Source organism: Treponema sp. Marseille-Q4132 (assembly GCF_014334835.1).
Classification (GTDB): Bacteria; Spirochaetota; Spirochaetia; order Treponematales; family Treponemataceae; genus Treponema_D; species Treponema_D paredis.
In genome coordinates, this window is sequence record NZ_CP060591.1 from 1844657 (window position 1) to 1902327 (window position 57671).

The 57671-nt window shown below is 46.1% G+C and carries 52 protein-coding genes, 2 tRNA genes and 1 pseudogene (1 of these 55 cut by a window edge); 35 read left to right on the forward strand and 20 right to left on the reverse strand.

Features of this window, described 5'->3' with window-relative positions; genetic code table 11:
* The 4 genes from H9I35_RS08405 to H9I35_RS08420 all read left to right on the forward strand — a co-directional run.
* On the forward strand, positions 1-39 hold the 3' end of the coding sequence (locus tag H9I35_RS08405; protein WP_187418973.1) for a hypothetical protein. Its footprint begins 801 nt before the window's first position; only the last 39 of its 840 coding nucleotides appear in the window; the start codon falls outside the window, past its left edge; the stop codon is at positions 37-39.
* Positions 40-255: 216 nt separating this feature from the next.
* Entirely contained in the window at positions 256-1296 is a 1041-nt protein-coding gene (locus H9I35_RS08410) for an outer membrane protein assembly factor BamD (protein WP_187418975.1), read from the forward strand.
* Positions 1297-1414: 118 nt separating this feature from the next.
* Positions 1415-2353, forward strand: coding sequence for a hypothetical protein (locus tag H9I35_RS08415; protein ID WP_187418977.1), 939 nt, complete (start codon positions 1415-1417; stop codon positions 2351-2353).
* A gap of 58 nt (positions 2354-2411) precedes the next feature.
* Positions 2412-2485: transfer RNA gene (locus H9I35_RS08420), tRNA-Ile, on the forward strand.
* A gap of 57 nt (positions 2486-2542) precedes the next feature.
* On the opposite strand, the gene H9I35_RS08425 is transcribed toward H9I35_RS08420, so the two are convergent.
* On the reverse strand, positions 2543-2734 hold the full coding sequence (locus H9I35_RS08425) for a hypothetical protein (RefSeq protein ID WP_187418978.1): 192 nt from the start codon (positions 2732-2734) through the stop codon (positions 2543-2545).
* 175 nt (positions 2735-2909) lie between these two features.
* A complete protein-coding gene (locus H9I35_RS08430; protein ID WP_187418950.1) occupies positions 2910-4109 on the reverse strand; it encodes an integrase catalytic domain-containing protein in 1200 nt (399 codons plus the stop codon).
* 140 nt (positions 4110-4249) lie between these two features.
* Between H9I35_RS08430 and hrpB the strand changes: the two genes are divergently transcribed.
* Positions 4250-6778, forward strand: coding sequence for an ATP-dependent helicase HrpB (gene hrpB / locus H9I35_RS08435; RefSeq protein WP_187418979.1), 2529 nt, complete (start codon positions 4250-4252; stop codon positions 6776-6778).
* Positions 6779-6858: 80 nt separating this feature from the next.
* Here hrpB and H9I35_RS08440 read toward each other — a convergent pair whose 3' ends face one another.
* From H9I35_RS08440 to H9I35_RS08485, 10 genes are all read right to left on the reverse strand, one after another.
* The gene (locus H9I35_RS08440; RefSeq protein WP_187418980.1) at positions 6859-8982 is read right to left on the reverse strand and encodes a hypothetical protein; all 2124 of its coding nucleotides are present in this window, start codon (positions 8980-8982) and stop codon (positions 6859-6861) included.
* Positions 8976-10694, reverse strand: a complete 1719-nt coding sequence (locus H9I35_RS08445; protein ID WP_187418981.1) for a DNA repair helicase XPB — start codon at positions 10692-10694, stop codon at positions 8976-8978. The genes H9I35_RS08440 and H9I35_RS08445 overlap by 7 nt, the downstream gene beginning before the upstream one ends.
* 355 nt (positions 10695-11049) lie before the next feature.
* Positions 11050-11982, reverse strand: coding sequence for a nucleoside triphosphate pyrophosphohydrolase (locus H9I35_RS08450; protein WP_187418982.1), 933 nt, complete (start codon positions 11980-11982; stop codon positions 11050-11052).
* 88 nt (positions 11983-12070) lie between these two features.
* Positions 12071-12706 carry an aminoacyl-tRNA hydrolase gene (gene pth / locus H9I35_RS08455; protein WP_187418983.1) on the reverse strand — a complete coding sequence of 212 codons (636 nt, stop codon included), beginning with the start codon at positions 12704-12706 and terminating at the stop codon, positions 12071-12073.
* 125 nt (positions 12707-12831) lie between these two features.
* A complete protein-coding gene (locus tag H9I35_RS08460) occupies positions 12832-14817 on the reverse strand; it encodes a heavy metal translocating P-type ATPase (protein ID WP_187418984.1) in 1986 nt (661 codons plus the stop codon).
* 133 nt (positions 14818-14950) lie between these two features.
* Positions 14951-15298: an ArsR/SmtB family transcription factor gene (locus H9I35_RS08465; RefSeq protein ID WP_187418985.1), complete on the reverse strand. Its 348-nt coding sequence runs from the start codon at positions 15296-15298 to the stop codon at positions 14951-14953.
* Between the two features lie 144 nt (positions 15299-15442).
* On the reverse strand, positions 15443-16348 hold the full coding sequence (locus H9I35_RS08470; RefSeq protein ID WP_187418986.1) for a DUF4340 domain-containing protein: 906 nt from the start codon (positions 16346-16348) through the stop codon (positions 15443-15445).
* Positions 16345-18405, reverse strand: coding sequence for a GldG family protein (locus H9I35_RS08475; protein ID WP_187418987.1), 2061 nt, complete (start codon positions 18403-18405; stop codon positions 16345-16347). Before H9I35_RS08475 ends, H9I35_RS08470 begins: the two co-directional genes overlap by 4 nt.
* Before the next feature lie 2 nt (positions 18406-18407).
* Positions 18408-19139 (reverse strand): ABC-2 transporter permease, encoded by a 732-nt coding sequence (locus H9I35_RS08480; protein WP_187418988.1) that lies wholly within the window; start codon positions 19137-19139, stop codon positions 18408-18410.
* Positions 19136-20086, reverse strand: coding sequence for an ABC transporter ATP-binding protein (locus H9I35_RS08485; RefSeq protein ID WP_187418989.1), 951 nt, complete (start codon positions 20084-20086; stop codon positions 19136-19138). The genes H9I35_RS08480 and H9I35_RS08485 overlap by 4 nt, the downstream gene beginning before the upstream one ends.
* A gap of 461 nt (positions 20087-20547) precedes the next feature.
* Here H9I35_RS08485 and mscL point away from each other — a divergent pair, with 461 nt between their 5' ends.
* Positions 20548-20985 (forward strand): large-conductance mechanosensitive channel protein MscL, encoded by a 438-nt coding sequence (gene mscL / locus H9I35_RS08490; protein ID WP_187418990.1) that lies wholly within the window; start codon positions 20548-20550, stop codon positions 20983-20985.
* 108 nt (positions 20986-21093) lie between these two features.
* Here the strand turns inward: mscL and H9I35_RS08495 are convergent, their stop codons facing one another.
* Together H9I35_RS08495 and H9I35_RS08500 are read right to left on the reverse strand one after the other, a co-directional pair.
* Positions 21094-22128: an SAM-dependent methyltransferase gene (locus H9I35_RS08495; protein ID WP_187418991.1), complete on the reverse strand. Its 1035-nt coding sequence runs from the start codon at positions 22126-22128 to the stop codon at positions 21094-21096.
* Positions 22113-22505 (reverse strand): hypothetical protein, encoded by a 393-nt coding sequence (locus H9I35_RS08500; protein ID WP_016520969.1) that lies wholly within the window; start codon positions 22503-22505, stop codon positions 22113-22115. Before H9I35_RS08500 ends, H9I35_RS08495 begins: the two co-directional genes overlap by 16 nt.
* 43 nt (positions 22506-22548) lie before the next feature.
* Between H9I35_RS08500 and H9I35_RS08505 the strand changes: the two genes are divergently transcribed.
* Positions 22549-22848, forward strand: coding sequence for a hypothetical protein (locus H9I35_RS08505; RefSeq protein WP_187418992.1), 300 nt, complete (start codon positions 22549-22551; stop codon positions 22846-22848).
* 294 nt (positions 22849-23142) lie between these two features.
* Here H9I35_RS08505 and rpoN read toward each other — a convergent pair whose 3' ends face one another.
* Positions 23143-24606, reverse strand: coding sequence for an RNA polymerase factor sigma-54 (gene rpoN / locus H9I35_RS08510; RefSeq protein ID WP_187418993.1), 1464 nt, complete (start codon positions 24604-24606; stop codon positions 23143-23145).
* 45 nt (positions 24607-24651) lie between these two features.
* On the opposite strand from rpoN, the gene H9I35_RS08515 reads away from it, so the two are divergent.
* Both H9I35_RS08515 and radA read left to right on the forward strand, forming a co-directional pair.
* A complete protein-coding gene (locus H9I35_RS08515; RefSeq protein WP_187418994.1) occupies positions 24652-25968 on the forward strand; it encodes a DUF1015 domain-containing protein in 1317 nt (438 codons plus the stop codon).
* A 228-nt stretch (positions 25969-26196) separates the two neighbouring features.
* A complete protein-coding gene (radA, locus tag H9I35_RS08520) occupies positions 26197-27552 on the forward strand; it encodes a DNA repair protein RadA (protein WP_187418995.1) in 1356 nt (451 codons plus the stop codon).
* Between the two features lie 52 nt (positions 27553-27604).
* Here the strand turns inward: radA and H9I35_RS08525 are convergent, their stop codons facing one another.
* Positions 27605-27832 (reverse strand): YdbC family protein, encoded by a 228-nt coding sequence (locus H9I35_RS08525; RefSeq protein WP_180487205.1) that lies wholly within the window; start codon positions 27830-27832, stop codon positions 27605-27607.
* A gap of 389 nt (positions 27833-28221) precedes the next feature.
* On the opposite strand from H9I35_RS08525, the gene H9I35_RS08530 reads away from it, so the two are divergent.
* From H9I35_RS08530 to H9I35_RS08550, 5 genes are all read left to right on the forward strand, one after another.
* Positions 28222-29961 (forward strand): flavocytochrome c, encoded by a 1740-nt coding sequence (locus tag H9I35_RS08530; RefSeq protein ID WP_187418996.1) that lies wholly within the window; start codon positions 28222-28224, stop codon positions 29959-29961.
* Positions 29962-30405: 444 nt separating this feature from the next.
* Entirely contained in the window at positions 30406-31314 is a 909-nt protein-coding gene (gene rocF, locus H9I35_RS08535; RefSeq protein ID WP_187418997.1) for an arginase, read from the forward strand.
* Between the two features lie 290 nt (positions 31315-31604).
* Complete coding sequence (gene htpG, locus H9I35_RS08540; protein ID WP_371809437.1) at positions 31605-33671, forward strand: molecular chaperone HtpG; 2067 nt, start codon at positions 31605-31607, stop codon at positions 33669-33671.
* Positions 33672-34232: 561 nt separating this feature from the next.
* Positions 34233-35066 (forward strand): hypothetical protein, encoded by an 834-nt coding sequence (locus H9I35_RS08545; RefSeq protein WP_187418998.1) that lies wholly within the window; start codon positions 34233-34235, stop codon positions 35064-35066.
* A gap of 63 nt (positions 35067-35129) precedes the next feature.
* A complete protein-coding gene (locus tag H9I35_RS08550) occupies positions 35130-35807 on the forward strand; it encodes a fructose-6-phosphate aldolase (protein WP_187418999.1) in 678 nt (225 codons plus the stop codon).
* A gap of 33 nt (positions 35808-35840) precedes the next feature.
* On the opposite strand, the gene cls is transcribed toward H9I35_RS08550, so the two are convergent.
* The 3 genes from cls to H9I35_RS08565 form a co-directional block, all read right to left on the reverse strand.
* Positions 35841-37430, reverse strand: coding sequence for a cardiolipin synthase (cls, locus tag H9I35_RS08555; protein ID WP_187419000.1), 1590 nt, complete (start codon positions 37428-37430; stop codon positions 35841-35843).
* 28 nt (positions 37431-37458) lie between these two features.
* Positions 37459-37998, reverse strand: a complete 540-nt coding sequence (gene rbr, locus H9I35_RS08560; RefSeq protein ID WP_187419001.1) for a rubrerythrin — start codon at positions 37996-37998, stop codon at positions 37459-37461.
* 191 nt (positions 37999-38189) lie between these two features.
* Entirely contained in the window at positions 38190-39359 is a 1170-nt protein-coding gene (locus H9I35_RS08565) for an ISAs1 family transposase (protein WP_187419002.1), read from the reverse strand.
* A 152-nt stretch (positions 39360-39511) separates the two neighbouring features.
* Here H9I35_RS08565 and H9I35_RS08570 point away from each other — a divergent pair, with 152 nt between their 5' ends.
* The 4 genes from H9I35_RS08570 to H9I35_RS08585 all read left to right on the forward strand — a co-directional run bounded on the left by H9I35_RS08570 (position 39512) and on the right by H9I35_RS08585 (position 44417).
* The gene (locus H9I35_RS08570) at positions 39512-41128 is read left to right on the forward strand and encodes an Hsp70 family protein (RefSeq protein WP_187419003.1); all 1617 of its coding nucleotides are present in this window, start codon (positions 39512-39514) and stop codon (positions 41126-41128) included.
* Between the two features lie 21 nt (positions 41129-41149).
* The gene (locus tag H9I35_RS08575; protein ID WP_187419004.1) at positions 41150-43246 is read left to right on the forward strand and encodes a flagellar assembly lytic transglycosylase; all 2097 of its coding nucleotides are present in this window, start codon (positions 41150-41152) and stop codon (positions 43244-43246) included.
* A 372-nt stretch (positions 43247-43618) separates the two neighbouring features.
* The gene (locus tag H9I35_RS08580) at positions 43619-43873 is read left to right on the forward strand and encodes a NifU family protein (RefSeq protein WP_016520955.1); all 255 of its coding nucleotides are present in this window, start codon (positions 43619-43621) and stop codon (positions 43871-43873) included.
* Positions 43874-43904: 31 nt separating this feature from the next.
* A complete protein-coding gene (locus H9I35_RS08585; RefSeq protein WP_371809439.1) occupies positions 43905-44417 on the forward strand; it encodes an FKBP-type peptidyl-prolyl cis-trans isomerase in 513 nt (170 codons plus the stop codon).
* Between the two features lie 65 nt (positions 44418-44482).
* Here the strand turns inward: H9I35_RS08585 and H9I35_RS08590 are convergent, their stop codons facing one another.
* Complete coding sequence (locus H9I35_RS08590) at positions 44483-45064, reverse strand: shikimate kinase (protein ID WP_187419006.1); 582 nt, start codon at positions 45062-45064, stop codon at positions 44483-44485.
* Between the two features lie 57 nt (positions 45065-45121).
* On the opposite strand from H9I35_RS08590, the gene H9I35_RS08595 reads away from it, so the two are divergent.
* The 17 genes and pseudogenes from H9I35_RS08595 to H9I35_RS08675 all read left to right on the forward strand — a co-directional run bounded on the left by H9I35_RS08595 (position 45122) and on the right by H9I35_RS08675 (position 57666).
* Positions 45122-46021, forward strand: coding sequence for a PrsW family glutamic-type intramembrane protease (locus H9I35_RS08595; RefSeq protein ID WP_187419007.1), 900 nt, complete (start codon positions 45122-45124; stop codon positions 46019-46021).
* Positions 46022-46176: 155 nt separating this feature from the next.
* Positions 46177-47154, forward strand: a complete 978-nt coding sequence (locus H9I35_RS08600) for a hypothetical protein (protein WP_252722633.1) — start codon at positions 46177-46179, stop codon at positions 47152-47154.
* 469 nt (positions 47155-47623) lie between these two features.
* Positions 47624-47696, forward strand: a tRNA-Met gene (locus H9I35_RS08605).
* A 138-nt stretch (positions 47697-47834) separates the two neighbouring features.
* Complete coding sequence (locus H9I35_RS08610; RefSeq protein WP_187419009.1) at positions 47835-48011, forward strand: hypothetical protein; 177 nt, start codon at positions 47835-47837, stop codon at positions 48009-48011.
* A gap of 35 nt (positions 48012-48046) precedes the next feature.
* Entirely contained in the window at positions 48047-48535 is a 489-nt protein-coding gene (locus tag H9I35_RS08615; protein WP_187419010.1) for a hypothetical protein, read from the forward strand.
* Between the two features lie 437 nt (positions 48536-48972).
* A complete protein-coding gene (locus tag H9I35_RS08620) occupies positions 48973-49473 on the forward strand; it encodes a hypothetical protein (RefSeq protein WP_187419011.1) in 501 nt (166 codons plus the stop codon).
* Positions 49474-50314: 841 nt separating this feature from the next.
* Positions 50315-50794, forward strand: a complete 480-nt coding sequence (locus H9I35_RS08625; RefSeq protein ID WP_252722634.1) for a hypothetical protein — start codon at positions 50315-50317, stop codon at positions 50792-50794.
* 415 nt (positions 50795-51209) lie between these two features.
* Positions 51210-51644 (forward strand): hypothetical protein, encoded by a 435-nt coding sequence (locus H9I35_RS08630; protein WP_187419012.1) that lies wholly within the window; start codon positions 51210-51212, stop codon positions 51642-51644.
* Positions 51645-51800: 156 nt separating this feature from the next.
* The gene (locus H9I35_RS08635) at positions 51801-52643 is read left to right on the forward strand and encodes a hypothetical protein (RefSeq protein WP_187419013.1); all 843 of its coding nucleotides are present in this window, start codon (positions 51801-51803) and stop codon (positions 52641-52643) included.
* A gap of 269 nt (positions 52644-52912) precedes the next feature.
* A pseudogene (locus H9I35_RS12540) lies at positions 52913-53146 on the forward strand (RHS repeat-associated core domain-containing protein); the annotation flags it as partial.
* 617 nt (positions 53147-53763) lie between these two features.
* Positions 53764-54129: a hypothetical protein gene (locus tag H9I35_RS08645; RefSeq protein WP_187419014.1), complete on the forward strand. Its 366-nt coding sequence runs from the start codon at positions 53764-53766 to the stop codon at positions 54127-54129.
* Positions 54130-54660: 531 nt separating this feature from the next.
* The gene (locus H9I35_RS08650) at positions 54661-54933 is read left to right on the forward strand and encodes a hypothetical protein (RefSeq protein ID WP_187419015.1); all 273 of its coding nucleotides are present in this window, start codon (positions 54661-54663) and stop codon (positions 54931-54933) included.
* 237 nt (positions 54934-55170) lie between these two features.
* Complete coding sequence (locus H9I35_RS08655; RefSeq protein ID WP_187419016.1) at positions 55171-55542, forward strand: hypothetical protein; 372 nt, start codon at positions 55171-55173, stop codon at positions 55540-55542.
* A 402-nt stretch (positions 55543-55944) separates the two neighbouring features.
* A complete protein-coding gene (locus tag H9I35_RS08660) occupies positions 55945-56088 on the forward strand; it encodes a hypothetical protein (protein WP_187419017.1) in 144 nt (47 codons plus the stop codon).
* Complete coding sequence (locus H9I35_RS08665; protein WP_187419018.1) at positions 56075-56554, forward strand: hypothetical protein; 480 nt, start codon at positions 56075-56077, stop codon at positions 56552-56554. Before H9I35_RS08660 ends, H9I35_RS08665 begins: the two co-directional genes overlap by 14 nt.
* A 267-nt stretch (positions 56555-56821) precedes the next feature.
* A complete protein-coding gene (locus tag H9I35_RS08670) occupies positions 56822-57187 on the forward strand; it encodes a hypothetical protein (protein ID WP_187419019.1) in 366 nt (121 codons plus the stop codon).
* Positions 57184-57666: a hypothetical protein gene (locus H9I35_RS08675; protein WP_187419020.1), complete on the forward strand. Its 483-nt coding sequence runs from the start codon at positions 57184-57186 to the stop codon at positions 57664-57666. Before H9I35_RS08670 ends, H9I35_RS08675 begins: the two co-directional genes overlap by 4 nt.
* The last annotated feature ends 5 nt before the right edge of the window (positions 57667-57671 follow it).

A 57671-nucleotide genomic window follows, 5' to 3' on the forward strand; every position in this document is an offset into this window, starting at 1 on the left:
GGCAAAACGGTCACATTCAAAATAAGCGTAAAAGATTGAAGCGGCACGGCCCGAAGCCGGCGCGGGGGGAGCGGTTTTGGGCGGCTTCAGCGAATTGTTAAGTTGATATGTCATAGGCGTATACGGAAAAATAATGACAAAAAAAGTTATGCTTTTTTTATGTTTGTATTATTTACGAAGCTTGCGTTTTCAAAGCAGATATTGCGGCCAAGCCGCAATGCGGTTTAAAACCATGTTAGATTTATCGGATGTAATATGAAAAGGATTATTTTGTCACTTATACTTATTTGTGTACTATATCCATCATGCACTTATTTGAAAGTCGGTAAAATGCGTAAAAAAGCACAGGATGCATTTGCTAGCGGAGATTATATTCTCGCAAGAAAAATCTATGAAGAAATTAGACGCGATAGTCTATTGTATTATTATCCTGAAGATGGGGTCAATCACGAACGATCGGTACTTCAAATAGCGATAAATAATTATAAAACCGGAGACTTTTCATCAGCTTATTATGATTTTCAAATGTTAGAAGGGTCTTCTCGGGAAACAGCTATGTGGGCAAATTATTACTTGGCTCTGCTTACACTCTCAAACAGTAAAGATCTTGCCTTTAATTATTTATATAATTCCATATTGGCAGGAATAGATACCGATATACTATACAACAATGAACGCTTATTAGGATTAATAAACAGTTATTGTGTCAACATGACAGTTGAAGATGTATTGAAAAACAATGATATTGCAGTAGAATCGAGCATTGAAAGCATATATAAAACAAATTTCGAACTTTTTAGAATTGCTTGTGATTTGAATAATGACGGGATAGAAGAAATCATTGTGCTTTCCGGCTTGCCTCATTTTAATCCGTACCCTAATTATGCTTACTGTCGGCTGTTGATTTATCAATACGAATCATCTTCAAATAAGTTCTTATTGAAATTAAAAGAAGATATAGAACTTTCGGAAGTTCTCCGGAATAGTATCTTACGATTACCGAATAATGGTGAAATGTTATCGGAATGGGCTTATTATATCGACTTAAATGGAGACAGTAATAATGAGTTGCTATTACCTATAGGAAGCTATGCGGGACCTGGGGGGGACAGCAAAACGTTATTTATTATTGGATACTGTGATAATAATTTTCAGATCATACGTTTACACGGAAAAATAAAATATATGTTTGAGGGTTCTCCATATCTGATTCATTATCCCGATTTATACTCAGATAAAGAATCTATAGCTTACTACTTGGATAGTACGTACAAATTAGTTAAGATTCGGAGATAGAATATACGATTTGTTTATAATTAAAATAAAAAATCTGACACCTGCTCCAGTCTGACAAAAAAATAAGTCCGGCTGTGAGGCATGGGGATGTTATACGCCCGCTGGGGGGTAGGAAAAAATGAAAAAGAATGTATTGCTGTTTTTATATTTGTTATGTCTATCGGGTTTCGCTTTTTCAGAAGATTATTCATTGAAGTCATTAAACTTTATTTTAACAAAAGAAGTAAACGATATATTTTCCATAGGCGTGACTTTGGAGACCCCGAAGAACAGCAATATTATCAGTATGTATCATGGAAAAATTGTCGATTTGAATAGAAATGACGATAATCCGACAAATCTCGGCAAATATGTGGAAGTGGTCTCCAAGTTCGATTATTATTTTGAAGGTGCAATGAAGTCCGTTGATGCTCACATGATATATTCAAATCTGACATCTATTCCTGAAAATGTTAATATCGGTGATGAAATTACAACACAAAAAACAATCGGTATTGCAGGCGAAAAATCAAGTCCGTTAATGAATACAAACGATGTCATGATAAGTATGTATACATTACACAAAGAATTCTACTTGGAATATTATACGTCGAATTATTCGGAGCACGTGTCGGGTCTGTATTGGTATTCAATAGTAAACGTTTTATACCGCAGAATTCCGAATCCGAATATTTTCAACTACGAAGAAATCGATATACAAAATACAAATTTTGAAGAATTGAGCATAAATAAGGCCGTCAGGTTCAGATATGTTTTAACGGACTATCCGAAAATACAAGATCCGGATTATCTAAAATTATATATGTCTGCCGTTTTATCGGGATTGATCCCCGATTATCAAAATCTGAATTATTCGTTCGTCGGATATATAAAAAATTCACAAAATAAAATCATGCTGTTGTGGCCGGAAAAACTCGTAGAAAGATATAAAGAAAAGGAATTACAAGGAAAAGAAATATATCTTTTCGTACGGAAAGTTGCCCAAAATGAAAGCGGAATATTATTCGTAACGGATTTATCTTCAGATATAAGTCCGGAAGAATTTGTGAATAAATAATATACAAAATCTCATATTGACTAAAAACGCAATTTTCTGATACGATTCTTCTCTAATCGGGCCAGTAGCTCAGTCGGTTAGAGCAGTGGACTCATAATCCATTGGTCCCAGGTTCAAGTCCTGGCTGGCCCAACGGATAAAAAAACCGCAAGGGGTTGCCTTGCGGTTTTTTTTGTTAAACAGTGTATGCTATTTCAATACTTTCGAGATGATGTATTTGGAAACGTTCATGCCGGCTTTTTCGGCAAGCTTTTGAATTTTATCCCATCTTACATCATCGCATGAAATAGAGTGCGACTTTGACGCTTCAGCAGGATTTTTTGCTTTGCGCGGTGTTTTTTCGGCCGTTTTTTTTACGGCTGTTTTTGTTGTTGCTTTCATATTAATAAATATACAGTAACACGAAAAATAAATCAATACTGAAAATTAAAATAACAAATTATTAATAATAATTGATTTGATATCCTGAAAATCGATGTCCTGAAACGGCCGTATTTCCTCACGTAAAAATCTAACCGAAACGATTTCGGTTCCTCAAGTAAAAATCTAACCGTAGCTATGACCGTTGCACCGCCATAGCGATAAGCTTACGCTGCAAGAGTTGTGTCTTGTCAAGCAGCTGTTGTAAATCCAATCTGTTCTTTCTCCTGAAAAGCTCAGCTTTTACCGCCTTGCTTACCTCCTTACTTTCCATAAGCCTTCGGTAGGGAGTCTTAGCCGCATCATATTTCTTTATGACCTTTGCGTCTATTCGTTGCTTTGCAATAATCTTCATCGAGGGAAAAAAGAAATTAACGAGCTTATTATAACTTTCATACAGTTCTGCTAAGACAACACAGGCAGCTTCTCCCTCAAATCGATAGTAGCCGACAATACGCCTTACCACGCTGTCGTTTTTCTGTTCAACAAAACAGTTGTCATTTTTTTTGTACGACCGGCTTCGGGTGAACGTAATATGATTTAGTTCACACCACTGCAAAAGCTGTATATTTTTGAACTCACGTCCGTTATCGCTGTCAATGCCTTTCATAGCAAAGGGTAAGTGTATTTTCACGTCCTCTGTCGCTTCTTTGACCCACCGATGAGCTTTATTCAAAAGCGCACGATTTTCCGTCCATCCTGAATGAACGTCGGTGAGTGTCAGGGTACAAATATACTGTCCTTCCGTAGTTGTACCGCAATGAGCGACCGTATCGGCTTCGAAAAAGCCCGGTTTTCGTTCGTCCCAATCGAAGAAGGTGCGGATCGGAATGAGTTTATTGAGATTCTTTGCCGGTCGTGTCGTTGCAATACCGCGGATGGAATGCTTGGGGATTTCCGGCTTGAGTATCCTTGAGACCGTTGCGCTTGATATGTGAGCAAGTTTTGTTTTCAGTTGTTCAGTATAGCCGAACTTGAGGGCAAGGTAATCGATATTGTCGCGGATAAAGGGTACGAGCCGTTTTGCACACAGGTACATCGAAAATAGCCACAGTCGAATAACTTCACGCTGCACATCTTGACCGTAGTATTTTTCATAGTGCCGCTTTTTACGAGGCTTTTTGATGATCTGTACACTCTTTCTTTCGACGTTGTTGAAGTGTGTTATTTTTATGCGTGCGCTGTTTTTGAGGATGTGGATGGCGTATTTTCGGTTGTAGCCGGTGGTTGCGGTGAACTCGTCGATGATTTTCGTCTTGCGCTTCTTGTTTGCCGTACAGTAGCGTTTTGCCGTTTCTTCGGTCAATTTCTTTTTCGTTTTCATATCTAACCCCATGGTGCCCTTCCTTCGGGCTTCTATTGTGACTCAGATTTGGGTTAGATTTTTACGTGAGGAACGGCTTTTTTTTCGGTTAGATTTAACGTGATGCAATGCGACGGCTTGCTTCGGCGCATTTGAAACGAGTATAATGCGGCGTGTACGTTTATCCCGGTCTTATTAATCAGCTTCCGATCGCACCGCATCTGGACGATATCTGTGTTGCTCTTAAATCTTCCTCTTCTCATTCTCTCATACTTACTGCGGAGACGGGTGCGGGAAAATCGACGGCGCTTCCGCTTGCGCTTCTCAATCACTTTGCCGGAAAAATTATTATGCTCGAACCGCGGAGGATCGCCTCTCTTTCCGTCGCATCTCGAGTTTCGGCACTGCTCGGAGAGGAGGTCGGAAAAACCGCAGGTTATATGATGCGCCTTGAATCGAGGGTATCGGAGGCTACGCGCTTTACCGTTATGACCGAAGCCGTTTTGACGCGCATGCTGCAGGATGATTTGTTTTTGGACGGCGTTTCCGTCGTCGTCCTCGATGAATTTCATGAGCGCTCGGTGCAGGCGGATCTGGCGCTTGCATTTTTAAAAGAGACGCTTTCACTTCGTGAGGATTTGTACGTCGTCGTTATGTCGGCGACGATCGATACGGCATCACTGTCGTCCTATCTTGCAGCCGGAGGGGAAGGGGCACCGGTGTTTGCCGTACCCGGCCGTCAGTTTTCGGTCGACGTCGAATACGCAGGTGCCGTGCTTCCGTCGGATGCGGTGATGCGGGAATTGCGAACACAGGATCGGGGAAGCATCCTCGTATTTCTTCCTGGCATAGCCGATATTCGAAAAACCGCGACGGAACTCGAACGCGAAGCTGCCGACGCGGATATTTTGATTTTGCACAGTTCGATCGATTTCGACGAACAAAAAAAAGTGCTTTCTCCTCCTGACGACTTTTCCCGACGTCGTGTTATTTTATCGTCGGCGATCGCGGAGACGTCTCTTTCCGTTCCCGGTGTGAGCGTCGTCATCGATTCGGGTTTGGTAAAAATCAATCGCATGAACGTTGCCGCCGGCATGGAAATGCTCGTCACCGAAATCGAAAGCGTCTTTTCGGCGGAGCAGCGGAAGGGCAGAGCGGGGCGTATGCAGCGCGGCCGATGCGTGCGTTTGTGGCGCGAAAACGATGTACGCGCTGCGGAGACGGCACCCGAAATAGCCCGTACCGATTTAACCGAACTCGTGCTTGAATGCGCCGAACGGGGCGTTTACACGCGCGATGCTCTTTCATGGCTCACGCCTCCTAGTGCCGGCGGTTGGAAGAGCGCACAAAAATTATTAATTATGCTCGGCTGTCTGAGCGAGGAAGTCAGGGCGGATGCGGAAAATTCCGTGCGTATCACGTCCCTCGGCAAAGCCGCGCTCACACTCGGTCTGCACCCGCGCCTTGCCTGCGTTGCGCTCTCGGCGCTCCGCTTCGGAAACGCCGGAGAACGCGCAGAGAAAAAAAGCGGGATATCGAAAAAAGAGCGCGTCGGTCTTGCGCCCTGTGTCGAAGCGGCGCTTGAATGCGTGCTCGCGTATTCTCCTTATGCGGATTCTCCGTCCGCCTTGCAAAAACGTTTTTTTTCCGATCTTGTAAAGCGGCTTGCAAAATGTGCATCCCGTTTTCCCGATCTGTGCGGAAACTCCGGCTCGACCGAGGGTAAAGCCGCTTCCGCCGTTTTGCTGCTTGCGGGATTTCCCGATCGTATCGCGCGTCTCGAAGGAGACGGTACGTATCGATTTCCGTCCGGCCGCGTCGCGTCTCTTCCCAAAAAGGATCGCGACGCTTTTCGCGTTTTTCCCGAGTGGATCGTTGCGCCCCTCGTGGACGCGGGGGAAAAGGAAGGCCGCATCTATCGATGGGAAGCGCTTTCTGCGGAAAAAGCGGAAGCGTGGCTTTCGGTGCGGAGCGAAACGTATACGGAAACGGAGTTTGCGGAAGGAACTCATTCGCTTCGAAAAACCGAATACACTTGTTTCGGGAAAATCGTATTGGCGGAAAGACGTGTTGCTGCGCAGGATGAAGATTTCGCATACGCCGTGTGCCGCGCAGTCGAAAAGAACGGCATCGCACGGCTTCCGCTCGGCGAAAAGACGAAAGCGTTTTTAGCGCGTGCTCGTTTTTATGAAGCGCATACGAGAGCCTGCAGCACGGCTGACGGCGGAGATGCGGCAAGCGTTGACGGCACACATACGATCGCAAAGTCGTCCGAAGAAAATTTAATAAAAACCGTACGCGGATGGCTTCCGCCTTTTTTGACGGGAACTACGCTCCGCGAAAACTCGGTATACGATGCGCTTTATTATTATCTTGACGGAGCGAAGATCGATAAAAATGTGCCGCAAACGATTGTACTCACGAACGGAAAATCCTGTACGCTTTTATACGATACGGCTGCGGAAGGGATTGTTCGTCCGACGATCGAGATAATCGTTCAACGTATCTTCGGCTGTTTTGAAACGCCCCGCGTTATGGGCGTGCCGGTGCTTTTCAAATTACTTTCTCCCGCGAGGCGTCCGCTTCAAATTACCGACGACCTTGCAGGTTTTTGGAGCGGCGCGTGGCCGGAAATCTGTAAAGAGATGAAAGGCCGTTATCCGAAACACAACTGGGATTACCGCGCCGCCGAGAGGGAATAGCTCCGATCGGATTTTATTTGTGCGGAGATATTGCAATAAATATCCGGCAGCCTCATTGCTTTGCATCAGGATCCGTCTTATTAAAAAATCGAAGTTTTAATAAGTTTTATATTGGCAGCTCTCCCGACCGAAAGCGTTACCGTTTTTTTTGCAGCTTCTATACGTACGATCGCTTCCGCGTCTCCGCTCGCTTTTGAAATCGAAAGCGGCGTACATAAAATCGTTTCGAGTTTTGCCGAACCGTCCGATTTCGGCATACGCACTTCGATCATATCGCCGGATGCGATCGCGCTTTCGATTAGCCGCACTTTGCCGAGAAAATCCATGCCGCCCGCTTCGGCACCTTCGGAGCGAACGGTATCTTTACCGAGTTGTTCCGTCGACAAAATGATTTTATTGTCGATGCGGGCTGAAAGATTTTCTTTTTGCGCTTTGGAAAGATCGAGCGACGCGAGCGTGCGGTGCAGATCCGAAAGCAGTTTGTCGCGCTGCTTTTTTTCGGGGCGATCCGCGTTATTTTTCCGAATGTCTTTGAATCGATTTTCACCGTTTCCGATCGGCGGAAAGGACGGCGGCATACGGTCGGCTGCGTCGCTTTTCGTTCGAGCGGAGGATTCAATATTTCCTTGCGCTGCACCGAGATTATTGATTTTACCGATACAGTCGAAGCCGCTCTCTTTACAGAATACCGCCGCATCTTCGTCGCTCAAAATATTCAAGAGGTAGATTCCCTCCGCCAATTTTGTTTGAATAAAGCGCGCCGCTTTCGGATTTTTTTCGATGAGCTTTGAATTTTTTTCGTCGAGTTTTAAAACGTAGCCCTTATACAAAATCGCCGACGAATAGAGTTGCTGCCAGTCTTCTATGCTGACACGGAGATTTTGCGGAACGCCGTGCGCGGTGTATTTTTCGAGGAGCGAGCGGATCGTCTCGGCGGTGTATCCGAAATCGAATGCTCGGATCGCCGACGCTTTATCGATTTCGAATTCGACCGTCGTATCGAAATTGACGACGCGTAAAAAAATCGACAGCGGTAAAAGCGCTTTGAGCGGGAGCCCCGGCAAAAGCGTAACCGTAAAGCCCGAATTGATCGAAACGAATCGTGCGTTCGTATCCGCTTTTTTTTCATCCGAAAGCGCTTTTCCGACACGGTAAATCGCATCGTCTTCTTTCGTCTTTCCGGCGACGGTAAAGAGGCCGAAGGTTTCCGCAGCATCGACGATGCGGTCGAAGGGCAGACGCGCATCGCTTCCGTCGTCGCTTCTACCGTGCGATCGATCGATGAGCGCACGGAAACGGCTTTGTGCGCGTTCGGAACTTCCGAGCAGCAACATACATCTGAGGAGGCTGCGTTTCGTAAGGCCTGAATCGGGAAGGGAGGCTGCAACGTCGAGAACGAGTTCTGCGTACGAGCGAAGTCCTTCCCGATCGAGCGAAGCGCTTGATGCAGCCGTGAGGTATGCGTATTGCTTTTTCGGAGGAAGCTCCGCGAACGAAAGCAATCGCGTATAATCGACTGAGATGCCGTTTTCGTTTCGTTTGACGAGCGACAAATTCAATAATGCGGTAATGAGCGTTTGAACGGGGACGGTCCCGCAGGCGAACACTGTTTGAAGCCGTGCCGCATCGATTTTTTTTAAACTCCCGTCCGCTTTGCAAAGATCCGGCCTTTCGGCGATATAGCAAACGACGGAGGCGATAAATTCGGGTGAGATCGAAAAACTTCCGCCTTCCGTGCGGGATGCGTACTGCGCTTCGGGGATGATGCGCGCGATATCGATACGAGGAACAAGCAAATCTTCAAGCAGCGGATTTATATGCAGGCGCTCGGAGCCGTCTTTGTCCGATTCGTCTTTAAAAATTATTAATCTGTCGGTGAGATTTGAAAGCCGTGCGGCAATTTCCGAAGAAACGTATTCTCCGGAAAAAAAATCCGAAAGTTTTTTTTGCGTCGCCTCGGGAACGAGGATGAGGGCGGTGATGATTTTTTCGTCGAAGTCGTCGAGCAGCGTGAGGAGATTTTTTCTGTTTTGCTCCCTGCAAAAAAAAGAAGACAGCTGTTCGATGAGGTTTTGTTTGTTGTACGGCGTTTTTATTTTCCCGAGATAAGCGCGCAGCATATCGAAAAAGCGGCTGTCGGGGAGCATCGCGAGAGATGCTTGCCATAAAGCCGTGCGCCGTTTTTTATCGGATTCGTTCAACATAGGCTCTCTTCCGTAATTTCATCGAAATCGCTTTCGTCGCGATACCTGACAATGCGGTACGAATATCCCTGCTCCGCGAGAAATTTCTGCCGATTCGCACCGAAGTCTTCTTCGACCGTGTTCCGCGTGATGAGCGTAAAAAATCGCGCCGTGCGTTCTTTCGGCCGAAGTATGCGCCCGAGCCGCTGTGCTTCTTCCTGACGGCTTCCGAATGTACCCGACACTTGGATCGCGAGCGATGCGTCCGGCAGATCGATCGCGAAGTTTGCGACTTTCGAAACGACGAGCACGTGGAGTTTGCCGCTGCGGAACTCGCCGTAGATCGCATCGCGTTCGGATACGGGCGTCTTTCCGGTGATGATGGGAGAATGCAGCATACGCGCGAGTTTTTCAAGCTGGTCGATGTATTGCCCGATGACGAGGATTTTATCGTTCGGAAAACGATCGATGATTTCCTGCACGACCTGATCTTTTATCGGATTTTCGCTTGCGATGCGATGCTTCGTTCGCGCGTTTGCGACGGCGTATCGGATTTCTTCATTGCTATCCAAATCGAGACGCACTTCGATGCACTCCGCAGAGGCGATCCAGCCGGACTGTTCGAGCTCTTTCCACGGAACGTCGTAACGCTTCGGTCCGACGAGGCTGAATACGTAGTTTTCGCAGCCGTCTTCCCGCACGAGCGTCGCCGTCAGCCCCACGCGGCGTACCGCCTGCAGTTCCGCAACGACGCGGAAAACGGGAGCGGGCAGCATGTGCACTTCGTCGTAGAGTATCAAACCCCACGCTCGTTTTCGAAAGAGCGAAAAATGCGGATAGGGTCCGTCTTTTTCAGGCCGCCACGTCAATATCTGATACGTCGCGACTGTCACCGGCTTGATCGATTTTTCTTCGCCCGTGTATTCGGCTATATCGTCCGCAGCGAGATTCGTTTTATCGACGAGTTCCGCGATCCACTGATGGACGGCCGTGATATTCGTCGTAACGATGAGCGTGCTCGTTTTGAGCATGTCCATGATCTGCATACCGACGATCGTTTTGCCCGCGCCGCACGGAAGCACGATCGTGCCGAATCCCGTGCCGGGGCCTTTGTCCCCGACGAGCGCTTTCGCCGCTTCAATCTGGTATTCGCGGACGACAAGCGGTGTTCCGTTCGACGTCGTTTTTTGCAGGCGGATGTCGAGCGCTTCTCCGTCTGCGAGCGGCACTTCGTCTTTTACCGGCCAGCCCGCCTTTATCAATTCCTGCTTTACCGTGCCGCGGTCGGTGAGGCGGACACGGAAGCACCGTCCGCCGTCTTCATCGATTAATAAATATTTTGCAAGTCCGCGGTTTACGCACAGTTCGCGGTAGATGCGTTCGGAATCCGTTTCGAGTATGAGATATTCTTCCGCATCCGAAAAAGGAGAAGCGACGAGCCTGAGTTTTCCGAAACGCTCCGCCGTTTCACGCATCCACACGATAACCGATTGCGGCACATCGAAGCGGCTGTACCTTTTCAAAACCGCCGCGATATCGTCCGCCGTAAAACCTGCGCTCGCCGCATTCCACAGCGACAGCGGCGTCAAGCGATACGTATGCAAATACTCGGGCGAACGCTCGAGCTCCGCGAACGGAATCAAATCGTTCCGGCATTCGTCGGCTTTCGGCGCGTGAACGTCGAGCAGGAGAGTTTTATCGCTTTGAACGATGAGCGGCTTATCGTTTTGCATAACAGTATATTATATACCGAAAGGGTATATCGCGCAACGCAAATGAATTTTTTTTGTTGTAAACGAAAACTTTTTACACTAATGCGCAGTTTTCCGTTCGGCCTACGCCGGACAGGAGCACCGCGAAGCGTTCCGCCGGAACGAGCGTGAGCGAGGTGCGGATGGCCGGATCGCAAAACCGCTCCGTCCGAAAAAGTATAAAATATCTGCAATTCGGAAACGGGGGTAATGCGCAGGGCGGTGAGGGTTAAAAACGGAAATCTGGACCCCGCGGGTTAAGGTGCTTGAGCCTTTGCTCGGCAGGAATTAATATTTCCCGCAGATTTGACGATCCGAAGAGGCGCCCGTTGTCCGGCTACAGCCCCGCCTTTTTCGCATCGTTCCAAAACGCATCTTCGTCTTGCAGGTGATCGCCGTCCATCGGTATGCCGGCTTTTGTCATTCGCTCTTCGACGTACGCAAAGCGCCGGTAAAACTTACGGTTCGCCCTGTCCATCGCCGTTTCAGGATCGACGCCCAAGTGCCGCATATAATTGACGACGGCAAAGAGGAGGTCGCCGAATTCTTCTTCGAGGTGAAGCGCCGCGCGTTCGGCAGGACTCATGCGAGCGCGCGGTGTGCTGTCTTTGTCGGCTGCCGTCTTTGAGCCGGATGTGTCGCCCGTAGACTTTGCATCCTGCAGCGCTTGGAACGCTTCCCTCACTTCTTCGAGTTCTTCATATACTTTTGCTTTGACGCTTTCGATCGATTGCCAATCGAATCCTTTTTTTGCCGCTTTTTTTTGCATTTTATACGCGCGGAGGAGGGGAGGAAAGCCTTCGGGCACTTCGTCGAGGATCGTTTTCAGTTGCTTTCTTCCTTCGACGTTTTCTTTGATCCTGTCCCATTGATTTAAAACCTGTTCGCCCGTCGTCACTTTTTCCGTCACTTCCGACATGCCTTCGCTCTGCGGGAAGACGTGCGGATGCCGCCGTATCAATTTATCGGTGAGTTCATCCAAAGCTTCCGCGACGGAAAAATCGTTTTGCTGTTCGTACATATATGCGATCATCGATGCGTTGAGTATGACGTCTCCGAGTTCTTCTTTTGCATGCGCCGCATCCCCTGCCGAAACTGCGTCCACGGCTTCGAAGGTTTCTTCGATCAGATCGCGCCGCATTGTAAGCGGCGTCTGCTCTCTGTCCCACGGACAACCGCCCGGTGCGCGAAGCGTTCGTATCGTTTCGTACAGCCGCTTGTATGCAGCTGCGGCCTTTTCCGCGTTTCTATCGTTTTGTATATCGTTCATAATATAATCCTTAATAATTATTAATATATAATTCTGCATTATTCGTCGGTGCGGCGGATACGGATCGGAAAAGAACCTCTCTTCCGTGTCAGTCGGCGCACACTTTTTTCTTGCTCCATGCCGCGACGAGTTTTGCCGGGTCGTTTGAAAGGAGCGCTTCGGTAAACGGGATCGCCGCGGCGGTAAAGGTTTGCGCCATCGTTATGCGCTCGTCGCTTGTAAAAGGCGAGAGTACGTAGCCGGCTACGTCGGGATTGTCCGGACGCCCGATGCCGAAGCGGAATCTCCAAAAATCCGCCGTATTTAAAACGGCTTTTGCCGATCGCAGACCGTTGTGTCCGCCGAGCCCTCCTCCTTTTTTTAAGCTGATCGTGCCTGCCGGAAGTTCCAGCTCGTCGTGTACGACGAGTATGTGATCCGCCGTGAGTTTGTAAAAGTTTGCGAGTTCGCCGATGCTTTCACCAGACGCGTTCATATAGGTTTCGGGTTTTAAAAAATATATCGCGTCGGAAGCGGTTCGGGTGTTTGAAGTGCCGAGGTGATATTCGTCCGCCCAAAAAGCGAGGCGGGATGCATCGAGCGAACAAAAAGCGCCTTTGAATTTATGCTGCCACGAAAGGCGGTGTGCAAAAGGCAATGAATCCGCAAAAAGCCATGCGGCGTTGTGGCGCGTGTTTTCGTATGTGCGCCCGTAATTTCCGAGAAAAGCGACAAGCCGAATCATAGACGGAGTATAACACAAAAACGGGGGCGTGGGAAATCGGAGGGGGATGCTATGTATTATGATTTAATTCGCTGCGTCCTCACCCGTTCCCCCCTATCCCGGTATGCGGCTTCCGCTTTCTCGCATTACCCTCGCTTTTTCCAAAACATGACGCGCATCGAATTCGCTACGGCGAGGAGCGCTACGCCCGTATCGCCGAAAACGGCAGTCCACATATTTGCTATGCCGAATGCGCCGAGTGCCATGATGCCGATCTTTACGATGAGCGAAACGACGATATTTTCGGTGACGATGCGTACGGTTTTCCGTGAAATCGAAATCGCGTCCGCTATCTTTTCGGGTTCGTCGGTCATGATGACGGCGTCCGCGGATTCTATCGCGGCATCGCTTCCGAGTCCGCCCATCGCGATTCCCGTGTCGGCCCGCGCGAGTACCGGCGCATCGTTGATGCCGTCGCCGGCAAAGAGGAGCGTCGGACGCTGCGTTTTTTCACCGAGTTCTGCAAGCAGCGCTTCCACTTTATCGACTTTATCTTGGGGAAGGAGTTCCGAAAAAACGGTATCGACTCCGATTTCGGATGCGACTTTTTCCGCCGTTTCTTTATTGTCGCCGGTGAGCATGACGATTTTTTTGACGCCGAGCTTCCGGAGTTTTTTGACGGCGAATGCCGCATCGTCTTTCGTTTGATCGGCGATGACGATGTGTCCCGCATACAGTCCGTCGACTGCGACGTGTACGATCGTTCCGAAATCGTTTAAGCGGCACGGAACGATGCCTTCTACCGCGTGCGATTCCATCAGTTTCATATTGCCGGCGAGTATGCGCTTGCCGTCGAGGACGACGCTGATGCCCTCTCCGCTTATCTCTTCCGCATCGGCGATCTTTACGAGATTGCAGCAGGTCCCCGAATGCGCCGCTTTGATCGAATTCGATATCGGATGATTCGAATAAGTTTCCGCATGCGCTGCGATTGTGATGAGTTCGTCCGCCGGTATGCGCTCTTCGTCCGTCGGGTGAACTCCCGTGACGGCAAATACGCCTTTTGTTAAAGTGCCCGTTTTATCGAATACCGCCGTTTGTGTCCGCGCAAGCCTTTCAATACATTCGCTTCCTTTGATGAGGATGCCGTTTTTGCTTGCCGTTCCGATGCCGCTGAAAAATCCGAGCGGCACCGATATGACGAGCGCGCAGGGGCAGGAGACGACGAGAAAGATGAGCGCGCGGTATACCCACGTGCGCGCATCGCCCGTGATGAGGGACGGAATGAGCGCAAGCAAAACAGCCGCTACGCATACGATCGGCGTATACGCTTTTGAAAACCGCGTGATAAAGCGCTCCGATTTCGCTTTTTTTTCCTGCGCTTTTTCGACCAGTTCGATGATGCGCGCGGCGGCCGATTCTCCGGCGATCTTCGTCGTTTCGATTTCGATCACGCTGTCCGTATTGATCGCGCCCGCCATAACGTCGCTTCCGACGAATACGCGGCGCGGCACGGCTTCTCCGGTAAGGGCGGACGTATCGAGAAACGATTTTCCCTGTACGACCGTGCCGTCGATCGGAATGCGCTCTCCGGGCTTCACGAGTATGGTTTCGCCGACGTTCACATCGTCGGGCGATACTTCGATTATTTTATCGCCGCGTTTTACGAATGCTTTGTCCGGCCTGATTTCCATGAGCGATTGAATCGAATCGCGCGATTTGTCGACCGCTTTGTCCTGTGCGTATTCGCCGATTTGATAAAGCAGCATGACACCGACCGCTTCGGGATATTGACCGACTGCGACGGCGCCGAGAGACGCGACGCTCATCAGGAATTTTTCATCGAAGAAATTTCCTTTAATAATATTTTTTACCGCGTCGATGACGACGCTCCTGCCGCACACGAGGTACGCTGCAAGCAGGAGCAGGACAGAAACAAGTTCATCCGCCGACGCGAATTTACCGAGCGAAAAATCGATCGCTCTGAAAGAATGGGCGTGTTCGACGATTAAGCCGAGTGCAAAGAGCACCGCCGCAATGACGATTTCACGGACGCTTAATTCGCTCTCTTCTTCATGCTCATGTTCATGTCCGCTTTTACAACAGGCATGACAGTGACATTCGTGACTCATAGCTCCTCCTTTATTCTTTTAAGTCGAGAGTCGAAAAACGCTAAAAGCGTTTTTCTTTTATCCGATGCGCTCATAAATCCTGCGCGGGGAACTTCGCGCTTCGCGCTCGTTGCAAGTCCCGCACTGCTCGGATTTATTCGCTTATATGTTCGATGCCTTGGCTCAAGATCGTCGTTACGTGGCCGTCGGCGAGGGAATAGATAAGCGATTTTCCGTTTCGCGTATATTTTACGAGACCGTTCGTTTTTAAAATGCGCAGCTGATGACTTATCGCCGACTGTGTCATTTTAAGAACGTTTGCGATGTCGTTTACCGCCATATCCGATTCGAGCAGTACGAACAAAATCTTTATGCGTGTCGAGTCTCCGAAAATTTTAAACAGCTCCGCCAAATCGAACAGTTCGTCTTCGTCGGGTAATTTGTTTAAAATATCCTGAAATCGCTTGTCGCTTTGTCCGTTATCGCTCTTTTTTTTCACCATGCCGATTCTCCATACACGATTTTTATTAATATAAACAAATGAACAACTGTTCATATATTAGCATTAAAAATACTGTTTGTCAAGTAAATAAAAAAAGGACGGCGGCGCCGTCCCTTTTTCGATTTGTTTTTTCGATTATTGATTTTACTGCTTTGCACTTATATCGGCTGCGGTTTTAAGGTATTTTCCCGCGGAGTAGCGGGAGAGCGCAAATTTGTACGGCGTTTCGCTGCACGTACCGTAGTATTTCGCATCGTCGCCGTCTCCTTCTTTATATACGCTTACCGTAATCGCTTTGCCGCCTGCCGTTATGACGGTAACGGATTCGCTTGCGGGCGGCAGGACAAAATCGTCGTCGAGCCATGAGTCCGCATTGAGCGCTGCAAGCGATGCCGCCCAACTCGCGGCTTTTTCCGCATCGACGCTTGCCGCGCCTCCGGAAGCAGTCCATGCAGCGGGATCGCCGGATTTTACAATCGTCAGCACCGTACTTCCCATGCTTTCGGAAACGGCGGTGAGGCCGCTCGAATCGACGGCGTACACCGATTTGCTGCGTAAGGCGGCAACGTCTTTTTTGAAGGTGTCGCGCAGCATTCCCGATACGAGGTATATGTCTTTTTTGCCGTCGAGCGTAACGTAAGACTGCGAACCCGTCGACGACGCTTTTCCTATCGTGAGAGTGCGCACAAGTTCGTTTCCTTTATATGCCTTTGCGACGATCGCATTTGCTTTGTCGATTTCGTAGCGCTCATCGACCGCATCGTTTCCGGCTTGAGCGACGGTGTCGAGTATGCGTATATTTTTTACCGCATTGACAAGCGCGTCGGCCCCATTCGTATCCGCTTTGTAGCGCCTTTCTCCGACCGTCCAACCGTCATCCGATTTTGCAAGCTCGATTACGGCGCTCGCGTTTTCGATTGTAAGCTTATCGGGATCCGCGCCGAGCGTTTTGTTTTTTACCGAACTTCGCAGAGAAGAGGCGAGCTGCGCGATATATATGCCGAGCAAAAGTACGCACGCCGTCAAAAGAATTATTTTTCGTTTGCTCATTTTGTATCACCTTCCTTCGATTTCGTATCGATGATGCGCGCATCGTTCGGATTGTATTTTGCACGGATGCGTTCTCGGCGTTTATTGCGCATGCGCCACACGATAAAGCCCGCGATGACGACGATGACGGCAAGTCCGAATTCGTTGAAATACTGCACGGCAAATGCGAGCGCGCTTCCTGAGTTATGCAGCGTATTGAGCGAAAGCCCTTTCGTACGCATGGCGCAAAAATCGCCGTTGCCGTTCATATAATCGATGACGTTGCGCGTAAAAAGCGCAATCGGTTCGGAGCTGTTTTCTTCGATGAGCTGCGGCCCGGTGATTTCGGACGTTCCCGCGACGAAGATTTTTCCGCTCTGCACGTTTTCAGGCAAGTGCGTTTTTGCCGTAAGAGATCCTTCTGCAGATGAAGCGGGATCGGAATCGAAAGCGCTTTTGAATTTTCCTTCGGCGAGAGCAGCAAGCGTTTCCGCTTTTTCGACGGACTTGTCGTAGGGCGGCGACATCATCGGACTCAGCTGGATATTGTCCGAAAGCAGCCACGATTTCGGAGAGGACTGCACGAGCTTTGTCACTTTTACGTCTGCGTTGCTTTCGGCACCGCTCGTGTCGATTGCGGAGGTTTGCAGAAAAAGGATCCTCGCGAGATTTGCCGTGATCGCATTCTTTTTTGCAAGCTGTTCGGCAGGGATAACGGGTGCCCACCAGTACGATACGTTTCCGTAATTTTGCTGGCGAGCTTTATAGCAATTTTCATCGAGTACGTAGTTCGTTTCCGGCTTGATGCCGTAAGCGTCGAATAATTTTTCGAGCTTTGTCGAAAGCGGCGCGAACGACGGCGCTTGATAATAGCCGGTTGCCTGCGAATCGAAGGGGTCGACGAAAAAGAGAGCGTTGCCGCCGCGCATGATAAACTGATCGATTTTATACAACTCTTCATCGGAGAATTCCGTTTTCGGCCCGTTGATGATGAGAGACGCGACATTTGCGGGGATCGCATCTTTTGAAAGATCGATTTCATCGAGTTCGTACATATCGCTTGTAAGGGATATGAGAGGGGAAGCTCCCGCCTGCGAATAAAGGGGCGCCTCGCCGTGTCCCGTTACGTAGCCGATCTTCGTCGCCTTTAAGAGCAGGCTTTGAAGACTTTCCGAAAGCGATTGTTCGAGTTCTCCGAGCCCCGCGATGACGTAGCCGATGAGCGAGCGCTGCATCGAAAGCGGGATGAGACGGAAGGCGTTTCCGTGTTCCAGCACGAGGCCGATCGCGCCCGAGCCTGTCGAACCGTTTTCCGCCGTCCAATTGATGAGCGGTATGCCGAAGCGCGACTGCAGCGTGTTCAAATCGGATGAAGACGGATTTATTTTTTCATAATCGATTCTGCCCATGCTTTGCTTGTTGACGCTTTCATACGCTTCGCGCACGGTCTTTTCTATATCGTTGAAGCCTCGTATGTCGAACTGTTTGAGCGCATCGGTTACGTAGAGCGTCAGTTTGATACGCTCGTCTTTCGGAAGGCCTGAAAGCACGTTCGCCGCCGAAATCATTTTGCTGATTTTCGTCGTAAGCTTGTATTCGAATCCGTCGGACGACGTGATACCGTCGAGCGTTTCGATTGTGTCGGCGTAAGAGATGACGAGTCCCATATACGCCTGCTTGAAGCCTACTTCATTGTTCGCAAGCTGCTGAATCTGCACTTGCTGCAGTCCGTATTGCTGCGCGAGCATTTCGTTTTCCGCTTTGTTCATATCGACGATAGAATAGGAAAAATTACGGTTTGCCGCTCCCTTGTATTCGACGAGGATGTCGCGTACGTACTGCGCAGTCGTGCTGTACGGGGCGGGCAAGTTGCTGCTGAAAAAGGCGCGGACCGACAGCGGTTCGTCGAGCGTTTTGACCAGCTGTCTGCTCGCTTCCGACAGCGAATAGGATTTCGGACGTGTCAAATCGAAACGCAAAAAGGCCCTGCGCCCGACAAGGTTTGCAAGAATTAATAAAACGATGAGAAGCACAAAATCGCTCGAAGGGGAGCGAAACCAGTTGATGATTTTTTTCATTTTTACTTCCTTTCATTTTGCTGAACGATCACCGTGAGATAAAAGAAAAATACGGTGAGCGAAGCGAAGTACAAGAGGTCGCGCGTATCGATGATGCCTCGTGCGATCGATGAAAAATGCGACGATGCGGAGATGTACGACAGTGCGGAGACGATTTCAGCCGGCAGGAAAATCAAAAACGAATCGATCAGCGTCAGCGAAATGCAGATGATAAAGGCTGTGAAAAACGCGATGATTTGATTTTTTGTAACCGACGACGCGAATACGCCGATCGCCGAAAAGGCGGCGCACAAAAAGAAAGCGCCCAAAAAGCCTCCGACGACGGGTCCCATATCGGGAGAGCCGAATATGAAAAGCGGAATGATGTACAGCATTGTCGGAGCGACCATGGCGGCAGCGCTTAAAAAGGCTGCAAGCCACTTGCCTGCGGCGACGGAGCTTTCGGTGACGGGAAGCGTCATGAGCGTTTCGATCGAGCCGCTTCGCTTTTCTTCGGCGAACAACCGCATCGTCAGCGCCGGAATAAAAAACGAAAGCAAAATCGGAAGGAGCGAAAAATAATTCCGCAGCTCCGCCCGATCTTGAAAAAAGAAAAAGACGAAAAAGGTTATACCCGCGATGATGAGAAAGAGTGCCGTGACGATGTATGCGACGGGACTCGTAAAATACGCGGCGAGTTCCCGCTTCATGATGACGGCGGCGGGAGAATGTTTTTTGTTAAGCGTATCGCTCATTTTTGCGCCTCCGCTGTAGTGAGTTCGTGAAACACGTCTTCGAGACTGTTCCGCTGCATTGCAAGTTCGTATAACCAGCCGCCCTTCGCTGCGATCGCTTTGAAAAGAGCCGGCCGAACTTCAGCCGTTCCCGAAACCGAAACGAGAAGAGAAAACGCATCCGCATCTCCGTTTACGGCTTCTCCGCTTACCGCCGAAACATTTTCGACGCCCGCAATCGATTTGAGTTCGGCTGCGATATCGTCTTTTGAACATCCGCCTGCGGTGAGTTTGAGAGCTGCTTTATGACCGTATCGTTCGCGCAGTTCATCGGTCGGACTGTCGGCGACGAGCTTGCCGTTTGCGATGATGATGACGCGGCTGCACAGCGTTTCCACTTCGCCGAGGATGTGCGTCGAAACGATAACCGTGCGCGTCTTTCCGATTTCGCGGATCAAGTTCCGCACTTCGCCGATTTGATTCGGATCGAGACCGCTCGTCGGTTCGTCCAAAATCAATATTTCAGGATCGTGCATGAGCGCGTGCGCGAGCCCGACACGCTGCCTGTAGCCGCGTGAAAGCTCTGAGATGTTTTTATCCATCACTTCTTTGAGACCGCACTCTTCGCACAGGCGGGGAATTTTTTCATCGGCGTTTTCGCCCTGCATGTCCGCGATATAGCGCAGGTAATCTTCGACTATCATATCGCCGTAAAGAGGCGCAGCTTCGGGCATGTAGCCGATCTTTCGTTTCGATGCGACGCTTGCATCTTCGATGTTCGTACCGTCGATCGAAATCGTACCGCCGGACGGTTTTAAAAAACCGGTGATCATGCGCATCGTCGTCGTTTTGCCCGCGCCGTTCGGACCGAGCAGACCGACGATTTGCCCCGTGGGGATCGAAAAGCTCACATCGTTTACCGCACGGAATGCCCCGTAATTTCGGGACAAGTGCGAAACTTCTATCATATATCCTCCATAAAAACTTTTGCAGGATGTTTCAACATCCGAAAAAGTTTTTAGTCGTGCGCGTATCTCGCAACAAGCGCATCAGCGCGCAGTTTCGAGCGAAGCGCACACGTCGAATAGTCGAGTTTGCAAAATAAAGCGTATCATATTTCGTGCAATTTTATTAAAACAGCACGTATATACGTCTTCTGCAAACATCCAAGCAAACTCGAAATGAAAGGCGCCGGCGATATTTCAGACGGCGGCTTTCATCATCCTCCATAAAAACTTTTGCAGAAAAGCTTTACCGAATCGTTCGGCAGCGCGTTTTAAAGCATTTTGTACTATATCTATTAAAAAAAATTATGACAAGCGCAGGTTACGAAAAAACACGAAACCGATCCGTCCGTATCATTGACAGAAAGGCCTACAAAGCATATTCTGCTATTGTAATGTATCAACTGCAATTACAGGAGCAATCTATGGGTGAAAACAATTCGGAAAGCAAGTTCAGCTTAAAGAGCGGATTTTCCGCGGCATCGAAAGAAGCGACGGCTTTTAAGAAATTCATTTCCCGCGGTAATGTCGTCGATATGGCGGTCGGTGTCATCATCGGCGGTGCGTTCGGAAAAATTATTTCGAGTCTCGTAAACGATATCATTATGCCGCTTATCGGTTTGTTGGTCGGCGGTGTCGATTTTACCAATTTGAGTGTCAAAATCGGCGAAGCGACGGTCGCTTACGGTAAGTTTATACAAACCGTCGTCGATTTTTTGATCGTCGCAATCTGTATTTTTACGGTCGTCAGGATTTTCGAAAGCTTTAAGAAAAAAGAAGAAAAAACCGAAGTGCCTCCCGCAAAGCCTGCCGATGTCGTGCTTTTGGAAGAAATTCGCGATATCTTGAAGAACAAAAATTAATAATTTTTTTAGGAAACGGACGTTCTTTTTGCAGATTGTTCGGCGCATATCTGCGGAGGGGCATCCGTTTTTTTAAAGTCGATATTTGCGCTGTTACTGCTTTTAAAATTATTTTTTGCAGCAGAGCCATGTAAGTTCGTGTTTGTTATAATTCAAATGTACGAGGCGGCTGTCCGGGAGAGATGCAAATTTTTCGATAAGCTGCCAATCGATACCGCCTTGCATTTTTACGGTACAGATCATATTTTTGCAAAGTCCGCTTGAAAGCCACGTACCGATCCATTCATAAAGCCTTTCGGGATAGCATATCACATCGCTGAAAACCCAATCGCATGTACCGACGTCTTCGGGTTTAAGCGTAAAAGCGTCGTGACGCAAAAAATCGACGCGGGGATTTTTCATAAGTTCGGGCACGAGTTCCGCTCTGTCTACGGAAAACACGTTGCAGCCCAAACCGGCAAGCACCCACGTCCAGCCTCCGGGGCTTGCACCGGCGTCAAAACAGCGTTCGCCTTTTCCCGGCAAGTCGCAGCCGAAAAAAAGGTGCATGAGCGTCAGCGCTTCGTAGAGTTTCAAATATGCGCGGCTCGGCGGATCTTCGTGGTTTTCCGTAAAACGAATCATACCTGCGGGCAAAAAACTCGTCGTTGCGGCCGAGGCGAGCATCGTATGTTCTCCGGTAAGCGTATACAAGCCGATAGGGGCGGCCGGTATGCGCACAGGAAAGGATCGTTCTTTCAGATTGATATACGGAAGCTTTTCTCTGATGAGAGCCGATCGTCTGAAAAATTGATAGTCATACGGCGCCCAGTTTCGCTGTATGCCCGAAAGCGCGCGGCAAGCATCGCCGATCGATTCGAAGCCGATCGAGAGAGGCGAGAGCATGGCGGTGCGGCACCAATACGGCACGCGCAATGGGGGAATACCTTGTGCAGTTTTCCCATCGCCGATCGATTCGCTTTCATTTTTTAAATTATTAATTAATAAATTGTCGATATACGGCATATAGAGCAAATCGCCGTACCGAACGGATTTTCGCAAATCGCAAAAAAAACGTTCGCGAAGTTCGGCGACGAGCATATCGTACATGTCGGGAAACGATAAAAATGCTGCGCCCGGTATTTTTTTTACACTACTTGGCATACGGAGCCGACGATTTGGTTTTCGACCGTCTGATCTTCGGCGGCGTCCGAAAGACTTTCGATATATTCGGAAAGATGGACGGAGTCGGGGGAGCGGAGAATACGGAAGCCGATTTCGGTTACGCCTTTGTCTTCTTTTGCCCAACGCGGATGACAGAGCAGCGTAAAAGAGGCTTTGTGCATTTCGCCTGCGATGCGAGAAGGCATGACTTTTATTTCATAATCGCTGTCGAGATCGACTACCACGGCAAAAGGGTAATGCACTTTGCATCCTTCTTTGCTTATGTTGTCGAGCACGCCCGGCAGGGCGCAGATTTGGGGAGCGTCTATTCTGCCGATATCGTCGTATCGAACCGATTTTCGTGCGGCGGTATGCATACGAACAGTATGGCTGTTTTTCCGCGTATAGTCAACCGCACTCATGGCTTCCATTGCCGGCAAAGAAGTTCTTGATTCCGATTTTAACAAGGACAGGATTAGAATCGCATTCAATCCGTTTCCAGAAGATGAAACAAAGCGATTTGCAGTTCAAGATGCTTCACATTTAAAAGATAAACGTTGGATACCCGATATTGCTGAAATTTTCAAATCCGATTTTAAACAGATGAAGTTTTTGTCCGATTATGTAAAAGATAATCCGTCTGCCGATATGGATGATCTTGCGGAAATCATTACAAACCTCAAACTGTATTCCGAAAGCGATTGTAAATATGACCGTTAAAGATTATGACAAATATCTTATTGAACGCCGAAAACTGATGGCTAAGCTTATTGAAAAACATTATAAGGGGTTGTGATTTTTTATAAAATATCGAACCCTATCTATTATGCTGAAATTTTTATAAAATCATCGTAAAAAAAGCGTCAAGAATCGGTTGCCAAGTGTTGTCTGACGAGACATTTAAAAAATATAACGATATGCTTGATGCGTTCGGTGTCGGTATAGGGGATAGCTGCGGATTGCGCGTTAGACGGCGCCGGCATCGCGTTTTCCGTGCCGGCTGTGCGTGCGATTTTACTGCTTCGGCGTTTTTCCGCGTGTATACGACGATCCGATCGCAAGCTGCGTGCGGTATTTTGCGACGGTGCGGCGCGCAACGTGTATACCCTGGGCGGCGAGTTTTTCGACGAGCTCTCTGTCAGACAGCGGTTTTTTTCCGCTTGCACGGTTTTCGATAAGCTGGCGCAGTGCGAATTTTACTTTGTCCTGCGAATTCGTAAAAAAATATTTTAACGGAAAAAGCTGGCCCCACGGCGTCTGCATGAATTTTTCGTTCGCCATACGCGACACCGTCGATTCGTTAACGCCGAGTATGCGCGCCGTTTCGCTCTGCGTGAGTTCTTCAAGGTAGCCTTTTCCGTGCGATGAAAAAAAACCGATCTGTGTTTTGACGATGATTTCGCATGACTGCAGAAGGAGCGATTTGCGGTATGCGAGGTTGTCCAAAAATTGTTCTGCGGCTTTTAGATTTTTTTTAAGCTCTTTATGGTGCTGCGCGTTGAAGCCCGGAGCGATTCGGACGGAGGGAATGGCGCCTTTTGCAAGCGTTATGCGGAAATACTTTTCGTGCGTGTTTTCCACGAACATTTCATTTTCATCGGAGGTGTTAGGTACTTCTCCCGCGGCTTCGGTCACGGCGATGTCCGGCGAAATGTAGTGCGTGGGTGCTTTGCCGTAACCCTGCGCGGGATGCGGGTTTAAGCGGGAGATAAAGGCGACCGCATTTTCCACATCGGCTGAAGTTATCGTAAGCGAATCGATTGCCCGCTCGCCGCCGAAAGACTCACGTTTGGACGCCTCCTGCAATTTAATAATTTTTCGTTTGATGCGTTCTATGTCGGGAGTCGCGTCGTTCGAATACAGCACGTCGATGTGTCCGTCAAGTATAAAAAGCGCGAGCGGCGGAGCGTCACCTGCGATTTGCGCCTGTACGTAGAGGCTCTCTTCCATGTCGTTGCAGCACGTGCCTTCGGGATCCATACGGCGTATGATATGCAGCATTTTATTGAGCATTGCCGTATTTTGTACGGGGCGCGACTTGTCGAGCAGTGATGCGGGGGCAAGGATGTGCCGGCCGTTTTCGTCCAAGTTTTCAATGAGCGCTTTTCCGAGCGCTTTTTCATCGGGTGAGAGTTTCATTACGTTCAGCTGAAACAAAAGATGTTCCTGCAGCGTTTCCCGCGTGTCGGCGGCGTTTTCGTATGCATCCTGAAATTTTTGCGCTGCTTCGTTGCCTGCCTGAGACGCATAGGAAGTGCGCGTATTGTCGTTGGGAAAAGACGCACGGGGCGTATCCGCGGCCGCATTATCGCGTACGATTTCGAGTGCGGGATTTTCATTCACCGCTTTTCGGATTTCGGCGTTCAAATCTTCGCCGCTCATCGCGAGCAGCTTCAGCGATTGAATCTGTTTTTGCGACAATACTTGCCGCTGCACTTGCGAAGTCTGCTGCACTTGTCCGTAAGAAAAATCGGGCATAAGTTAAGTATAGCACAAAAAAATACTTGGCGGTATACTTTCCGTATGAACACATTTTCAGATTTCGCTCTTTCCGTTCCCGATCTTTTGCTGCCGAAAAACATCGATACGGCAAGCTGGTCGTGCATCGCCTGCGATCAATATACGCAGGACAGAAATTATTGGAAAGAGGCGGAAAAAGCGGCGAGCGGAAAACCGAGCGCTTTGAATCTCATTTTACCGGAAGTCTATCTCGGCGACGGCGATAAAGAATCGCGTATTGCCGGCATACAGGCGGCGATGAAGCGCTACATCGATGACGGCCTCTTTGAAGAAAAACACGGCTTCGTCTACGTCGAGCGCACGACGGCGTTCGGCCGTATGCGGCGCGGTCTCGTAGGGGCAATCGATTTGGACGGCTACGAGTGGAAGCCTTTTTCGAAAGCGCTTATCCGCGCAACCGAAGCGACGATCCCTTCGCGCATTCCGCCTCGTAAAGCGATCAGGAGCGGGGCCCCGCTCGAAGCACCGCACATCATGCTCCTCGTAAACGATGCGTCGGATTCCCTCGTCGGAGGTGCGGGAGCCGCCGTCAAAGCGTCCGGATCCGCTCCTCTTTATTCGGGGAATCTCATGATGAAGGGCGGAAGTATAAAAGGCTGGCTTGTACCGGAATCTTCGGAAGGAGCAATCCTCTCATCGCTTGAAAAAATCGCGGAGTCGAATACCGAAAGCGACGGCAGCGTGTTTATGTTTGCAGTCGGCGACGGAAATCATTCGCTTGCAACCGCAAAAGCCGTGTGGGACGAATACAAACAAAGGCTCGGCGAAGAAGAACGCAAGGTAAGCCGCGTGCGTTACGCCCTCGTCGAAATCGTCAATATATACGATGCGGGTCTCACGTTCGAACCTATTCACCGCGTGCTCTTCGGAGCGGACGCGGCGGAATTGATTTTACGCTTGACATCTCAATTCGGCGGAGAGGTTGTGCAGTGCCGGTCGTCCGAAGAACTTGAAAACGCCGTAAAAAAATCGAGCGCATCGTTCGGCTTTGCAAGCACGTCCGGCGGAAAAACATCGTACACGCTTTTAAAAACGAATATTTCTTCGCTCGCGGTTTCCGCTTTTCAGTCAGTCGTCGACGATTATATAGCTGAAAAAGCGAAAGCCGGAATCGACATAACGATCGATTATATTCACGGAGATGCGGAAACGATGCACCTCGGCGCCGAAGAGGGTACGACGGGCATCCTCCTTCCTCCGATCGACAAAGCAAGCTTTTTTGCGACGATCGAAAAAAACGGGCCGCTCCCGCGAAAAAGTTTTTCGATGGGTGAAGCCGACGAAAAGCGCTTTTACCTCGAATGCCGAAAACTGTTTTAGCGGGAAACGCTGCGAGCGGACGGGACATCGCCTCGTGCTGACGAAACGCACGAAAATCAATAAACAACCCCGGCGCAGAGTGTCGTGTACAGCGCACACCGTTTCGTTTACGAAGAGCGCAGCGAACGGCGTAAGCCTGCGAACAAAGTTTTCGCCGGCAGCATAACTTTATTTAGCGTATATTTTCAAAACTCGGCATTAGAAATTAATAATTTATGAGGAATTGCGATGGCAAAAAAATCCGGTACGATCGTGTACAAGTGTTCGTCCTGCGGCTATTCGCAGCCGCGCTGGCTCGGACGCTGTCCGCAATGCGGCGAATGGAACACGCTCGAAGAATGCATCCTCGACGCGAACGCCGTAAGCCTCTCACGTTCCGGCGTTTCCGAGCGTGCAAAGCCCGTGCCGCTTTCGCGCGTGGACGCAAAGGACGGTATGCGCCTTGCGACCGGCATCGCGGAATTCGACCGCGTGCTCGGCGGCGGAGCTGCGATGCGTTCCGCGGTCCTTATCGGCGGAGAGCCGGGCATCGGAAAATCGACGCTGCTTTTGCAGACGGCTTCTCTTGCGGCGAAAGCGAACGGCAATGCGATGCGCGTACTCTACGTGTCGGGCGAAGAATCCGCCGCGCAGATAAAAGAGCGGAGCGAGAGGCTCGGCCTCGCTGCCGCCGGTATCGAGCTTTTGTGTACGATGCGCCTCGAAGATATGCTTGCCGCGCTCGATGCGCAAAATCCCGTGCTCGTGATCGTCGATTCGATTCAAACGACGTATTCGGTACAGGCCGGTTTGATTCCGGGAACGGTCAATCAATTGAAATACTGCGCGAACGAATTGATAAGCTGGGTCAAAGAGCGCGACGCCGTTTTAATAATGGCCGCGCACGTGACCAAAGAAGGATTGATTGCCGGCCCGAAATCGCTCGAACACATGGTCGACACCGTGGTTTCATTCGAACGCAGTAACGACGAATACCGCTTTTTGCGCGCTGCGAAAAACAGATTCGGCTCGGTCGATGAAATCGGCATCTTTGAAATGACGGAAAAAGGCTTGACCGAAGTTGCCGATCCGTCGGTGCTCTTTATCACGAGGCGCGACGGCAATCAGCCCGCGGGAGTCGCGTGTACCGCCGTCTTCGAAGGCAGCCGCGTGTTTATCGTTGAAATACAGGCGCTCGTCGTACCGGCAAAGGCGTCTCTTTCCCGCGTGTACAGCGATAAAATCGATTCGGCGCGCGTTGCGCGCGTGGCAGCAGTCCTTGAAAAACGGACGGGCTTGCGCTTTTCCGATCAGGATTTATACATCAATGTGGCAGGCGGCATGCGTTTGACGGAAGGCGCGATCGACGCTGCGCTTGCGGCGGCACTGTATTCGGCACGCACCGATGTCGCACTCGCAGCGGAAACGGCGGTGATCGGCGAACTGAGCCTTGCCGGAGAAATTCGTCCCGTGCCGCGTTTGACACAGCGCGCAAAGACGGCGCAAAATATGGGCTTTTCGACGGTCATCGCGCCGGAAAAAACCAAGGGCGTCTCTCAGGCTCGCGACGTAAAAGAGCTCGTAACGATCCTGTTCGGAACATGACAAAAGTTCCGCTTGCGCGGAGCGCCCGTAGTGCAATCCAATCGGTTCGGGATCACTCCGCCGGAAGAGAGGCGATGAGTTTTCCGAGAGACGTGAGTTCTTCTTTCGTCAGCGTCAAACCTTTGCCCATTTTTTGATGGTCGGGCGACCAGCTTCTGACGTCGTATTTTGCGGGGCGGCCGCCCCACGACACGAGGTTGAGCTCCATCTTCCATCCGCCTTTGCCTTCGGAGACGACGCCGATGTTTTTCGTAATTTCAAAAGTAAAATCATCCGCCATAATTGCATCCTCCATATATAAATACGGTGCTGATTATTTTTCCGCCTTTTTTCATTCAATTACATACTTCTTTTCAGTGTATACATTTCCGATGCGCTTGTCCTGATTGTTCCGTATTCGAATCAACCGGCACTTTTAATATAATTATAATAGCACATTTCGTGCCGCACGTCGCCTGCGATGCGGAATTGCTATAAAATGCTGCCGTACGGGATCTTGCTTTTTTGCCCTGCACCCGTATTGGTAATATTGCACCCTGCATAAAAATTTGTTATATTTTAATCGAAAAGCGGATACATTAACACATACGCAAGAGAGGCTATGAGATGCGCATCATCTCGTCCGCTTTTTTCAATTAACATATGCGCATATGCGCAAAGGGAGCTTCTATGAACTCAAAAAAGGCTATCGGCATTGCGATCGGCATTTTTGTCATTGCGGCTGCTGCAGGGATCGTAATCAGCAGCAGAGGGAAAGCGAAGGGAAAATTCGTTGACGGCGAATGGCCGGGAAAAGGCGAGGGCCGCAACGGTCCGATCGAGTTGATCCTTTCCGTAAAAGGCGGAAAAATCACCGGCGCAAAGGTGACGAAAGAATCGGAAACCGGTTTTGCGCAGCCCGCGGAACAGTTCGTCATCGATCAGGCGGTTGCGAAGCAGTCGGTCGAGGGACTCGATATCATGTCGGGTGCGACGATCACATCGAACGCGACGATGGCGGCGCTGCAGGCTGCAGTCAAAGCGTCGCAGGGTGAAACGGCGGCTGCGGAAAAAGCGACGGATACGTCGTGCGATATCGTCGTTATCGGCGCGGGCGGCGCGGGTCTTACGGCCGCAACGGAAGCGGCGCACCGAGGAGCGAAAGTCATCGTCCTTGAAAAGATGGGCATTGTCGGCGGCAATACGAACAGCGCGACCGGCGGTTTGAATGCCGCGTATACGAAAGAGCAGGAGAAGCTCGGCATCAAAGATTCGAAGGAGCAGTTTTTTGAAGACACGATGAAGGGCGGAAAAAATCTCAACGACCCCGCGCTCGTTCATACGCTCGTGGACAATTCCGCGGCGATCGTAGAGTGGCTGCAGTCGGATATCGTCGGTGCGGATTTGAGCGACGTCGGTCTTTTCGGCGGCGCGACGAATAAGCGCATTCACCGTCCGCAGGGAGGTGCTGCGATCGGTTCTCACCTCGTTCCTCTTTTATACGCTGCGGCGCAAAAGCAGGGAGCGGATGTCCGCCTCAACAATAAAGTGACCGACATCTTTGCGGAAAACGGAAAGCCCGCAGGAGTTACTGTCACGTCTCCGAACGGCGATTATAAAGTCAGCGCAAAAGCGATCATCATCGCGACCGGCGGTTTCGGTGCAAATCCCGATATGGTTGTAACGTACAATCCGAAGCTTGCGGGATTCGGCACGACGAATCATCCGGGTGCAACGGGCGATGCGTTCGAATGGATTAAAAAATTCGACGGCGCGCTTACGCAGATGGAGCAGATTCAAACGCACCCGACGGTCGTTCCCGGCAAGGGTATCATGATCACCGAAGCGGTGCGAGGCAACGGTGCGATCCTCGTAAGCCGCACGGGCAAACGTTTTATCAACGAAATGGAAACGCGCGACGTAGTGTCCGCCGCGATTTTAAAAGAGCCGAACAAAACGGCTTTCCTCGTTTTCGATCAGGACGTACGCGACTCTCTGAAAGCGATCGAAGGCTATGCGAAAAAAGGTTTGCTGACCGAAGCCGCGACGCCTGCGGAACTTGCGCAAAAGCTCGAAATACCGGCGCAGGAATTTGAAAAGACGCTGAAAACCTACGCAGGATATGTGCATAACAAAAAAGATGCCGACTTCAACCGCAACCCGAAAGGTTTGGAGCGCGATCTGACGAAGGGACCGTACTACGCGATCGAAATCGGACCTGCCGTACACCACACGATGGGCGGCATCAAAATCGATACGAAGACGGAAGTGCTCGACACAAAGGGAAATGCGATCCCCGGCCTCTTTGCGGCGGGAGAAGTGACCGGCGGCGTTCACGGTGCGAACCGTTTGGGCGGCAACGCGGTCGCGGATATCGAAGTGTTCGGCAAAATTGCCGGAGACGAGGCTTACGATTATATTAAAAAATAAACGAAGGTTTAAATTGAACGTCTGAAATCGCGCCGTTCAATTTAACTTCGAGTTTTCTTTCGAAAACTCGCTGATATACGTGTGCGCGCTCGCGCACCAATTCAACAGTCTCCAAAAATGATATTTTGTTCGACTGTTGAATTTTAAGGAAGGTTTAAATTGAACGTCTGAAATAGCGCCGTTCAATTTAACTTCGAGTTTTCTTTCGAAAACTCGCGGGTGTACTGTGTGCGCGTCGCTCGAAACTTCGCGCTTACGCGCTCGTTGCGGGGCGCGGGCCTGTCGGCATACAAAAATTAACAAACCGAAATCGACAGCCGGTACGGTTCGTGCATCGGCGCGGTTTCGGTTTTTCGCGCTTCTTTTTCCGTTATGCGGCGTGAGTGCAAGCGGCGTCCTGCATGTGTGTTGTCCTAAACCTCCGATTCGCATTATACTGCTTTTATGAATATTCACATTATCGAAATGCCGCTCGATTTCGGAGCTTCCCGCCACGGCAGCGATATGGGGCCGTCCGCGATACGGCTCGCGGGTTTACGCGCAAAACTCGAATCGCTCGGCCACACTTTAGTCAAATACAATTCGCCGATGCGCATACATCCACAGGAATACGAAGAGGTCGGAAACCCGAAAGCAAAATATTTAAAGCCGATTGCGGATGCCTGCACGCAGCTTGCAAAAGAAGTGGATGACTCTTTCGCTGCGGGAGAATTTCCGCTTACGCTCGGAGGCGATCACTCGATCGTTCTCGGCACGCTTGCCGGAGCCGCCGCTTCCGCAAAACGTAACGGACAAAAGCTCGGCGTGCTTTACGTCGATGCGCACGGAGATTTCAACACGCCCGAGACGACGCTTTCGGGCAACATCCACGGCGAATGCCTTGCCGCTTCGTGCGGACTCGGTCTTCCGGAATTGACAAATTTATATTTTGACGGACGCAAAGTCGATCCGCAGAACGTGTGCTTCGTCGGCATCCGCGATTTGGATCCGGGCGAAAAAGAGCTGATGCGAAAATCCGGCGTCACGGTTTTTACGATGAGCGACATCGAACGGCAGGGCTTTCCGTCCGTCGTCAAACAAGTCCTACTCTTTTTTAAAACGCACGCGGACGTCGTACACGTGTCTTTCGATATGGACGTACTCGATCCCATGTTCGCTCCCGGCACCGGTATTCCGCTTCCCGCCGGCATGACGAACCGTGAAGCGCTTTTGCTTATGGAAGAGATGAGCGGTACCGGCATCGTAAAATCGGCGGACATCGTGGAAGTGAATCCGATCCTCGACGTGAGAAATCAAACCGCAGTGCTTGCCGTTTCTCTTGCCGCCCGCCTGCTCGGCGAAAAATTGTATTGACGCGCGGAGAATTTCCGGTGCGGGGCGATATAACAATTATTAATTATTAATTGATATTTTCGAAATCGATTTATTAATTAATAAGGAGGGAGAAGTCTCTCCCTCCGAGCGCACACGGTTGCGCTCTACCCTCTCTGCGGGGACACCCCGCAACGCCCTGTTATCCCGTATCCCTTTGCCGCCGCCTTTGTTTTGAAACAGATATTTTCTCTCTTGCCGAATGCCGCTCTTTTTCAGTACATTAAAAGTATCTGCGAATTTTCCGCACTAATTTCTAAAAAGAGGCTTGTATGGCAACGTATCAATTTCAAACCGAAGTAAATCAGCTTTTAAAACTCATCATCCATTCGATGTATTCGAACAAAGATATTTTCCTCAGGGAAATCGTTTCGAACGCATCGGACGCGCTCGACAAACTCAAATACCTCACCGTATCCGACGACGCATTCAAAGGCGTGCATTTTACGCCGCGCATCGACATTTCCTTCGAAGGCGGGGACGAGGGCAAAGAAAGCGTGCTTATCGTGCAGGATTCCGGCATCGGCATGACCGATAAGGATTTGACCGATAACCTCGGCACCATCGCGCGCAGTGGTACGAAAGCGTTTTTTGAAAAATTGAACGAAGCAGCGTCGAAAGATTCGGCGCTCATCGGACAGTTCGGCGTCGGTTTTTATGCGGCGTTTATGGCGGCAAAAAAAATCGACGTATACACGCGGAAAGCGGCCGATCCGTCCGGAAAAATTTGGCACTGGTCGAGCGACGGCACGAACTCGTACGATATCGAAGAAGTCGCATGCGGCAGCGAAGAAGCGAAAAAATACGGCTTCGACAAAAGCGAAAGCTGCGGTTCCGCCGTCGTCATGCATTTGAACGACGACAGCAAAGAATACGCGAGCCGCTGGAAGATCGAAGAGCTTATTAAAAAATACAGCGACTATATCGCGTTTCCGATCTATCTTCACTATACACAAAACAAATACGACGACAAGGGTAACGTTACGTCGAGCGAAAACAAAGTCGATCAGGTAAACAGCGCGAGCGCCCTGTGGAAACGGTCGAAGAGCGATTTGAAAGAATCGGACTACGACGAATTCTACAAAACGATGAGCCGCGACGGCGAGGATCCGCTCATGTACGTCCACACGCATGCCGAAGGTACGCAGGAATATACGACGCTCTTTTACATTCCGAAAACCGCGCCCTTCGATATGTATCAAGCCGACTACAAAAGCGGTATCAAGCTCTACGTTAAGCGCGTGTTTATCACCGACGACGACCGCGAACTGCTTCCGGCATACCTCCGTTTCGTGCGCGGCATCATCGACAGCGAAGATTTGCCGCTCAACGTGAGCCGCGAAATCCTGCAGCAAAACCGCATCCTCGAAACCATCAAAGCGCAGTCGGTAAAAAAGCTGCTCGGCGAATTCAAAAAACTCGGTGATGAAGCCGATAAAGCGCGGAAAAGCGAAAAGCCGACCGACACCGAAAAAAAAGCAATCGAAAAATGGAATACGTTTATCGCGCAGTTCAACCGCCCGATGATGGAAGGTCTGTACTCGGATTTTGCAAACCGCGCGGAGATTGCGGAAATCGTTCGATTTAAAACGACATACAAGCCGGATGTAAAAGACGGTGCAAGTGCTGCGGAGATTGCGGAAAAAGACGCGGGCACTGCAGGCGATTCCGGTCAAAATGCGGCGGATAAAACTGCCGGCGGCGAATGGACGAGTTTTGCGGACTACGTGCAGCGTATGAAAAGCGGCCAAAAATCGATTTACTACATCACCGGCAGCGATGAAAACAATCTGCGTTCGAGCCCGCTTCTCGAAGCGTATACGAAAAAAGGATTCGAAGTTTTAATAATCGCAAGCGACATCGCGGACATCGTTATCCCCGCGCTCGGAAAATACAAAGACTTCGAATTGAAATCGGTAAACAGAGCCGGCAGCGACGACGAACTCGGCGTCGATAAAGCCGAAGCCGAAAAAAAAGAAAAAGAATTCAAACCGATCGTTGAAAAGATTAAAGAAGCGCTCGGCGACAAAGTCAAAGAAGTAAAGCTCAGCAAGCGCCTTTCGGACAGTCCTTCGTGTATCGTCGTCGACGAAAACGATCCGTCCTTCCAAATGGAACGCATGATGAAAGCGATGGGACAGACCGGCGTCGACGTAAAGCCGATCCTTGAAGTGAACGGCGATCATCCGATCGTGCAAAAGCTCAAAGATACCGAGGATAAAGAACGCATCGCCGATATTTCTTTTGTGCTGCTCGATCAAGCGCTGCTCGTGGGCGGCGAAGAGCTGAAAGATCCCGCCGACTTCGTAAGGCGCATGAACAATCTTTTGAGCAGCTAGATCCGTCCGCAGGGAGCGTGAATTGAAACAAGCAGCAAGTATGGGAGGAAATACAGTCTTTTGTCGCTCCCTCACGGGAGCGTGAATTGAAACCCGACTGTCAAACGCTATGTGTACAACGTCGTCGTGTCGCTCCCTCACGGGAGCGAGAATTGAAACAAAGATGATTGCCCCTATAAAGATCAGGATGCGGGTCGCTCCCTCAGGGGAGCGTGAATTGAAACTGGAAAAAATTTTACGAGCTTCCCGTCGGTGCAGTCGCTCCTTCACGGGAGCGTGAATTGAAACCGCAAGAGCGATTTTGTTAGCCCCGTCGTGTCGAGGTCGTTCCCTCATGGAAATGTGAATTGAAGCATCAAAACCGCCGAGGCGGGAACGCTCGATTTCGTCCTTTTCCTCGCTTGTGCGTAAATTGAGACCATCCTGAAGGCGAGACGGTATGCCGGTGCGATATCGCAGAGCGTTTTCAAACTTTTTGACAAAGGCCGCCGATTACGTGTATAATAAATTGAAATTTAATTGATAAAACGATTACAACGATTTGATAATTACGGGGGCTGTATGAAAAAGATGTTCGCCGCGCTGATTGCGGCTGTCATGTGCGTTTCTGTGTTTGCATTCGATGTTATGGAATATGTTCCGCTCAAAGGCGCGGTAAAAAATTATACGCGTATCGATTACGGTATTACGGCGAAATTCGGCGAGTATTTCCGTACGCCCGAAATGAAAATCGTACGCGTATTCGACAGAGCTGGTCGGGAGATCGAATCGTCGGAGATGACGGGTCGCGGAACTCTCGTCAATAAGATTAAAAATACGTACGATGCGTCGGGAAAACTTACCGCACAGGACGGCTACAATGCGGACAATGCGCTCATTTGGAAAAGCTCCGTCACTTACGGCGCATCGGGAAATAAAGCCGACGAATCCGAATATGGAAAAGACGGCGGTTTAAAAAGTAAAACGATTTACACGTATACCGGCAGCCTTCTCACCGATGAATCATACTACGGCGCGGGCGGCGAACTTGTTTGGAAAATCGTATACACATACGATGATGCGGGCAGACTTTCTGTCGAAAATCATTATTATGCCGACGGTTCGCTCGATGAAGAGATCGATTATGCGTATACGGACGGCGGCAAAATCGATACGCTGACCTTTATAGACGGAACGGGCGAAGTGCAAAAACGCAGTTATTTCCGCTACGGCAACGGCGGAGTGCTCAACGAAATTACGACGAGCGATGCCGACAACAAAACTATTGCCCGAGAAATCTACAAATACGATACCGCCGGCAATATAGCGCGAATTTCATCGTATTCGGTCGCAAAAAAATTCGGTACGACGGTTACCGAACTGGTCGGTATGTCGGAACTGACGTACGAGTATTAAGAGACTCGATGAGTTTTTACATCGGTGTTGACTGCGGTACACAGGGCATCACGGAGATATGCAATGGAACTTATGCTCGATACGGCGAACCTCGATGAAATTACGGAAGGAATCGGATGGCTGCCGATTTCGGGCATCACGACGAATCCGACGATCTTAAAACGCGAACGGCCTGCGGATTTTTTTGCACATTTGAAAAAAATCAAAAGCGTATGCAAAAACATCTGTCCGCTGCACGTACAGGTTTCGAGCGGACGCTGTGACGAAATGCTTGACGACGCCGAGCGGATTATTCGTGAACTCGGCAGCGACACTTTCATTAAAATACCGGTTACGCAGGACGGACTTGCTGCGATAAAAGCGCTTTCCGCAACGGGACGGCATGTTACCGCGACGGCGGTGTATTCGACGGTGCAGGGTGCGCTTGCTATGATGAGCGGCGCAAACTATCTTGCAGTATACTACAATCGGATAGTGAACATCGGCAGCGATCCCGACCGTATTATCCGCGAACTTTCCGGCTTAGCCGCGTCTTCAAACGGCGATTGTAAAATTCTCGGAGCAAGTTTTAAAAATGCGGGACAACTTGTCGCCGCGTTCGTAAACGGAGCGAAAAGCTGTACGGCAAGCTGCGATATTTTAAAAGCGGGTGCAAACTTCGCTTCCGTCCGCGACGCCGTGGATGTGTTCAACAGAGATTGGAAATCGATGTACGGCGACAAGACGATCGCAAAATTGTAAATTTATTAATTATTAATTTCTTACCGTGCGCCGCTAGAGAAGCGGCGCAAATACTCTGAATATGCGTCCGATAATGCGGCGGTAGATCGGTGTCTTTTTATATGTCGCTTTCGTTATTTCGGCACTCTGCGCTTTTGCTTTTTGAAAATCGGCTTCGATTTCTGCGACGACCGGATGCTTGTAGATAAAGGCGGCGGCTTCAAACTGGTCGAAGAGGCTTCGATAATCGAGATTTATCGAACCGACGACCGCCGTCGTATCGTCCGAGATGAACATCTTCGCATGAATAAAACCGGGCGAAAACTCATATACGCGCACGCCGTTTTCGACGAGCGTATTGATGAACATACGTCCCGTACAAAACGTGACAAAGTGATCGATCGTACGCGGCACGAGCAGCGTCACGTCCACTCCGCGCCGTGCGGCAAAGATGAGCGCGTTCATCATTTGGTTATCTATAATGACGTAAGGTGTCGTTATGTGTACGTACTTTTTCGCCTGCGTGACGATATAGTAATAGACGTTTTCCGCGATGTCCTGATTGTTGTATGCGTTGTCGCTGTACGGAATGACGATGCCCGGCACGTCGTATTTTTTATAACGCAGGTCGAGATACGGATTGATATCTTCTTTCGTTTCGGTAACGATATCCCATAATTCCAAAAACATACCGGTAAACGAGCGTACGGCGGGTCCCGACACGCGGATAACGGTATCTTTCCAGTAGCCGTATTTGTGCGTTTCGTTGATATATTGATCGCTTAAATTGATACCGCCGGTAAACGCCGCTTTTCCGTCGATGACGCAGATTTTCCGATGGTCGCGGTTGTTGAGATATGCGGTGAATATAGGTATGACAGGCGTAAAGATTGCCGCTTGCAAACCGAGCGATCGCAGGTATTTTTGATAGCTTCGCGGAGAAAGCGGTGCACAGCCGAAGCCGTCGTACATGATGCGGATTTCGATGCCCTCTTTACGCTTTTCAACGAGAGTATCGAGAATCGTTCCCCACATGACGCCGGGGAAGATTGCAAAATATTCCATAAAGATAAATTTTTTTGCAGCCTTCATCGCCCGTATCATTTCGGGAAAGGCGTCTTCTCCGCTCGGATAATATGTGATGTCGCTGTGTAAATACGGCAAAAAAAACGCGGAATTTTTCAAATAGGTTATGATGTCGCGTATTTCCGGATACGGAAGTTTTTCTTCTTTGTATGTGGAATTAATAATTTTCCGTGCGGCGTTTTTATCCGCGCGGGAGATCTGCTTTTGCATTTTGCTCGTCAACGTTTGATAGTGTACTAAAATGTAAAAGCAGATCCCGCTCAAAGGGAAAATAAAGATCGGAAGGAGCCATGCGAGTTTGTATTCGTTTTTGCTTTCCCGATTTATTAAAAAAACAAAAAACACGATGCTCGCAAAAAGGCTGACGATAAGGAAGTATTCTATGGACGAACCGAGCCACAGAAAAAAACCGACAAACAGCAAAAGCTGCAAAACGAGCAGCAGAATCATAAAGACGATCCTGCCGTAAATCAGCGACTGTACGACAGGCTTGGTGAGCCATTTGTGATACTCGCTGTCTTTGCCCCGGTCGATTTTTTTTCTTCGCTTTGCCGTCATATACCTCCGATTACCGGCTTTCCGTTAATTAATAATTTTCAGCGCGGATTTCGAAAAAGCTTTGCGGATGCGCGCATACCGGACAAACGTCGGGAGCTTTCTTTCCGACGACGATATGACCGCAGTTCCGGCACTGCCAAATTCGATCATCGTCTTTTGAAAAGACGAGACCGCCTTCGACGTTTTTGAGCAGTTTTCGATAACGCTCTTCGTGCGTTTTTTCGATCGCGCCGACGCCTTCAAAGAGTTTTGCGATTTTATCGAAACCTTCGTCTTTTGCAACTTTCGCAAATTCGGCGTACATATCGGTCCACTCGTAATTTTCACCGGCCGCCGCAACTTTGAGATTTTCCGCCGTCGTACCGATACCGCCGTTGAGCAGCTTATACCATATTTTTGCGTGCTCTTTTTCGTTATGCGCCGTTTCTTCAAACAGTGCGGCAATCTGTTCGTATCCGTCTTTGCGCGCTTTGCTTGCAAAATAGAGATACTTCGTGTGAGCTTGCGATTCGCCCGCAAACGCCGTTTTGAGATTTTCTTCTGTCTTTGAACCTTTCAGTTGTGCCATAGCAACCTCGAATAATATAATATGAGCCGCACGCAGCGATGTTTGCCGAAGCTTCGATCGCCGCGCGAACCGTATCTTTGCAACGCAAAAACCGGAAATAATAAAAAAATTTATCACGGCTTCGTTCAATGTACATAGCTTTAATCGATTATACTGTGAAATCGAGCGTAAGGAAAGGGGCAACACGGAAATCAAGTTTTGCCCAAAAGCGGTAATAATGCTTGAGGATTCATAAGTGCACGGAACATAATCCCGTTTAAAGGCAGCTTCGATTGTGATTCACGTTTGTGTATGCGGATTATGTTAAGCGCAAACTTGTGCAGCATATTGAGATTCTGTTGTACGTTCTTACTCTGCACCCTGCATCTGTCCTCGTCAAAATGTACATCCAACAGCCAATGCATCGATTCCACCGACCATTCCTCTCTTGCATGATGGAGCAGCTCTTCCGCTCGTAACGCTTTACTTGAAATATAATAATGCCATTCTTCCGTCACCCCTTTACTCGTCTCAAATCGTGTATGCACTGCTCCAATACATTTGAGTTCCGGCCATACTCGTCCTCCCGGCTGCCATGAAACATCTGCACTCGTATACGCACTGCGCCTTTCCTTCCGCCCATGTCCCTTTTCCGTTCGTGTGATGCTGTCCATCGTCACTCTCAGCTTTGTATCCTGAACATACTCCGCGATATCGTTCATAAGTGCTTCCTGATTGCCCTTCGCACTTAACAAATAATCCGCTTTTGCCTCAATTATCGCCTCGGCAGTCTCTATTTGACAGTTCATTGCGTCCGCGACCACCATACAGCCCTGAATTTCAAGCTCTTTTATCAATTCCGGTACGGCAGGAATCTCATTACTCTTTGATTCGACCGTTCTTTGGGCAAGCGTCAACCCCAATTCCCCTATCTGTGCACTGATGATATGCAAGGGACTGTCGTATTTTTTCATCTTTCCCGTTGAGCGGATAGCTTTTCCGTCTATGGCTATCGTCAACGGCTGCTTCTTTTTCTTCGCGCTTTGTTCTTTCTCTTCCGTCTCAAGTTTTGCTGCAAGAGCCGGTACAACCGAAGCTACCCATTGTTTCATACACTCATTCAATGATTCCGGCCGTATGATTCCAAGCAGGCTTAACAGCCACCAATAGCACGGTATTCGTTTGATTCCGAACGTTTCTGCCAAAAATGTTCTGACATGTTCGGTCGTTGCCCACTCGTGGATTTTCTTTACGCTTTGCAAATCGCACAAGCTTCCCAAAATCACGATGATAACCGCGTCTTGTACGCTGCAAAAATACCCGTCGTATTCCCGTTCCGTCTCAAGCACTACAAGTGCTTCTTCTAATGTTTCCCACCTCATACACTTACTTTAGCACTTTATCAACTTTTTAAACAATACTCGGGTAAAAATTGATTTCCGTGAAGGGGCAATGATGCCGACAATATTATAAGGGACGCATTGCGTTATATTCGGTTTCAGTGTATCATAGTTGTGACAGTTGAGGGTGTTTTATGAAGATGATCGGAATCAAACTTGCGGACGGATCGTTTTATCCTCTGCTCGAAGAAGGCGTACCTGCAAAAAAAACGCTCGACTTGACAACGGCGCGCGACAATCAAACCGCTATCATAGTCGATTTATACCGCTCGGAAACAAATTCCATGGAAGGAGCGGAGTATGCGGCGTCGCTGCAGATTGACAATCTCGTCGCACAGCCGAACGGAGAGCCGGACATATCGTTTACCGTCGCCCTCGACGAAGATAATAAACTTTTTGCGGAAATCAATGACGGCAAATCCGGAGGCCGTAATACGGTTACGGTTTCTCTTGTCGAACGAGCGGTCTCCGAACATACCGACAGCGATAATCTATACGGGCCTGCGATTACGGCGGGCGCCGCGCTTGCAGCCGGAGGATTGATGCATGCGGCGTCAAAGGAAAAATCCAAAGACGACGCGCTCGATTTCAGCGATCTTGATTTGCCGGAAGAATTGGATTTGATAAAACCCGTTTCCGCATCCGCCGAGAGCGTTTCCGATACGGCAAACGATGCCGCCGATATAATGCCGGAAAGCACAATGTTTTCTCCGCCGGATTTTTCTTCACCGGAAGCGCCGGGGAAAAGCGGTTTCGATGCGGAGTCCTTTGATGCCTCCGATGATGTGCGGTTCGGCGATATCGATATTTCGACCTTCGATGCGGAACCGCAGACGGAACAAACGCTTGACGGAAGCGGAGACTTTCATTTCGACGCGGTGGATCTGCCGTCGTTTGATGAACTCGAAACGCAAAAAGCCGACGGCAACGCTTCGTCCGAATCTTCGGAAGATAATGCCGTTTTCGGATCTGCGGATATTCCCGTTTCGAATGACGTATTTTCCGATACGGAATCGGCCTCAGATGTACAAGCGGCATCCGGCAGCGCCGACGACTTTCATTTCGATGCGTCGGATTTGCCTGTATTTGATGAAACACCGCCCGCACAAAGCGATGTTTCGGATATCGGCGCGGCATCCGGCAGCGATTCTTTTTCGGATGATTTTTTTGACGGCATCGATATACCGGCAAACGAAACGGACGGTGCCGCACGGAATATCGATTCGCTCGATGATTTGGAATTCGGCGAAACCGATGATACAAAAACACAAGAGGGGACTACCGCTACGAAATACCAACCTGAAAAAACGATCAAAAAAAAGACAAAAGTGCCTGTGCTTATCTGCCTGCTGTGCGCGTTAATCTGCGTTATAGCGGCGATATTGATTTTGTTCGTGATACCGTCAAAGTACAACGTACTCTTATCGCGGGCATCTCATCAAAATGATATTTTCGTTTTGACGCCGAAAGATACGCCGGCAGCTCCGCAAGAGACGCAGGTTTTGCCCGCAAAGCCGGATGAAATCGTCGTTGCACCGAAAGCCGAAGCGCTCGCACCCGTACGTCCTGCCGCCGCTTCGAAATCGACCGGAGATATCGTGTACCGCATCAAATGGGGCGATACGCTGTGGGATATAGCCGACGCGTATTATAAAAACCCGTGGCGTTATCCGCGGATCGCCCGGTACAACAATATCAAAAATCCCGATTATATCATTTCGGGAACGACGATACGCATTCCGGCAGAGTAATCTCCGTTTCGCAAAGCAACCGTGCGGAATTTTCGTTTATTAAAATTATTAATAAGTTTTGTTCTCTTCGCCTTTGCCGTCGGTTTTTCGGGATGCAACGAAAGCGGTTTCGATTCGCTTCGCAGACTGTACGGTGAAGATGCGAATTACTATATCGGACTTCGAAAAAAAGCGGAAGGTGAAGAAAAAGCGGCACGGCAGCTTTTCCTTCGATGTTTAAAAAAAGGTTCGTATTATGCGGTGCTTCGCAGTGCGGAAGAACTCGTGCAGTTCGGTACGATACAGGAGCGGCTTTCGGCGTGCGAAAAACTCTTGGCGAAATACGGCGATGAAGATGCGATTTTGATTGCACTCGGCGCGTATGAAAATGCGGGCGAGTATTCGAAAATTCTTGCATTGACCGAATCGATTGATATGACATCGTGCAAAAACGATATCGCTCGCATAAGGCTCGGCGCATTATTTAAAAGAAACAACCGGCAGTTTGAAGACGAAGCATACGCATGGTACACGTCGCGGCCTATGACGCTTTCGATGAATCGATTGTATCAGGAAACGGTAACCGAAAGTTTGCTGTCGGCAAAAAGCAAAATTATTAATTTCCGAATCGATGTATACAATGCGAATTACAATTCGGCGTATGAGCGGTTTTCCGAAATCCGCGAAACCGTAATAAAAAACGGTACGCTGCCGCTTACGGCGCAGATCGTTTCGGATATGGGAAAAGCTTGCCTTTACGGCAGTTCGAGTTATATAAAAAACGCGAAAATTTTTACCGAAATTGCGGCGAAAGAAAAAAGCGATAAGGATATCATTTACAACGCGTATTTTTATGCCGGAAGGCTTTACGATAAAGCCGACTCCGATTACGCGGCGGCGGAATCCTGTTTTGTCCGTGCCATGAATACGGCGCAGAGCGGAATCCGCTATGACAACGCGCTGTGGTATTTGCTGAACGGGAGCCTTCGTACGTCGGTCGATACCGCAATGGGCCTGTTTAAAACCTATCGGGAAAATATAGACAACCCTTCATACTTTGACGATTTTTTTGAACTTATCGTACCTCTGCTTCTCTCGCAATCGCGCTGGAGCGATTTTAAAAAAGTGTATGAAGCTGTCGACGGTTATGCGTCGGATGTGTCGGTCGGCCGTTTTGCGTATTTGTACGGAAGGCTCGTGCAGGAGGGGTTGATTGCTTCCGCCGCTCCGCGCGATGAAGCCGAAAATGCATTCCGCCGCGTGCTTTCTCTCAATTGCGATACGTATTACAAAGCGCTTGCGGCGGTAAAGCTGGGCCTCGATGATGAAGCGGCAAAAGACGTAATTCGTCGTACGGGAATCAATAAAAATTTTATAAAGGACGAAGAGGTTGAGCGGCTGCTGCTCGGCTATGCGCTTTTCGGACTGCCGGAAAAAATTTATCCCCAATGGCTTTCGTTTACGTCGAACGGCAAATCGATAAGCGTTTCTTGTGCCGCAGCCCTTTCGGGATTTTTAAATAAAGGGGCGTCGGGTACGGACGAATATTATGCGCAGAGTTTGCGGATCATCGCAAAAGCGGCAGCATCTGCCGATGTACCGCTCGATGAAGATGCGTGGAAACTTTTGTATCCGCGCAATTATGCAAAAGAAGTTTCGGCTTCGTGCGAAGCGTTCGGTATCGACGAAGCGGTTTTGTATGCGCTTATCCGCACCGAAAGTTTTTTCAGCAATAATATCATAAGCGCTGCGGGTGCGCGCGGTTTAACGCAGCTGATGGATTTAACGGCGGATGAAATTGCGATACGCTTGAAACGGAGCGATTACGATTTGCTCGATCCTGCGACGAATATCGAATTCGGTGCGTATTATCTCGCGTATCTTACGAAGCGGCTTGGAGATTCGGCCCTTACGGCTTTTTTTGCGTACAACGCGGGAATCGGGCGCGTACGCCGTTGGATAAACAATTCGCATTTGGAACTCGGGAGACATGCGGCAAGCGATTTGTTTTTGGAAACGATTCCGTATTCGGAAACGCGCGATTACGGACGAAAGCTTATATCCGCATCGGCGATGTATGCAAGTTTGTATTACGATACGCCGGTTCCGGCCGTTGTGAAAAAAATCACAAATCGATAAAATTATAGTATATTTATAGTATGAAATTTTAATCGCGGTGCCGGCTGTTTCGCATTCCGAGCCGGCGGCATCGTTTCGGATTATTAGGAGGTACGATCCAAAGCGCCGTCTGAAATATCGCCGTCGCTTTGGATCTCGAGTTTGCGCGGATGTTTGCAGAAGACGTGTATACGTGGCGTTTCGATAAAAATCGAATGAATACGATACGCTTTATTTTGCAAACTCGACTATTGAACGTGTGCGCACACGCGCACGGCTAAAAACTTTTTCGGAAATTGATTCGAAGTCCGCGAAAGCGGATACGTAGAATCTGTTCTTTGCAGAACGAGCCGAAGGCTCTTATTTCCTGCAAAACTTTTTATTGGAGATTATATGGCAAACGAAAGACTTGAAGCTTCCATAAAAGAAGCTCTCGATATGTTCCGCCCGCAACTGCAGGCAGACGGCGGCGATATGGAATATATTTGCTTGGATGAACAAAATCGTGTTCACTTAAAACTTGTCGGCGCGTGCGGCAGCTGCCCCATGGCCATGATGACGCTTAAAATGGGCGTCGAGCGTTATCTGAAAGACGCCTGTCCCGAAGTGACGGAAGTCGTTCAGGAAGAAGAAACGGAAATGGAATAAGGACTCGCGTATGTGCATTGCAAAAAACAGAATGGTAAAAATACATTATACGCTGAAAGATTCCGACGGCACTTTGATCGATTCGTCTTCCGGGCTCGCACCTTTCGAATATCTGCACGGAAACGGTAATTTGATTCCGGGGCTTGAGGCGGAACTCGAAGGAAAAAATCCCGGCGATACGTTTACGGTGACCGTTTTGCCGAAAGACGGCTACGGCGAATACGACCCGAAGCTGCATATAGAAGTGCCGCGCGATCAGTTCGATAACGGCTCTCCGCTTGAAGTCGGTATGAAATTTCAAGCGCAGACGGCAGGCGGTCCCATGACCGTGACGATACAAAACATAACGGATAAAACCGTTACCGTCGACGGCAATCATGAATTGGCGGGAAAAACGCTCGTGTTCGACGTCAGCGTCGTCGATGTGCGCGAAGCGACCGACGAAGAGCTCATGCCCGAAATGTCCGATTTCGGCGGAGGGTGCGGAAGCTGCGGCGGCGGATGCGGAGGCTGCGGCGGGGGGTGCGGAAGTCACGATTATTGATAATTGGAAGAGATTGCTTTCGAACGCAATGCGTATTTTTGCGGTTGAAAAATTTTTAAATAGTCCTACATGATGCCGAGTGCGGCACAAAGCGTTTTAAAATTTTCTTCCGCCGAAACGTTTGCAAGCGGAACGGTTATATCGGCAAACGATTGATAGGCTGCCGTCCGTTCCGTAAAAATATCATGAAAAATCGATTTTACTTCGTTTTCGGTTTTCGGATTTTTGCGTGCGATATATGCCGGCAGATTTTCAATAGTGCCGTCACTGTTGAACGTGATTTTTTCTAAAATTCTTTCGAAAGCGGTATCTTCCGATACTTCGAGAAAAACAAAAATTCCCAAGTCGCGCAAACGCATGAGCGCGGGCGCGTTGTCGCATATACCGCCCCCGGTCGCAATGACGATTTTTTTCCCCGCACATTTTTTTTCAAGCACGCTGCAGACTTTTTCTTCCGCACTCATAAATTTTTCAGGACCGTAATCGAAATATATTTGCCGAGGCGTAAATCCCGTCTGTTTTGTGATGATTTCATCGATATCGACAAAAGAAAATGAAAGCTTTTGTGCGAGAAGACGACCTTGTGTTGTTTTGCCGGAATGCTTTATGCCGAAAATAATATATGCGGGATCGAGAGCTGATGTCATGGATTCAGTATATTGTTTGTAATTGCAAAAGTCCATAACTTACAGTATGCTTTTTATATGAATATCTATGCGGCGCTTGCGCTCTGTTTCGTTCCTCTTATTATTATATTTTTTTTCGTGCGCCGCTTCGCACAAACAGGGATAATCCTCTGTTTGTATGCCGTACTGCTCGGTTTGCTTGCCGTCGCACCGATTTCGATTTTGCAGTTTTATGCAGCCGATATTCCGTTTTTGAATTCCGATCATTGGATTACGCAGCTTTTACGTGCGGTTTTATTTAACGGGCTTATTGAAGAATTTATTAAAATTATCTTTATGCTTTTTTTGCCGTCCAAGCGGCTTTCACTCGGCAAATTTTTTTTGTGTGCCTGTATCTGCGGCATGAGTTTGGGATGTTTCGAGTCGGCGATTTATTTTTTGCAGCACTTGCAGCAGGCAAATACAATCGGCGCGCATCTCATTTACGCGCAGATTTTTACGCGGATGTTTACAAGCGATGCGGTACATACCTTATGTGCGGGATTGGGCGCTTTGTTTATCCGTTCGATAAAGAGAATGCGGATCGATATAGCCGCAGTTCTGTTTGCGCCGCTTATTCACGGTCTATATGATTTTTTTGCTCTTTACGATGACTTCAAATGGTTTTCCGCTGCGGCGATTTTATTCTTGGCCGTTCAATGCAGGATCGGTTATACGAGTCAGGCCGAAGAAAAAAGTGCGGGAGAAAAAATAGCGGAAAAAACGGAGATAAAAAGAACAACCAAAAATAAAATTGAAGGGGAAAAATCACAAAAATCGTCGAAGGGTGCAGCCGGTACCGGAAAAATACCAAAGGAGAAGAAGGCTGCGGGAAAATCGATAAAACAGGAAAAGAAGGAAAGCTTAAAAAAAGATACGAAAAGGAAAAGCGACACGAAACAGCTGAAAATTCGGCAAATTGAGCACAACGCCGATTGATGCGGCGAACAAAGCGCGTTACGCGGAACGTTTTGCGTTTGCGTGTTCATTGCAAGTGGCGCGGGGAACTTCGCTCGGTGGACAGATTTTATTCTTTTTATAAAGTAAATGACAGAAAAATGAAGAACATATTGATTGCCATTATCGGAACTTGTATGCTTTGCTCTTGCTCCGCTTCCGACGTTCAAATAACGGAAGATAATCTTTTGTTTTTCGGCTCGACCGACAGCGACGTATGGATAGGCGATACGCAAATTTCTTTTACCGCATTAAAAGAGCAATGTAAACTGTCCGGTTATGACGATGTGCCTGATTGCTTTTATGATGCTTCGGAACATCGGCTTTGGCTTGTAATATACAGTACACGCAGGGTATATGACATACTCGAAAACAAAGTAAGCAGAGATATTTTTTTCTATGAAGTAAAAGATAAAATCGCTGATATTCAAAATACTATAGTTAAAAAAAACTACATCGGTTTTGTATACGGTATCGATGACGGCAACGCGCTGATATCGAATGATAGGGATGCCGGTGCGTATCGATATATTATATCACCGCTTGCAGACGATACGGCGATACATATAACGATTAATCAGGGAGCGCTTTTTGAACCGATGGCATTTAAAAACAATACGATATTTTTCGGCATAGGGTATTATAAAATCGATGAGGCGGCATTTATTCCGTATGAAAATGAATGGGGGCATTACGGCGCACCGAATGACGGAATCGAACTGGTACGTTCGAGTGAAGACGGATTTGTAAAACAATACAAGTTGATCAGGATGTGGGAATATTTTACCGTATCAGCGGACGGAAAAAAGCTCGTAGGAAGAGACAGAGACGGACGCATAATGATTTATGATTTGGAAACGAAAACGGCGTACGATACGGGTTTGAAACGCGATTTATTGAAAGGTACGAGGTATAAAGGCAAGGATTTATATTATCTTGATGGGACATATCTTTATTTTTCAAAAGATACTTCCGAGACGTTGTCCCCGCTCAGACATTTTCTTTTGACGTGGTATCCCGGACTTATTTGGTACAGACACGATTTAGACACGAAAGAAACGGTTGGAATATCCGCTCCGAATAAGTTCGTGGATATAGTCGGGAAAATAAAGTGAATGCGGCTTTCGTACAGCAGGGGGACTTTTTTTGTAAAAGAAAATGTGGGTTTGCTCTGATAAGCCGAGATTTGAAAAACGACCAAGCTGTTTTTCTTTTATCCGTGCGGAGGCTTTCATGCTTTATCCTTTCGGATAAAATAACAAGGTATGAAAGACTACCGTGATTCCTTAGGAGAACTCTGTCGCAAGATGCTTTGTGTAGAGTGCCGATGATTGGAGAAGCTCGGCAAATCCTGCGCGGGGAACTTCGCGCTCCGCGCTCGTTGCAAGTGGCGCGGGAAACTTCGCGCTCCGCTTCCGATGCACGGCACGGATGCCGTGTCGCACTTTTGCATAGCATTTGCGCATTTTGCGTAGCAAAATGCGGTAGTGAGCGATACAAGGATGTAACGCGAACGGACACTGCTCGGAATTGCCGTGCTCTTGACTATTTAGTCGATAAACAATACTATAATCGAACATACGACGCGGGGTAGAGCAGTTGGCAGCTCGTCGGGCTCATAACCCGGAGGCCGCAGGTTCAAGTCCTGCCCCCGCTAAAACAGACCACTCAGAAATGAGTGGTTTTTTGTTTTTAACAGGAGTTAAGTCACGGAAATCAATTTTGGGAAATTGCTGTTGTCATTGAATGAGTTATGGTATTTTTAGAAAAAAGAACAATTTTTTTTGAGTGTTTTATGGATATTCTCGATTTTAAAACCTGTAAAGTGATTAAAATTGAGTTCAATAAACAGATAATAGACAGATATGATTCAAAACTTGATTTCCGTGCTCCCAACAGCAGTTCAACAGCGCCATCTGCAGCGAGTTTGCAGCGCAAACTCGGCAGTGAGCAAAGCGAAGGAAGTCATTGATTGCAAAAATAAAACCAATACTGAGGATTAAAAAAATGAAAAAGTGCTTTTATATTTTGTTTCTCCCATTCTTATTATTATTGGCCTCATGTTTGGTTTACCCTGCAAAAACTAAAACGTATTCTTCTAATAATTGCTCTTATTTTCTGTATGGTGTTGAAATATACGCTAATATTTTTGGCTGCATTGGAAATGGAGGTGATATACCTCCTTATAAACTAATACTAACTTGTGATATTAAAAATACATTATGTAAAACCGTTACTTTTGAAGAAGTTATTGTCAATAAAAATACATTTGAGTATAGAAGCAATGAATTATTTTCAACTACAGATTCCGAGGGTGAAAGATATGATTTGCCGAAAGAATTTAATTTGGATGATATGGAAGACGATACACCGATATATATAAGTTTAAAAGTGCAGTTTGAATTATCCGATGGAAGTGTCAAGGAAGAGTGGTTGGGGGTTGTATTATATCCCAAGTTCAAAACGCAATGGCTAAATTCTATGTTTTCGGTTTAAAAGAAAGAAGAATACTAAAGTGTCGCGTAAAACCTTGCCGCTAACGGGGAACACTCGTATAATAAAACGAATGGCGGAGAAAATGGTAGAAGGCAGGTAAGTTGAAAAATATTTTTCGATGCACAAGGTAATTATGTTGGAACAGGAATAGATTCGTCAACGTATAATTACGGTTATGTTTCTCGCGTAACTATAATGTGTATAACATTAGGAAGTATCCATGGACAATATGATATGAAGCCGTTCTTCCGCCAAACCGGTACTAAACCGGTTTATTGGAGTATGAGCGTCGGTTCTAATTATGGATTTAATTCAAGGTAACTTAGATGTCAAAAATAATTAACCGCTCTATATTAGTATCAATTTGTCTTTTGTTAGTTTTTTCTTTATTTAAAAAACGCAAATATTATGAGTTTACTTGTAAAAATGATACAAGTATGAAAAATATATTTAATCCAACTCAAATAAATCAGTTATCAAAAAAAGACTCTATTATGAGGATATCTGTCGGTAATGTAATCTTCTTAAAAACTCAGCATTTGGGTTTTAGGGTTTTTGCTAAACAGAATTTTAAGCAAGTACGCAACAATCAACTTGAAATTTTATATGACAATAAGCATAGAATTTTAAAAAGGCATAATGTTTATGAACCGGATGATTCTAACAAGAATAGGGTTATTTTCAAAAATTATGAAGTTGATGGTATTAATTATTCAGGAGTTGAAAAATTAATATTCTCCGATTTTAATACAAAAGACTTTTGCTGGGTAAATTTTTATAATATGTTTAAATGGCGGCATGGAAAGCTGAATGATAAATTTCCTGTAAAAATTGTCTGCCATTATTCATTAGATGAAGAAAATTACACAGAAGAAATTGACTACATAGTAGAATGCAAAGAAGCATATCCGTCTCGTTTATACAAGACTTTTCTCTGATCATTTAACTCCACAGAGTAAAAATTAAGACCCCGTAGTTTTCGAGGAAAATTGCTCAGATCGCGCTGCCGCAAGCTTCCGTACAAAGGGCTTTCCCCGGAGAAAGAATCTTCCGTAATGCAAAGTACCGGCGGGAACTTTTCTGTTCATAAAAAACATTTCTCCCAAAAATGAAAACCGCAGGCGCATTCCGTTGCCGTCCGAGGCAGCTCCATTAAACAGAATGTGCGTTATGAATAGGCGCAAGAAATAAGTTTTCGACATGGCATAAAATAATTCCATAACAATCACAATAGCATTTTACAATTTGCCATTGGTGCATTATAATAAACCGGTTTGCAGGGGGATTGTTAATAAATAAGGAGGGTTTTTGATTTCTTATGTAAATCCTTTACATATCAGTTAATTCTAGTTCACGAAGCGGATTATCTTTATAAAATCTATTATAATAGATTTGTAAAATATAAAGAAGTTCGAAAATTAGGAGTTTTAATAATTATAAAAGATAAAGTTGAAAAGGAAATAGCATATTTTCCAAGAGGATTTTCATTTATAAAAGGATTTTATCGTTATTCATACATAACAATATTGAGTTCTGAAAATGATTTATTAGAGTTTTGTAAAGAGGAGTATTTTTTTTAGACCATGAAAAAATAAAATTCGGAAAGATCAATATGATGATACTGTACATATGGAAATCTCAGAAGAAGATGATGTAAAAAAGTATTTACCTTTTTCATGAGACAGGTTTGTATACAGTTTCCAAAAACGAGGATGGAACTTATAGCGTAGGATTAACAAAAATAAGTGACAGCGAATATTATAATGCGTACTCAGTACTTTGTACGAAAAACAATCAGGGACTTTCGGAATGATTGAAAAAAAAGAATTTTTAATAATCCTTATAATGTTTTCTTCTTTGTTTTTATTAACTTCTTGTAAATCAAGAGAAGAGAGGAGTATTATATCTCATATAAAGAAAAATAATTCTATTGATTTATCAATTTATTGTAAGGAGTTTGATGAAATAATAATTTTCGAAGAAGGACACTATTATGACGTGCATGAAAATGGATGGATTGGGCCGAAAATATATTATTTTCAGAAAGGAAATATAAAAAAAATAATAAATCTTCACTGTGTTCCTGCTGATGTTCCGTATGGTAACGTTATTGAGTTTTATCCGTTTAATGATGGAAAAATTATCCTAAGTAAGGAAATTGCTAAATTTTATCTTACCCATATATACATTTATAAAACAGGGAAAATATGGGTGCTTGAAAATCAAAAAAAGGACATACAAACGCGGTTTTTTGAATAAAGGATTTTTTATTCAAAAAAATGCAGGTTCGTTCCACTGCCGTTCGTGGCAGCTCCATTAAGCAGAATGTGTGTTATGAATAGTCGCAAGAAATAAGTTTTCGACATGGCATAAAATAATTCCATAACAATCACAATAGCATTTTACAATTCGTCATTGGTGCATTATAATAAAATGGTTTGTAAAGAAATCTCTGCGAGATATTCCCATGAAATATTTTGCAGCTTTGATTTTTGACAATTCAGCAACGGCTCAAAATCATGGCGTTTGGGCTGTAGAAAAAGCACATTCGCGAGAGTATGTTTTTTCTACAGAAGTTGCAAAACACTTTCTAATGTAGAAAAATCCGCTTACGCCGGATTGCTTCCCCGCGCAGCGTTCCCGCCGCGAGCGACGGCGAGAATGAGGGGTACCGATGGGAAAGAGAGCCGAAATGACTAGTCTAACACATGAATTTGCAGTTATAGATAATAATGAATTGAATAAGAATACCGGGAAATTTGTTATCTATGATAAGAAATTATTAAAATCTATCATGTATATTCATGATGATATACTTTGTTTGTTTATTGATAAATTAAAGAATATAAAATTTTATGATTACAAAAACATTAAAGAAATAGATAATTTAGCATATATGGGTATGACATATATTCATAACGATCAACTTTTAGAACTGTATAATCGTATTCATATATTTATGGAAACTTTAGGAAGCGAAGAGATCTTAAAGGTAATGAAGGAAAAGAAATTGGATAAGGCTTTTCTAATAAAAGAATTAAAAGATTTTCTGGATTTTATTTTATCGGCAAAGCATAAAAATATGAATTTGATTCATTTCGGTATATAACGATAATAGATTCTATGTTTTCTTATATACTTTTCCGCTATATGAAACAAAGTATGAAGAACTTTTCGTATCACAGATATGGAAAGCTGCTCAAAAAATATATGCAGAGTATCCGGAATTACTAAAAGCTACTGCATAAACTTTAGGGCTAGAATAATGACTAAGATCTATCGATATATTTTTAATACCAATCAGGATGATCCTAAAAGAGAGATAAGAGAGTACTTGGTTTGTCATAAAATCAAATACTCAGAAGGATTGCTTTTAATTTTTGAGATACCTGAGAGTAGAGCAGATTTTATAGAAATTAAAAAATTTTTAGATACGAAGGCTGGAAAGATAATACAAATCAGCCTTGACTATTCTAAAAAAGAACTTAATGCAGCTGCATATTTACAGTTATGGCTCAGAAAATATTCCGGTTACCCTCAGCCCGAAACAATTGATGTCAAAAAATCATATATAAATTATACTTATGACATTACGAATTTCTGCACAAATTGTGGTAGTGGACTGATTCAAAACGATTCTTTTTACATAAAAAAATCTTTTAATATAGAAAAAATAAGATTTGGCGGACTTTACTGGGTTTATGATACTTTTTTTATTACGAATGAACTTTGTGATTTATTAGTAAAGGAAGGGTTTACTGGAATAGAATTTTTACCGGTTAAAAATATAAAAACAAAACAGCCTATTGATAATATTGTTCAACTTAAAATCAATACTGTTTTTCCGACAAAACTGAAGTATGAAGTAAAAAAAGTTATTGAGTGTAAGGTCTGTAATCAAAAAAAAGATTTGATAAAGGATGGTTCTGAAATTACTGTTTCAAAAGAAATTTTAAAACATTTGGACAAAGATTTTTATTTAAGCCAAGAATTTACCGGAGATGGTCTTTTGTGTTGTAGGCGCGTTTTAATTTCAAATCGGGTTTATAAATTTTTTAATGATAACAAGATTAAAAACATTTGTGTTGAACCAATAAGGTTTGAATAATTTCTCTTAGATACTGTAGTTTTTGAAAAAACAGTGGGGCATTGTTGCATGCTTCCTATACCAAAATATTTGATTTTTCTTTTAAATGTCGTTTATCCGTTATCTAAAAATAAACTTTGACTACAGATAACATTTTACAATTTGCCATTATTGCATTATAATAAAACGATTTGAAAAGAATTTTCTGCAAGATATTCCCATGAAATATTTTGCGGTTTTGCTCTTTGACAATTCAACAACGGCTCAAAATCATGGCGTTTGAGCTGTAGAACAAGGAGACCGGGCTGTATTACTACGGAGCGCGGTATCTCGATGCGAAGTACAGTAGGTGGTTGTCGACAGATCCGGCGGTGAGTGAATACGTACCGCAGGCTCCTGTAAATGACGAGGCACGCAAACATAATCAGAATTTGCCCGGTATGGGCGGTGTGTTCAACGTCGTAAACTTCCAGCTGTATCACTATGCGGGGAATAATCCGGTGAAGTATGTGGATCCGGATGGAAACGCATTTACTATTATTGCCGGTGCAATAATTGGAGCTGGATTTGGTGCGTTAAAAGCTGCATGTGATGATAAGACAGGTCGAGAAATTGTTGCCGCTGCTGTTGGCGGAGCTGTCTTTGGAGGAATGGTTGCAGCTACAGCAGGTCTTGCTCTTGGTGCGCAGCTTGCTGGTGGAGCTATCGCAGGAACTACAGCATATTTAGCAGAAAGTACAGTAGCAGGAAAGCAAGCAACGCTAGAAGACGCAACAATATCTGCGGCTGCCGGAACAGCTGCTGTTATGGCAGGAAAGATACTTGAAAAGGCTGTTGGTACGGTTATTAAAGGGAATAATCCTTCAAAAACTCCAGATAAAATAAGAGATAATTCAAAAGTATTTAGTAAAGCGAAACAAGATTTAATTGAAATGACAAAACAAGACAAGAAAGCTGGTGGCATAAATAAATCTGATATGTAAGCATATATTGATTTAAATAAAGAGCTTCCAGATCCCTTTCCTTCTAATAAAGTTAGATTTGATGCAAATGGACATGCGGGTAGTAAATTACCAAGCTCACAAAATCCTCATAGGCATGTTGGTTCTGTTGGTCATATTCCTGTTATTGGAGATTAATTATGGATAAAATATCAAAAGATAATTGGATAATATGTGCAAATGATTTGAAAATTAATATTCAAATTCCTTTTTATATTGAAATCGATAATTTTAAGATTGAAACAATTTTGTTTAAAAATTTTGGTAATCGCAATGGAACAATAGTCCTGAATAGCCTTGATAAATTAAATTGTATACAGGATAGTTTCTACAAACAATTCAAAAATTATAATATAGCTATTTTTGATTATAATTTATTGAATTATGATACAGATATACGAGAAGCTACTATAGAAATGTTGAGCGAATGGGGATGGACAGGACCGGAAAAGGAGAAACCTTCCTGGTTGTTGGAAAATATTAATTTCGATGAAGATGAATATTGAAATATAATGAAGGAACAAATAGTATATCCTCCCGCTATGTTCGAAGAAGGTGGAAAAAGAGCTGATATTAGAGCTATCTCACCTGATGATAATTATGGAGGTGGGAGCAAAGTATAGGAAATCAACTTGCGCCGGTGAATGATGAGGCGAAGAAGCATAACCAAAGCCTACCCAATGATGGAATATTTAACGTAACTGCATTTAATTTATTTAATTATGCAAATAATAATCCGATAAAATATAATGATCCTACAGGTAAAGTACCCGTAAAGCCGTGGGCAGTGTTAGGAACTAATACACATAAGGAAATCCAACGATACTTAAAATCTACTTAAAAGGGTCATCTCCTTTTTATTTACCCAGTCCTAATCCTGGCAAAAAAGGATGTTTTTTTGTGGATTATCAAAGGGTAAATACAGATAAAAAGAGAGAATTTTATGAAATAAAACCTATTTCATATATGGCAACAAAAAAGATGATAAACAACTTGATAAATATATTGCTCGCTATGGAGAAGGAGCAGTAAAGGGGATGGAAATATTAGATGATTTAAATGGAGTTGAGATTAGTACTAATATAATGTCAAGTAACCCTATGGATTTTTCTGGGAAAATAACATTATATACTGATAAGGCAAATCATCCCGGTATGATATTTTATTCATTGGATGATGGTAAAACTAAAGAAGAAAAACAAAAAGATATAGTAAAAAAAGGTCTTTCGTTACTTGTAGGAATTGGATTATTTTTATTAGGTACGAGTGTTCAACCCCGGATGCCGGTTAATCCAGTGCCTGCCCCATAAGTGAAGGCGATAAATATATGATAGGTAAGGTATGCTAGAGCGAGGAATCCCTTTGTGATAACAGTAAGAAAAATTAGTAAACTTCTATATTTGATTCTGAATGCGGACTAGGAATATAAAGTATAAAAATTTGTATTGTGGGAGAAGAAATTTTTATATACACTAACGAAAGAATAAGAAAGATGTTCTAAGCTCCACATTTATATAATTAATAAATAACATAGGAGGTATGATAGAATGGATCAAGATATCTTTTTTAAGATAGTAAAAGAAAAATTATATACTTATTTCTCAAAAAAAGGATTTTCTAAATGTAAAATATATAAAGGCCGTCGTTCCGCTATCAGTTTTATAAAAGATACAGAAAAATATCAAATTCCAATTGATATCCAATGGCAAGGTAAAATAAATGATGAATATATGTTTGCCGTCTACTTTGTTAATATATGGATTTACGAAGATGATACAAAACCCAATCTGAATTGGATATTCACTTGTGAAGAGGAGTTAAAAAAGAAATTAATATTATTGCAAGAAAAAAGTGAACGGGAAAATTTTATTTCAAAATGTGAAGAACGTGCAGCTACCTATTTTATTATTAATGAATAGTAATTTTTTTAATAAAATAGAGGAGTTTTTTGATGGCATTCCAGAGATTCTGTTTTAACGCAGCATGATGGATCTGTGACTTTTTTCAGGAATGAAATTGAGAACTAAAATTGACACAATCTCGCCATTAGTGCATTATAATAAAACGATTTGATAAGGAATTTTCTGCAAAATATTCCCATGAAATATTTTGCAGTTTCGTTCTTTGACAATTCAGCAGCGGCTCAAAATCATGGCGTTTGAGCTGTAGAAAAAACATATTCGCCGAGAGTCTGTTTTTTTTACAGGAGTTGCAAAACAGTTTTTAATGTAGGAAATTCCTCCTACGCCGGATTGGAGCACCGCGCAGCATTCCCGCCGCGAGCAAAAGCATCGGCATCCGAGAATAAATTTATTATACTGTTGGAAGCTGAACTATTTGCTATTGCAAAAGGTACTTTTACGATTGGCGAAAAAACGATACAAACGCAATTTGATGATACAGATAAAAAAAGCGGTGCCTGGAGATATTTGGATAATGTTATTTCTAGTGATGAAAAATTTTGATTTTAAATCGATAGTTTTAATTGTCCTATTATCTTGTGTATTTCTGACTTTTTCATGTGCAAAAGAGAAAGTTATACGAGGTGAAGGAAATCCTGATATTGATAAATATTTGAAATGTGAAGTTAAAAATTTGACCGAACATGATAATCTTTATTATTATCCTAAATTTCTAATTAAACCTCAGAGACAAGGTGCTTATCAGATTTTAGAATATGAAATTCATTATCAATATATTTTCGGACAAGATTGGAATATTATATTAGATATAAGAAAGCGATTTACAAAAGAAGATAAAGAAATTCATGAATTAAATGAAAAAGGCTCTTTTATTATACGTTGTGAACTTGATAAGATTCCGATAGAAACCGTTTATGACCCTTCTTCGTATTATGGAGAGCTTAATTATAATAGTGTTGATGTAACGAATTGTTATCTAAAATTTCATAGTATGAAAAAAAATCAATAATAACATGCTAAAAAAAATATTGGTAATAAGGGGACGAAATGACTTTTCAAAATTGATACAATTTTGTATTTTCCAATGATGTATATTGTGGCTATGTTAAGTACCTTTATAAATTGGTATTTAATAGACAGAAAAGCAAAAAATGAAAAAGATGATGTTTTATAAAAAATGGTAATTCCTCGAATGGTGTTATTGTATATTTTAGTCCCGTCTACGCCAGATTGCTTCCCCGCGCAGTATTCCCCGCCGGCGAAAGCGGCGGCGGGGATGAGGGTTACCGAAGTACGGCCTCGCAGCGAGCCGATAGGCGAAGCTTCAAGCGAAGCCGGATGGCACATAAAGCGTCGTCCTGAAAACCACAGTTTCGACGACGTGGGCAATGTGGAAAAATATACGAACGACTGCATGAACGGCGCTCGCTACAGCACGGAGCAGACATACACCTACGATGCACTCTACCAGCTTATAGAAGCGGAAGGCGTAACGGAAGATAACCCGTATGCTATCCCTCTCCCTCCCCGATTAAAGAATCGAAGGTATAATAAGATCCAAATGTTTTTATATGGTGACTATAAACATGGTGATACACCGTCGAGTATTTCTTCAAGCTGGAAAAAAGGGACGAAAATATGAGAAAAATATTTTTATTAAGTATAATCTTACAGGGAGTAGTTGTATTGTCCGCTCAAGATATAAAATTTCAAAGTTATATCGGCAAATGGAAAGTTGATAATATATTTGTTATTAATGAAGATTATCTTGGTTTAGGCGATTTTACAAAAGAACAAGCATATGCATATATGGTAGCAATTATTGAATATGACAAAAAGGGGATAATCTTTGCAAATAAAAAATTTATAAATCAATGTAATGTAGAAGAAAGCTTTCTTACCGATGAACAGTTAAAATCTTATACTACGGGAACTTGGTACCCCGGCTATACTTTTAAGGATTTAAGGATAACAAATAAAATTATTAAGGAAATTAATATATATATTCATGATGAGAAAATCAACTATTATGTTTTTGGTTCTTCATTTTATCAAATAAATAATGATGAAATAATAATTACTTATCGTGGTTGGTTTTATCATGCGGTACGTATCAGCTAGTTAGA

What these genes read in the sequence shown, in the direction of transcription:
- H9I35_RS08635 (WP_187419013.1), top strand. Translation starts at nt 51,801, where the DNA reads ATGACTAAGATCTATCGATATATTTTTAATACCAATCAGGATGATCCT.
- H9I35_RS08495 (WP_187418991.1), bottom strand. Translation starts at nt 22,128, where the DNA reads ATGCCAAGTAGTGTAAAAAAAATACCGGGCGCAGCATTTTTATCGTTT.
- rocF (WP_187418997.1), top strand. Translation starts at nt 30,406, where the DNA reads ATGAATATTCACATTATCGAAATGCCGCTCGATTTCGGAGCTTCCCGC.
- H9I35_RS08675 (WP_187419020.1), top strand. Translation starts at nt 57,184, where the DNA reads ATGAGAAAAATATTTTTATTAAGTATAATCTTACAGGGAGTAGTTGTA.
- H9I35_RS08545 (WP_187418998.1), top strand. Translation starts at nt 34,233, where the DNA reads ATGAAAAAGATGTTCGCCGCGCTGATTGCGGCTGTCATGTGCGTTTCT.
- H9I35_RS08650 (WP_187419015.1), top strand. Translation starts at nt 54,661, where the DNA reads ATGGAAATATTAGATGATTTAAATGGAGTTGAGATTAGTACTAATATA.
- H9I35_RS08465 (WP_187418985.1), bottom strand. Translation starts at nt 15,298, where the DNA reads ATGGTGAAAAAAAAGAGCGATAACGGACAAAGCGACAAGCGATTTCAG.
- H9I35_RS08445 (WP_187418981.1), bottom strand. Translation starts at nt 10,694, where the DNA reads ATGCAAAACGATAAGCCGCTCATCGTTCAAAGCGATAAAACTCTCCTG.
- H9I35_RS08525 (WP_180487205.1), bottom strand. Translation starts at nt 27,832, where the DNA reads ATGGCGGATGATTTTACTTTTGAAATTACGAAAAACATCGGCGTCGTC.
- H9I35_RS08410 (WP_187418975.1), top strand. Translation starts at nt 256, where the DNA reads ATGAAAAGGATTATTTTGTCACTTATACTTATTTGTGTACTATATCCA.
- H9I35_RS08450 (WP_187418982.1), bottom strand. Translation starts at nt 11,982, where the DNA reads ATGAACGATATACAAAACGATAGAAACGCGGAAAAGGCCGCAGCTGCA.
- H9I35_RS08620 (WP_187419011.1), top strand. Translation starts at nt 48,973, where the DNA reads ATGAAAAATATATTTAATCCAACTCAAATAAATCAGTTATCAAAAAAA.
- H9I35_RS08645 (WP_187419014.1), top strand. Translation starts at nt 53,764, where the DNA reads ATGGATAAAATATCAAAAGATAATTGGATAATATGTGCAAATGATTTG.
- H9I35_RS08670 (WP_187419019.1), top strand. Translation starts at nt 56,822, where the DNA reads ATGAGGGTTACCGAAGTACGGCCTCGCAGCGAGCCGATAGGCGAAGCT.
- H9I35_RS08665 (WP_187419018.1), top strand. Translation starts at nt 56,075, where the DNA reads ATGAAAAATTTTGATTTTAAATCGATAGTTTTAATTGTCCTATTATCT.
- H9I35_RS08475 (WP_187418987.1), bottom strand. Translation starts at nt 18,405, where the DNA reads ATGAAAAAAATCATCAACTGGTTTCGCTCCCCTTCGAGCGATTTTGTG.
- radA (WP_187418995.1), top strand. Translation starts at nt 26,197, where the DNA reads ATGGCAAAAAAATCCGGTACGATCGTGTACAAGTGTTCGTCCTGCGGC.
- H9I35_RS08530 (WP_187418996.1), top strand. Translation starts at nt 28,222, where the DNA reads ATGAACTCAAAAAAGGCTATCGGCATTGCGATCGGCATTTTTGTCATT.
- H9I35_RS08500 (WP_016520969.1), bottom strand. Translation starts at nt 22,505, where the DNA reads ATGCATACCGCCGCACGAAAATCGGTTCGATACGACGATATCGGCAGA.
- mscL (WP_187418990.1), top strand. Translation starts at nt 20,548, where the DNA reads ATGGGTGAAAACAATTCGGAAAGCAAGTTCAGCTTAAAGAGCGGATTT.
- H9I35_RS08430 (WP_187418950.1), bottom strand. Translation starts at nt 4,109, where the DNA reads ATGGGGTTAGATATGAAAACGAAAAAGAAATTGACCGAAGAAACGGCA.
- htpG (WP_371809437.1), top strand. Translation starts at nt 31,605, where the DNA reads ATGGCAACGTATCAATTTCAAACCGAAGTAAATCAGCTTTTAAAACTC.
- H9I35_RS08460 (WP_187418984.1), bottom strand. Translation starts at nt 14,817, where the DNA reads ATGAGTCACGAATGTCACTGTCATGCCTGTTGTAAAAGCGGACATGAA.
- H9I35_RS08415 (WP_187418977.1), top strand. Translation starts at nt 1,415, where the DNA reads ATGAAAAAGAATGTATTGCTGTTTTTATATTTGTTATGTCTATCGGGT.
- H9I35_RS08565 (WP_187419002.1), bottom strand. Translation starts at nt 39,359, where the DNA reads ATGAGGTGGGAAACATTAGAAGAAGCACTTGTAGTGCTTGAGACGGAA.
- H9I35_RS08595 (WP_187419007.1), top strand. Translation starts at nt 45,122, where the DNA reads ATGAATATCTATGCGGCGCTTGCGCTCTGTTTCGTTCCTCTTATTATT.
- H9I35_RS08515 (WP_187418994.1), top strand. Translation starts at nt 24,652, where the DNA reads ATGAACACATTTTCAGATTTCGCTCTTTCCGTTCCCGATCTTTTGCTG.
- H9I35_RS08585 (WP_371809439.1), top strand. Translation starts at nt 43,905, where the DNA reads ATGGTAAAAATACATTATACGCTGAAAGATTCCGACGGCACTTTGATC.
- H9I35_RS08505 (WP_187418992.1), top strand. Translation starts at nt 22,549, where the DNA reads ATGGCTTCCATTGCCGGCAAAGAAGTTCTTGATTCCGATTTTAACAAG.
- H9I35_RS08600 (WP_252722633.1), top strand. Translation starts at nt 46,177, where the DNA reads ATGCTTTGCTCTTGCTCCGCTTCCGACGTTCAAATAACGGAAGATAAT.
- rbr (WP_187419001.1), bottom strand. Translation starts at nt 37,998, where the DNA reads ATGGCACAACTGAAAGGTTCAAAGACAGAAGAAAATCTCAAAACGGCG.
- H9I35_RS08630 (WP_187419012.1), top strand. Translation starts at nt 51,210, where the DNA reads ATGGGAAAGAGAGCCGAAATGACTAGTCTAACACATGAATTTGCAGTT.
- H9I35_RS08470 (WP_187418986.1), bottom strand. Translation starts at nt 16,348, where the DNA reads ATGAGCAAACGAAAAATAATTCTTTTGACGGCGTGCGTACTTTTGCTC.
- H9I35_RS08610 (WP_187419009.1), top strand. Translation starts at nt 47,835, where the DNA reads ATGGATATTCTCGATTTTAAAACCTGTAAAGTGATTAAAATTGAGTTC.
- pth (WP_187418983.1), bottom strand. Translation starts at nt 12,706, where the DNA reads ATGATTCGGCTTGTCGCTTTTCTCGGAAATTACGGGCGCACATACGAA.
- H9I35_RS08425 (WP_187418978.1), bottom strand. Translation starts at nt 2,734, where the DNA reads ATGAAAGCAACAACAAAAACAGCCGTAAAAAAAACGGCCGAAAAAACA.
- H9I35_RS08580 (WP_016520955.1), top strand. Translation starts at nt 43,619, where the DNA reads ATGGCAAACGAAAGACTTGAAGCTTCCATAAAAGAAGCTCTCGATATG.
- H9I35_RS08615 (WP_187419010.1), top strand. Translation starts at nt 48,047, where the DNA reads ATGAAAAAGTGCTTTTATATTTTGTTTCTCCCATTCTTATTATTATTG.
- H9I35_RS08440 (WP_187418980.1), bottom strand. Translation starts at nt 8,982, where the DNA reads ATGTTGAACGAATCCGATAAAAAACGGCGCACGGCTTTATGGCAAGCA.
- H9I35_RS08590 (WP_187419006.1), bottom strand. Translation starts at nt 45,064, where the DNA reads ATGACATCAGCTCTCGATCCCGCATATATTATTTTCGGCATAAAGCAT.
- H9I35_RS08550 (WP_187418999.1), top strand. Translation starts at nt 35,130, where the DNA reads ATGGAACTTATGCTCGATACGGCGAACCTCGATGAAATTACGGAAGGA.
- H9I35_RS08480 (WP_187418988.1), bottom strand. Translation starts at nt 19,139, where the DNA reads ATGAGCGATACGCTTAACAAAAAACATTCTCCCGCCGCCGTCATCATG.
- H9I35_RS08485 (WP_187418989.1), bottom strand. Translation starts at nt 20,086, where the DNA reads ATGATAGAAGTTTCGCACTTGTCCCGAAATTACGGGGCATTCCGTGCG.
- cls (WP_187419000.1), bottom strand. Translation starts at nt 37,430, where the DNA reads ATGACGGCAAAGCGAAGAAAAAAAATCGACCGGGGCAAAGACAGCGAG.
- H9I35_RS08655 (WP_187419016.1), top strand. Translation starts at nt 55,171, where the DNA reads ATGGATCAAGATATCTTTTTTAAGATAGTAAAAGAAAAATTATATACT.
- H9I35_RS08570 (WP_187419003.1), top strand. Translation starts at nt 39,512, where the DNA reads ATGAAGATGATCGGAATCAAACTTGCGGACGGATCGTTTTATCCTCTG.
- rpoN (WP_187418993.1), bottom strand. Translation starts at nt 24,606, where the DNA reads ATGCCCGATTTTTCTTACGGACAAGTGCAGCAGACTTCGCAAGTGCAG.